The 41,980-nt window shown below is 28.4% G+C and carries 46 protein-coding genes and 1 pseudogene; 36 read left to right on the top strand and 11 right to left on the bottom strand.

The genetic code is table 11. The features are described 5' to 3' along the window. Positions 1-575 precede the first annotated feature (575 nt). From L1S46_RS23015 to L1S46_RS23025, 3 genes are all read left to right on the top strand, one after another. Entirely contained in the window at positions 576-818 is a 243-nt protein-coding gene (locus L1S46_RS23015; protein WP_017211860.1) for a hypothetical protein, read from the top strand. 790 nt (positions 819-1,608) lie between these two features. Then, positions 1,609-3,132 (top strand): S8 family peptidase, encoded by a 1,524-nt coding sequence (locus L1S46_RS23020; RefSeq protein WP_238901093.1) that lies wholly within the window; start codon positions 1,609-1,611, stop codon positions 3,130-3,132. Positions 3,133-3,396: 264 nt separating this feature from the next. Then, on the top strand, positions 3,397-5,367 hold the full coding sequence (locus L1S46_RS23025) for a methyl-accepting chemotaxis protein (protein ID WP_238901094.1): 1,971 nt from the start codon (positions 3,397-3,399) through the stop codon (positions 5,365-5,367). Between the two features lie 246 nt (positions 5,368-5,613). Here L1S46_RS23025 and L1S46_RS23030 read toward each other — a convergent pair whose 3' ends face one another. Then, positions 5,614-6,273: an ImmA/IrrE family metallo-endopeptidase gene (locus L1S46_RS23030; protein ID WP_238901095.1), complete on the bottom strand. Its 660-nt coding sequence runs from the start codon at positions 6,271-6,273 to the stop codon at positions 5,614-5,616. Continuing rightward, the gene (locus L1S46_RS23035; protein ID WP_012060117.1) at positions 6,254-6,607 is read right to left on the bottom strand and encodes a helix-turn-helix transcriptional regulator; all 354 of its coding nucleotides are present in this window, start codon (positions 6,605-6,607) and stop codon (positions 6,254-6,256) included. Before L1S46_RS23035 ends, L1S46_RS23030 begins: the two co-directional genes overlap by 20 nt. 173 nt (positions 6,608-6,780) lie before the next feature. Here L1S46_RS23035 and L1S46_RS23040 point away from each other — a divergent pair, with 173 nt between their 5' ends. Next, positions 6,781-7,578 carry a DUF4163 domain-containing protein gene (locus L1S46_RS23040; protein WP_077829586.1) on the top strand — a complete coding sequence of 266 codons (798 nt, stop codon included), beginning with the start codon at positions 6,781-6,783 and terminating at the stop codon, positions 7,576-7,578. A 288-nt stretch (positions 7,579-7,866) separates the two neighbouring features. After that, positions 7,867-8,259 (top strand): hypothetical protein, encoded by a 393-nt coding sequence (locus L1S46_RS23045; protein ID WP_039769590.1) that lies wholly within the window; start codon positions 7,867-7,869, stop codon positions 8,257-8,259. 274 nt (positions 8,260-8,533) lie between these two features. On the opposite strand, the gene L1S46_RS23050 is transcribed toward L1S46_RS23045, so the two are convergent. Both L1S46_RS23050 and L1S46_RS23055 read right to left on the bottom strand, forming a co-directional pair. Then, on the bottom strand, positions 8,534-8,851 hold the full coding sequence (locus L1S46_RS23050; protein WP_012060114.1) for a hypothetical protein: 318 nt from the start codon (positions 8,849-8,851) through the stop codon (positions 8,534-8,536). Positions 8,852-8,901: 50 nt separating this feature from the next. After that, on the bottom strand, positions 8,902-9,345 hold the full coding sequence (locus L1S46_RS23055) for a hypothetical protein (RefSeq protein ID WP_236887859.1): 444 nt from the start codon (positions 9,343-9,345) through the stop codon (positions 8,902-8,904). 47 nt (positions 9,346-9,392) lie between these two features. Between L1S46_RS23055 and L1S46_RS23060 the strand changes: the two genes are divergently transcribed. From L1S46_RS23060 to L1S46_RS23080, 5 genes are all read left to right on the top strand, one after another. Next, entirely contained in the window at positions 9,393-9,839 is a 447-nt protein-coding gene (locus L1S46_RS23060) for a chemotaxis protein CheW (protein ID WP_238901096.1), read from the top strand. Next, complete coding sequence (locus tag L1S46_RS23065; protein ID WP_238901097.1) at positions 9,817-11,532, top strand: MCP four helix bundle domain-containing protein; 1,716 nt, start codon at positions 9,817-9,819, stop codon at positions 11,530-11,532. Before L1S46_RS23060 ends, L1S46_RS23065 begins: the two co-directional genes overlap by 23 nt. 158 nt (positions 11,533-11,690) lie before the next feature. Next, positions 11,691-12,422 (top strand): sulfite exporter TauE/SafE family protein, encoded by a 732-nt coding sequence (locus L1S46_RS23070; protein ID WP_077855425.1) that lies wholly within the window; start codon positions 11,691-11,693, stop codon positions 12,420-12,422. 182 nt (positions 12,423-12,604) lie between these two features. Then, positions 12,605-13,462 (top strand): YitT family protein, encoded by an 858-nt coding sequence (locus L1S46_RS23075; RefSeq protein WP_238901098.1) that lies wholly within the window; start codon positions 12,605-12,607, stop codon positions 13,460-13,462. A 262-nt stretch (positions 13,463-13,724) separates the two neighbouring features. Further along, positions 13,725-13,937, top strand: coding sequence for a transcriptional regulator (locus tag L1S46_RS23080; protein WP_238901099.1), 213 nt, complete (start codon positions 13,725-13,727; stop codon positions 13,935-13,937). Between the two features lie 203 nt (positions 13,938-14,140). On the opposite strand, the gene L1S46_RS23085 is transcribed toward L1S46_RS23080, so the two are convergent. Together L1S46_RS23085 and L1S46_RS23090 are read right to left on the bottom strand one after the other, a co-directional pair. Further along, the gene (locus tag L1S46_RS23085) at positions 14,141-14,425 is read right to left on the bottom strand and encodes a hypothetical protein (RefSeq protein WP_338080116.1); all 285 of its coding nucleotides are present in this window, start codon (positions 14,423-14,425) and stop codon (positions 14,141-14,143) included. Positions 14,426-15,043: 618 nt separating this feature from the next. After that, positions 15,044-15,859, bottom strand: a complete 816-nt coding sequence (locus L1S46_RS23090) for a nitroreductase family protein (protein WP_012060106.1) — start codon at positions 15,857-15,859, stop codon at positions 15,044-15,046. Between the two features lie 161 nt (positions 15,860-16,020). Here L1S46_RS23090 and L1S46_RS23095 point away from each other — a divergent pair, with 161 nt between their 5' ends. From L1S46_RS23095 to L1S46_RS23105, 4 genes are all read left to right on the top strand, one after another. Beyond that, complete coding sequence (locus L1S46_RS23095; RefSeq protein WP_012060105.1) at positions 16,021-16,377, top strand: helix-turn-helix domain-containing protein; 357 nt, start codon at positions 16,021-16,023, stop codon at positions 16,375-16,377. A gap of 1,006 nt (positions 16,378-17,383) precedes the next feature. Further along, a complete protein-coding gene (locus L1S46_RS23100) occupies positions 17,384-17,632 on the top strand; it encodes a hypothetical protein (protein ID WP_012060104.1) in 249 nt (82 codons plus the stop codon). A gap of 103 nt (positions 17,633-17,735) precedes the next feature. Continuing rightward, the gene (locus L1S46_RS26435; protein ID WP_275299043.1) at positions 17,736-17,870 is read left to right on the top strand and encodes a hypothetical protein; all 135 of its coding nucleotides are present in this window, start codon (positions 17,736-17,738) and stop codon (positions 17,868-17,870) included. Positions 17,871-17,971: 101 nt separating this feature from the next. Further along, positions 17,972-18,694: a metallophosphoesterase family protein gene (locus tag L1S46_RS23105; RefSeq protein ID WP_238901100.1), complete on the top strand. Its 723-nt coding sequence runs from the start codon at positions 17,972-17,974 to the stop codon at positions 18,692-18,694. A gap of 210 nt (positions 18,695-18,904) precedes the next feature. On the opposite strand, the gene L1S46_RS23110 is transcribed toward L1S46_RS23105, so the two are convergent. Then, on the bottom strand, positions 18,905-19,222 hold the full coding sequence (locus L1S46_RS23110; protein WP_012060102.1) for a hypothetical protein: 318 nt from the start codon (positions 19,220-19,222) through the stop codon (positions 18,905-18,907). 431 nt (positions 19,223-19,653) lie between these two features. Between L1S46_RS23110 and L1S46_RS23115 the strand changes: the two genes are divergently transcribed. Both L1S46_RS23115 and L1S46_RS23120 read left to right on the top strand, forming a co-directional pair. Further along, on the top strand, positions 19,654-20,097 hold the full coding sequence (locus L1S46_RS23115) for a GNAT family N-acetyltransferase (RefSeq protein ID WP_012060101.1): 444 nt from the start codon (positions 19,654-19,656) through the stop codon (positions 20,095-20,097). 112 nt (positions 20,098-20,209) lie between these two features. Continuing rightward, positions 20,210-20,764: a GNAT family N-acetyltransferase gene (locus L1S46_RS23120; protein ID WP_238901101.1), complete on the top strand. Its 555-nt coding sequence runs from the start codon at positions 20,210-20,212 to the stop codon at positions 20,762-20,764. Between the two features lie 29 nt (positions 20,765-20,793). On the opposite strand, the gene L1S46_RS23125 is transcribed toward L1S46_RS23120, so the two are convergent. Beyond that, positions 20,794-21,270: a hypothetical protein gene (locus L1S46_RS23125; protein WP_012060099.1), complete on the bottom strand. Its 477-nt coding sequence runs from the start codon at positions 21,268-21,270 to the stop codon at positions 20,794-20,796. Positions 21,271-21,359: 89 nt separating this feature from the next. Here L1S46_RS23125 and L1S46_RS23130 point away from each other — a divergent pair, with 89 nt between their 5' ends. From L1S46_RS23130 to L1S46_RS23155, 6 genes and pseudogenes are all read left to right on the top strand, one after another. Further along, a complete protein-coding gene (locus tag L1S46_RS23130) occupies positions 21,360-21,809 on the top strand; it encodes a GNAT family N-acetyltransferase (protein ID WP_012060098.1) in 450 nt (149 codons plus the stop codon). 163 nt (positions 21,810-21,972) lie between these two features. Further along, complete coding sequence (locus tag L1S46_RS23135) at positions 21,973-23,019, top strand: galactose ABC transporter substrate-binding protein (protein WP_238901102.1); 1,047 nt, start codon at positions 21,973-21,975, stop codon at positions 23,017-23,019. A gap of 72 nt (positions 23,020-23,091) precedes the next feature. Continuing rightward, positions 23,092-23,286 (top strand): hypothetical protein, encoded by a 195-nt coding sequence (locus L1S46_RS23140; protein WP_238901103.1) that lies wholly within the window; start codon positions 23,092-23,094, stop codon positions 23,284-23,286. Between the two features lie 217 nt (positions 23,287-23,503). After that, positions 23,504-23,791 carry a hypothetical protein gene (locus L1S46_RS23145; RefSeq protein WP_236892057.1) on the top strand — a complete coding sequence of 96 codons (288 nt, stop codon included), beginning with the start codon at positions 23,504-23,506 and terminating at the stop codon, positions 23,789-23,791. A gap of 133 nt (positions 23,792-23,924) precedes the next feature. Beyond that, positions 23,925-24,353 (top strand): N-acetyltransferase, encoded by a 429-nt coding sequence (locus L1S46_RS23150; RefSeq protein WP_012060095.1) that lies wholly within the window; start codon positions 23,925-23,927, stop codon positions 24,351-24,353. Positions 24,354-24,742: 389 nt separating this feature from the next. Continuing rightward, positions 24,743-25,435, top strand: a pseudogene (locus tag L1S46_RS23155) (cell wall-binding protein); the annotation flags it as partial. Positions 25,436-25,949: 514 nt separating this feature from the next. Here L1S46_RS23155 and L1S46_RS23160 read toward each other — a convergent pair. Beyond that, positions 25,950-26,996, bottom strand: coding sequence for a galactose ABC transporter substrate-binding protein (locus L1S46_RS23160; RefSeq protein WP_012060093.1), 1,047 nt, complete (start codon positions 26,994-26,996; stop codon positions 25,950-25,952). Between the two features lie 393 nt (positions 26,997-27,389). Further along, positions 27,390-27,710 (bottom strand): hypothetical protein, encoded by a 321-nt coding sequence (locus tag L1S46_RS23165; protein ID WP_077844344.1) that lies wholly within the window; start codon positions 27,708-27,710, stop codon positions 27,390-27,392. A gap of 347 nt (positions 27,711-28,057) precedes the next feature. Here L1S46_RS23165 and L1S46_RS23170 point away from each other — a divergent pair, with 347 nt between their 5' ends. The 4 genes from L1S46_RS23170 (at position 28,058) to L1S46_RS23185 (ending at position 33,134) form a co-directional block, all read left to right on the top strand. Then, positions 28,058-28,447 carry a hypothetical protein gene (locus tag L1S46_RS23170; RefSeq protein ID WP_238901104.1) on the top strand — a complete coding sequence of 130 codons (390 nt, stop codon included), beginning with the start codon at positions 28,058-28,060 and terminating at the stop codon, positions 28,445-28,447. A gap of 67 nt (positions 28,448-28,514) precedes the next feature. Beyond that, positions 28,515-29,327, top strand: a complete 813-nt coding sequence (locus L1S46_RS23175) for an alpha/beta hydrolase (protein WP_238901105.1) — start codon at positions 28,515-28,517, stop codon at positions 29,325-29,327. Between the two features lie 395 nt (positions 29,328-29,722). Then, positions 29,723-32,485, top strand: a complete 2,763-nt coding sequence (locus tag L1S46_RS23180) for a PAS domain-containing sensor histidine kinase (RefSeq protein WP_238901106.1) — start codon at positions 29,723-29,725, stop codon at positions 32,483-32,485. Between the two features lie 373 nt (positions 32,486-32,858). Beyond that, on the top strand, positions 32,859-33,134 hold the full coding sequence (locus L1S46_RS23185) for a hypothetical protein (protein WP_238901107.1): 276 nt from the start codon (positions 32,859-32,861) through the stop codon (positions 33,132-33,134). A gap of 109 nt (positions 33,135-33,243) precedes the next feature. Here L1S46_RS23185 and L1S46_RS23190 read toward each other — a convergent pair whose 3' ends face one another. Next, positions 33,244-33,387, bottom strand: coding sequence for a hypothetical protein (locus L1S46_RS23190; protein WP_017211888.1), 144 nt, complete (start codon positions 33,385-33,387; stop codon positions 33,244-33,246). A gap of 663 nt (positions 33,388-34,050) precedes the next feature. Between L1S46_RS23190 and L1S46_RS23195 the strand changes: the two genes are divergently transcribed. From L1S46_RS23195 to L1S46_RS23235, 10 genes are all read left to right on the top strand, one after another. Beyond that, on the top strand, positions 34,051-34,641 hold the full coding sequence (locus L1S46_RS23195) for an FtsX-like permease family protein (RefSeq protein WP_238901108.1): 591 nt from the start codon (positions 34,051-34,053) through the stop codon (positions 34,639-34,641). A 174-nt stretch (positions 34,642-34,815) separates the two neighbouring features. After that, positions 34,816-35,316, top strand: a complete 501-nt coding sequence (locus L1S46_RS23200; protein WP_238901109.1) for a GNAT family N-acetyltransferase — start codon at positions 34,816-34,818, stop codon at positions 35,314-35,316. A 190-nt stretch (positions 35,317-35,506) separates the two neighbouring features. Continuing rightward, positions 35,507-36,049: a signal peptidase I gene (gene lepB / locus L1S46_RS23205; RefSeq protein ID WP_017211890.1), complete on the top strand. Its 543-nt coding sequence runs from the start codon at positions 35,507-35,509 to the stop codon at positions 36,047-36,049. 277 nt (positions 36,050-36,326) lie between these two features. Continuing rightward, positions 36,327-36,848 (top strand): GNAT family N-acetyltransferase, encoded by a 522-nt coding sequence (locus L1S46_RS23210; protein WP_238901110.1) that lies wholly within the window; start codon positions 36,327-36,329, stop codon positions 36,846-36,848. Between the two features lie 122 nt (positions 36,849-36,970). Continuing rightward, on the top strand, positions 36,971-37,510 hold the full coding sequence (locus L1S46_RS23215) for a hypothetical protein (protein ID WP_238901111.1): 540 nt from the start codon (positions 36,971-36,973) through the stop codon (positions 37,508-37,510). Positions 37,511-37,651: 141 nt separating this feature from the next. Next, a complete protein-coding gene (locus tag L1S46_RS23220; protein ID WP_238901113.1) occupies positions 37,652-38,299 on the top strand; it encodes a cyclase family protein in 648 nt (215 codons plus the stop codon). Between the two features lie 26 nt (positions 38,300-38,325). Beyond that, positions 38,326-38,679 carry a VOC family protein gene (locus L1S46_RS23225; RefSeq protein WP_238901112.1) on the top strand — a complete coding sequence of 118 codons (354 nt, stop codon included), beginning with the start codon at positions 38,326-38,328 and terminating at the stop codon, positions 38,677-38,679. Positions 38,680-39,107: 428 nt separating this feature from the next. Further along, entirely contained in the window at positions 39,108-39,236 is a 129-nt protein-coding gene (locus L1S46_RS26440; protein WP_275297346.1) for a hypothetical protein, read from the top strand. Positions 39,237-39,289: 53 nt separating this feature from the next. Further along, positions 39,290-40,549: an ATP-binding protein gene (locus L1S46_RS23230; protein ID WP_238901114.1), complete on the top strand. Its 1,260-nt coding sequence runs from the start codon at positions 39,290-39,292 to the stop codon at positions 40,547-40,549. A gap of 582 nt (positions 40,550-41,131) precedes the next feature. Then, complete coding sequence (locus L1S46_RS23235) at positions 41,132-41,845, top strand: histidine phosphatase family protein (protein WP_012060082.1); 714 nt, start codon at positions 41,132-41,134, stop codon at positions 41,843-41,845. Positions 41,846-41,980 lie beyond the last annotated feature (135 nt).

Genomic DNA, 41,980 nt, shown 5'->3' on the forward strand with positions numbered 1-41,980 from the left:
AGTTAAGGTCTATAGCGCCGATGGTACTGCATGGGAGACTGTGTGGCAGAGTAGGACGTTGCGAGGTAAGTATAAAAGATAGCTGTAATGGCTATCTTTTTTTGTCTTATTAAATATACTAATTAAATTGGTAGTGAGGAAGTTTTTATATAAGGAAATATGAGTTTCAATTAGTAAATAAATTTAATAATAAACTATAAGCTTATTTCATACGTTATAAAAGAATTCATGAGCCGGCATGTATTGCTTTAATTTAGTTTTTATATTGTTTCTAGAATAAGTGGGAAGAAAGCCATTTATAAGAAATAATCATATTAAGTTGAGCTTTTCTATGTTACTTATTTACATATATAGAATATATATTATCAATTTAATTTTCTTGTAACATATGAAGTAATATGTTAAAATAGTGTCAAATAATTAGGTGTAAAAGTTTTATTATTGAGATTTATCAAAAATACTCTGATAATAATATTAAAACAATAATATTGTTATACGATAATTAAATAATAAAAGCTAAATAAAGATTCAAAAAATATGATATATTTAAAAGGGATATGAGAGGAGAATATTTAATGGAGGCAGGTTGTAATTCATCTGAAGGAGAATCTATCTTAAATAATTGGATGAAGGAAAAGTGTGATAATATGGAGTTGGTAGTAGTGAATGATATTCCGATTTTAGTGGAGGATTGTTTATCTATACTAACAGGTACTGTTGCTAAAGTTAAAAACTCAACTGACAAGTTAATTGTCACAACTATAGACAATACTAATTATGTTTTAGAATCGTTCACAGAAATGAATATTACAAATTAAACGTATTTTGAAAATTCATATTAACATGTTGGAATTCGATTTTATACAGAAGGAGATAGCTTTTTACAAGACTATAAGAGTAATATTTGGATTCCTATAATATCAGAGAGTAATAATTAGTAATAAAATATTTTAAATTAAATATAATTGGCTTAGTATTGCCGAAATTTAAAATAAAAGCAGGTGGTTTTAATTAAACTACCTGTTTTTATTTTAGAATAAAACGAGTTGACTCTCCTTTTTATATATTAGAAAGTGGCTATAAAGGTTAAGGTATCCATAAAGTGCAATGAAAATAGTTTTAATAGTCGTAGGAGATTTAATGTATTCTGATGAAAAAATTAACAAGCTACTTTGAAGTTCATGAAATTATTTTGATAGTAATGTATTTATGTGAATAATATTCATGTAAACCCTTTATAAGGAATAAAATCCTTGTATGTTATGAATTGTAGGGGATATGCCACTATGATATAATTATGTTAAAAGATGAAGCAAACACTATAAGAAATTATGGAATGCAAAATTATATGGACTAAATTCATAGAATATGTATGACAGTTACTGAATAATGTAAGATAAAGTAATATTCTGTCACTATTCGTTTGAATAGTTTTTTGTTATATGGAATTATAATAAAATTAATCAAATCTGTTTATCAGTACAGTTCCTTAGAAGTGCAGATAAAAAGTTACTTTGATTTATAGGAGGAGGGAATAAGGTCTAAAAGAGTGGTGATAAGCTTAATTAAGCACATTTACGAAAGATAAATTTAAGGAGGGGTATATAAATGAAAAAAATTATTTCAGCAGTTACTTTTTTATTAGTAGCATTTGGATTTACAGCAAATGTTAATGCAGCGGTAGTAACATCAGTCTCAACATCAAATGAACGAGTAATTGTCGTATTTAAAAATAAAGCTGATAAAAATGTAGTTTCAAAGGCTAGAGGAAATGTAAGACGAGAATACAAAAATGCAAACGTTCTATCAGCATCTGTTCCTACTACAGCTATTAAGGATTTGAAAGATGATCCCAATGTATTAGCCGTAGAACAAGATATAATAGTTAAAACAAATTCTCAAACAGCAGACTGGGGAGTGAATAAAATCCAAGCTCCGACAGCATGGTCTTCAAGTTATACTGGAAAAGGAGTAAAAATCGGAATTGTTGATACTGGGATAGCTAACCATGAGGATCTATCAGTTGCAGGTGGTGCAGCTTTCACATCTTATACAACATCATATTTAGATGATAATGGGCACGGAACGCACGTTGCAGGTATAATAGGAGCGAAAAATAATGGTTATGGAATTGTTGGAGTTGCTAATGAGGCAAGCCTTTATGCTATAAAAGTATTAGGAAATGATGGGGCTGGATACCTTTCTGATATAATCGCAGGAATAGATTGGTGTATTACAAATAAAATGGACATTATTAACTTAAGTCTTGGTAGTTCCATACCATCAACTGCATTGCAACAAGAAGTGGACAAGGCTTATAATCAAGGCATTTTAGTTGTTGCGGCAGCAGGAAATGATGGTACATCAGATGGATCAACGGATACAGTAGATTATCCAGCAAAATATAGTTCGGTTATAGCAGTAGCGGCAATTGATTCTAATAATAAAAGACCTTCGTTTTCCTCTACAGGAAATACTGTTGAAGTAGCGGCGCCAGGGGTTAATGTTCTTAGTACATATTTAAATAATAAATATGTATCTATGAGCGGTACTTCAATGTCAGCACCTTTTGTTACAGGAGATTTAGCATTATTAAAGCAGGCTAATCCAGGGCTTTCTCCAAATCAATTACGTGCAAAACTTAATGAAAATGTTATTGATTTAGGAATAAGCGGAAAAGATAGTTGGTATGGTTATGGGCTAATACAAGCACCTAAAGGACAAACATCAACGGTGACACAGCCAATTTCAACAATACCAACTAATGCGCAACCTGTTACTACTCAACCAGTTGTAAGTCAGCCTGTGACAACGCAACCTTCAAAATTAGGGACAAGAACGGTTGTGTCTACAAATAAAGCCTATTACTTAGCAGGTGATATAATATATATTAAAGCTAAGGTTACAGATACTTCTGGCAAAGCAATTCAAGGAGCAGCCGTTAAATTTAGTATTACTTCACCCAAAGGTGTTGTGACAGTATATAAAGGAATGACAGATAGATATGGAGAGGCTTTTTTTGGTATTTTGACATATAGAATTACAGGAAAAGGTACTTATAAAGTTCTGGCTGAGACTACATATAGTAGTTATAGGACAAGTTCGTCTAATACTGCATTTCAAATTTATTAAAAATAGTTTATATAGTAGAACTTAGTGAAATACATTACCTACCACCATTTTGTGGGAGGTAATGTATTTTTTGATTAGAGGACATTACTAAAGCAAGGAATAATTCACAATAAAAAAGATAGATGTATTGGAATTTGTTGGACTAATTACTATAATTAATAAAAAATGTTTGTTTTATAGGAGGTATTTCGCTGATATTGTCGAATATTAATTAAAGTACTAATCTAATATTTTAGAAATATATAATAACTTAGGAGGAAAAACATGAATATTAAAAGGAAGTTGACATTAACACTTCTTCTTGCGAGTTCTGTGCCTTTAATAATATTCACAATCATTAATTTGTTTTTTTCACAAAAGATTGCGATAGAAAATGCACTAGCTGATAATTTTAAAAGAGCACAAATTGTGGATGAAAAGATAAATGGTCTAATTGAGAGGAATATGTATGGGATAAAGAGCATGGCGAGAAATCCTATTATTAGTTCCTATGATGCAGAAAAATCTAAACAAATTTTAGTTGAGAGTTCAAAAGTATATCCAGATTTATCATTTACGGCTGTTACTAAATTAGATGGAGTTCAGTTTGTAAGAAGCGATGACTCTAAATCATCGGATATATCAGATCGTAATTTTTATAAATCAGCACTTAAAGGACAGGATGAGGTTGTATCTGAAGTTCTTGTAAGTAAAGATAATGGAAGTTTAATCACAGTTTTAGCAACGCCTATTAGAGATAAAGAGGGCGGGATTGTAACGGGAATCTTACAAGGAAACATTGAACTTCCAGTGCTAAATTCTTTTGTTAAAGAGCTTTCGCAGGATAATGCAACTGTTTATATCGTAGATTCAGACGGCAAATTGCTAGCTCATCCTACTAAGACATTAGACAAGCCAGAAGATCGTACAGATTTAAATAATTTCGAATTTATTAAGAAAGGTGTAAAAGGGGAGAGTGGTTCCGAAGAAGTAGTTAAAGATGGGAAAAGTATGCTTGTGAGCTATGTTCAGGATAAAAAGACAGGATGGGTTATTTGTGCTGAAATTCCTAAAAGTATTACTGTTGAAAAAAGCATACATTCTTTAATTAACACTAGTTTAATAGGAATAGTTATATTGTTTATTACATGTGGAGGAGTTTTTGTTCTAGTTGGTTATGCAACTAAACCATTGCATATACTTTTAAATGCAGCAAATAAGATTTCAAATGGAGATTTAACAGTTAATAATATAAACATAAAATCCAACGATGAGATAGGTAATTTAGGAAGAGCATTTGAAAAAATGGCTGTTAACTTACGAGAGGTAATAAATAATATTAAAGAACATTCAGAGAGAGTTTCATCAGCATCTAGTGAGATGACAGATGTTTGCGAGCAGCAGTCAAAAGTTGCTACAAATTCTGCAGAAAATGTTAATGAAATTGCGGAAGGTTCTATGTTAGTAAGCTCTAAGATAGATAAAATAAATTCTAATATGAATATTTTAGATAGCGCAATAAAAGATATAAATGAAAAATCAGATAATGTTTCTTCGGCTGTGCAAACTGCGTCTAGCTATTCTGAGAAAGGAAGTGAGGCACTCCATAAAGTTAACTCAAGTATGGTTAATATTCAAGGTTCAGTTAACGATACATCTAAAGTTATAGACAAGCTTGGAGAGCATTCACAAGCAATAGGGAAAATTACAGAAGTAATAAAGGGCATCTCAGAACAAACAAATCTGTTGGCTTTAAATGCAGCAATAGAAGCAGCACGTGCCGGAGAACAAGGAAAAGGATTTGCAGTTGTTGCTGATGAGGTTCGTAAATTAGCAGAACAATCTGGAGAAGCTGCGGGGCAGGTTAGTACTCTTATAAATGGCATACAAAAAGAAACTGAAAATGTAGCTTTAGTTATGAATAAAGGCATAAATGAAGTTAATGATGGATCTAAAGTAGTAAATGAAGCTAATAGCTATTTTCAATTAATATTTAAATCTATACAAGAAGTTGAATCTAATATGCAGGAAGTAAGTAATGCTATAGATAATATGAATAAAACTGAAAAGGAAGTATTTGTTAATATTAGTGATATTACACAGCTTTCTGAGGCTGTAGCAGGAGAGACTCAAGGAATATCTGCGGCTACAGAAGAACAAGTAGCTTCAATTGAAGAAATGACAGCATCAGTTCAAAGCTTTAGCGATATGGCTACAACGCTTAAAGAATTAACAGATAAGTTTAAGACAAATTAATACTATTTATCTGTAGCGTAAAAAAACTCAATGATAATTATCTACTTTCCATAAATAAGTGGTTATTTTATTAATGGATTAAAATTTAATATGCTCCCTTTTATGATCGATAGTTTTTTACTGTCTACCATGTAGGGAGCATATCATTAATTTATAGTGCGATAGTCCTTTTTTGCTTATAAATTACGAAATAGTAGTGAAACTATTATATTCTATATTATGAAAATTTTAGTTTGGATAATATAGCTAAAATGAGTTGATGAAACTAATAAATTCTAAATATTCAAGCCTTTGAGCATTTAGATAAGATTGGAAGTTTCTGATAATGGATCTATCTGAACTAGTTAAAATATTATTCTCGCACCACTTCTTATAAAATTTGTATCTATAACGTGCCGCTTCAGAAGATATCGAACAGTACGTTTCTATGTCATGAGAAGATCTAATATTCAACTTATGAAGAATTACTGGATTAGATAATAAAAGACCAGTAAAATAATTTGCTTCAGCTTCCATAATTTTATATTCAGATTCTGACAGGTAGTCATCAAATATTTTAGTATTATCAGATGAATAATGGCTACATAAAATATGACCTAATTCATGAGTTAAAGTCCATCTAATTCTTTCATCAGATTTAAAATCTAAATCATTATAATAAATTATATATTTATTTGAAGGTTTAAAATAATCAGTACATCCTTCGTCAGAAGTTAATATTTCAAAAGTTTCTTCTTTGGTTAAATTGTGATCAAGCATGAATCGATGATAAGAAACTATTTTTATATTATCGAAAGAACCTATTATTTCAAATACGTTTATAGGAAACTTACTAATATTTAATTTTATATAAATATCATTAACTATCTGTTTTATACGCTTATATCTAATCGTCGAAGTACTCATCAAAAGCAGACCTTAAAATTTTCATCATTTTTTCTTTGTTTTTAGGATCCATTTTTCTTCGAGCTCTCTCAATTCTTCTTATATCATCATCGCCAAATCCAGGGTCACTAATTCTCTTATCAGGAAAGTCTAACTCTTCTATATTATCAGACAATAAGTAATCAACAGTAGTATTTAAAGTATTTGCCAACTTAATTAATGTATCATTGCTAGCACCTTGTCTATTTCCTTCTATCATTCCTATAGTAGACTGACTTACACCAATAGCTTCAGCTAACTTTTGCTGTGTAATTTTTCTCTCTTTTCTAAGTAGTTTTACTTTATCACCTAACATTATAAATTCACCTCTTACGATAATTTTATCATAGTGACCGATAAAATCAATAAAAAAATTAAAAAAGTGAAAGTAATTTTATTATTAAGCTTTGGCCTACATTATTTGTATAACGTGAGGATAAAATAATTAATAAAATTAACATTCAAATTAAAGAATTAAAGGAGATACATATGAAAATGAAGAAATCGGCACTTTTATTAACTGGCATAACAATACTTAGTTTCTTATTAATGAGAAATTTTCATGTTAATAATCTGAAGTGTACTAATCCAATAAAAAAAGAGGTTTTAGCTGTTAATAAAATTAATTATTTTAATATGGAAGTATCTTTACGTGATGAATCAAAACAATACGAAATAATTGATGAAGTTTATAGTAAAGATCATGTGAAGATTAATTACCCACAAGTAAAACATTATGCTGATGCAGTAAAGCTTGAATCCATAAATAAAGATTTAAAGAATGCAGCCCTAAGTATTATAAATATATATGTTGAGAATGATACAAATATTAATGATATAAGCATGGAAGTAAATTATGAAGTGAAAACTAAAAATAATAAATATATATCAATAGCTTTTAATGGACTAGTAAATATTAAAGGAACAGCATATCCAACTTCAATCTTTTATACGGTTAATATAGATTTAGAGAACGGTTTAACAGTTGGTCTTTCAGACTATGCTAATGCGCAGGGAGTACTAGAAAAATTAAAAAAGTTAGATGATGTTAAAATGCTTTCAGAGGATGATAAATTAATAGATGCACAGAAGTCTGTTATAAAAAACATTAGTGATGATGAACTTTTAAATATATTAAAAGATGCTGATTTTCACGAGAAAGATGGTGTGATTGAAATTCCAAAGAAAGGAGCCTATAGCTATATGGAAGATAATAAAATAGTAATTAGCATTCCAATGATTCATGCTATAGGAGATCATGCGGAATTTATAATAGAAAAGCAATAGAAATCTTTAAGTAAAGTTTTTGTAAGATAAAAAATATAGTTGAGATTGACCACCTATATTTTTCAATTCATTGATGCTGTCTAGCCTCCGCCAGTAACATTTTTGAAAACTTATAATTCTAGTTTTTGAGCCTTATACATTTGAATAGTATAGAAAATGTAAGTAAGTTATTAAAAATTAAGAATTTAGTAATAAGAATATATTACTATTATATGATATAATTGGATAATAGATTTTGATGCAGATAATTATTTATTCAATTAAAATATATAATTTGGAGGGCGAAATATGGCAAGTGTATTAAATGATGAAGAAATACTATGTTCTATTAATTCTTACAAAGATATTAAAGCTTCAAGTAAAGTAGCAAATACGTTGGTTAATTTGCTAGCACAGGGAGTTGCAGGTGGAGTAGTAAATGATTTTAAATTGATTCTTACTCCTAAAAATTTATATATACAGGCTATTACTCATGCTGTTTGGGGAGGGCTATCTGATATTGCTTATACAGATAAAATATCAAGAGAAAATATAAAATCATTTAATGTCAAAAATGAAGATGCAAAAGAATATATTGAAATAATAACAAAAGATGATAAAGTAGCAAACTTTATTAGAGATAATGAAAAAAAGAACGATTTAGCATTAGTGATGTCGTCAATTTTAAAAGAAGGTAAATAAAATTCAATTGAAAAATCATTGAGAAAGTCATCTTGTATGGAAATGTCATTTAGTTAACTAAATGACATTATTTATATAGTGGCTTTTTTGATATAAGGTGAGTTTTAATGCTATTAGCCTAAACTATATATAGCTGCTCTTAAGCAGAAGTAAATCGCGTTTTGCTGATTGTAGTCTTAAACTTATAAATTGTACAAAATCTTAATTGGAATTTATAGTAATTATAAAAGTAGAATCATTAAATACTAAATAAATCTTGTAGATTTATTCTCTTTTAAGATATAGTCACTTCTCCATTTCCAACTACAACTATTTTATATCCATCTTTAAGCGGAAGTAAATTATATTTCTGTGATTGAGGTCTCAATCGTAAAGACTGTATAAAATTTTGTTCGGAATCAAAAACAAGTATGTAAGCACGCTCATTATAAGAATCATTTTGAATAGTATAACTTGTATTAGGAGATAGTTTTAAATCTTCTAATGTGTAGAACCCCTTTTTTAAAACTCTAGATATGGACAGAGCCTGAATTGTTGAAATATTTAATGACAAAAATAAGAAAAATAATATTGAAACAGTAAATTTTTTCATAGATATGACCACCTTTATATTTTTTGCTAAAGTAAACTAATCTATATACTCTAAGAAATAGTAATTTCACCATCTCCAATTATTATTATCTCATATCCAATTTGGATAGGTGGTAAAGCATATTTTTCTGATTTAGGGACTAATCTTATAAATTCCTGAACAATTTCATTTGAATCAAAAAGCACTACAGAAACATATTCAGTGGGAGAGGTATTTTGTATTGTATGCAGAGCATCAGGGGATAAATTTAAATCTTTTGTTGTATAAAAACCCTGTCTAAGAATTCTAGGCTGATCGGCAGAAGCCGTTATTGTTATATTAAATAATAAGAAAATAAAAAATATAATGCTGATTTTTCTCATTAAAGTAATCCACCTTTCTAAATTGAACTGCAAATATATTTTATTTTTTGAAGATAAAAAAAATATATTCACAAAACATAATTTTAAATATTTTAGTTCTTTGCTCAGTAACAATGCATTTCCAATTTTCATATTATGTTATGAAGAATATGCTGCAGATGTAGCAGGGAGGGAAATTAATGACTGAAGAGCAATTTGTGGTATTTCATATAGGAAAAGAGAGGTATGCGGTGCCAATAGAACAAGTTAATGAAATTATTGGTTATGCGGCTCCTACTAAAATACCATTGAGTAGAGAATATATACTAGGAGTCATAAATTTAAGGGGAAGAATTATACCAATTATTAATTTGGGTCAGAAGATCTGCATAAAAAATGAAAAAAGAAATGACGAACAGAAAATAATAATTATTGAAGATAGTGAAGGAGCTTTTGGTGCTATCGTTGATGAAGTAGAGGATGTTACAAGGATTCCAAAAGATAGTATAAAAAAGATTAATTATGATGTATGTAACGGAAATGAATATATAATTGGAATTGCCAAACAAGATAATTATCTAATAGTTATATTAGATTTAAATTTATTTTGGAGGAAGTGTTCAAATGAAATTTACAATCAGAAATAAACTTATTGCTTCATTTGGGTTAATAATTTTGCTAACGTCTTTTTTAGGAGTGTATTCTATAATATCAATTAAAAATGTAAAAGATAAAGCAAGTGAAATTGCAGAAGTTTGGTATAAGAGGAGCGAATTGGCTCATACTATGGATCAAAATATGTCAGAATATAGACTTAGAGAATACAGACATGTACTAGAAGATGATCCTGACTTAATGAACGCTACAGAAAAAGAACTTCAAGATTTGAGAGAAGAGTTTGAAGATGAATTAAAAGAATATCAAGGAACTATGATATCAAGCGATGATATGGAGATATTTAAAGAAATTAAAGAGTATTATCCTAAGTATTTTGAAACTAGCAGGAAGACTATTGAATTAAGTAGAGAATCTCAAAATAAGGATGCATTTAATTTAATGTATGGAGAATCTAGACAGGATTTTGAGAATGTAAATAGCGCAATTGAAAAACTTGTTCAATATAACCAGGACCAGGCTAATTTAGCTAATATACAAAATGATCAAATTTATAATCATTCAAGATTAATGCTCATGCTGAATGCAACAATTATAATCATAGTCAGTCTTGTAGTAACAATATCTATAATTAATATTATTACAAAAAGAATAAATTTTCTGGTTAAATTTATTAATAAAACTGCGGATTTAGATTTAGTATTTGATCAAGCGGGTTTGAATGTAATAAAAAGATATAAAGACGAATTTTACGATATGGGTATGGCCTTGGCAAACATGAGAAGAACATTAAGAGAACTTGTGGAAAATATTAAACAGAATTCTGTAAATGTAGCATTAAATTCTGACATTTTATCAAATATAATATTTGAAACATCTCAGTCAATAGAGGCTATAGCGAAGGCAATTGATGAAATGGTACAAGGTTCTACTGATCTTGCAAGGAATACTGAAACTGGAGTAGATAAATTAGAGGTTTTAGCAAAAGAAATTCATGATTCGGTAGAAAATACTAATTCAGTGAAGAATTATATAGAATTGGCGTCAAAATCAAATTTGGAAGGTATGGAGAATATAAATAAATTAAAAAGTGTTGTAGAATCAAACCATAAAGTAGCGGAAAATATACTTGATCAAGTTAGTGTTTTAAATAACAAATCTCAATCAATTGAGAAAATAACTGACGCAATTAAGGGCATTACATCACAAATTAATATATTGTCTCTTAATGCAACTATAGAAGCAGCAAGAGCGGGCGTACAAGGAAACGGATTTTCTATTGTAGCGGAGGAAATTAGAAAACTTGCATATGAAGCCGCTGACTCAACAAAAGAAATAGATGCCATTGTTAGGGAAGTTAAGAAGGAAATAAATAAGACTAAATCAGAAATGAAAACCGTAGGAGATATGGTGATTCAAATGGGTCAGGTATCAAATGATACTGAAAAGGCATTTAAAACTATAGAAAATTCAGCATCTAATATTGTTAAACAAATAGATAGAATAGTAGTTAGTATAAATAGTATAGACAATAATAAAAATGATGTTATAGGAAGTATAAGCGATATGTCTGCAATAGCAGAAGAGTCAGCTTCTACTACGGAGGAAATATCGGCATCCATAGAACAACAGTCTGCAAGTATGGAACAAATAAATCAATCTGCAAAAAATTTAAAGGATGTTTCCATAGAACTACAAGATTTAATAGCTAAATTTAGAACTTAAACTAATGATGAGGTGTAGTAGGTATGAAAATTCTACACCTTAAATTTTTGGAGTATATACAAGTTAACAAGCAATGGAAGGAATGTTTACCAAATGTGTTATAATTGATAATAATAACAAAAGTTAAAGATATAATTTAAGCTTATGGGGGGCAAAAAATGCAAAACATATATCTTTTTATTTCTACTTTATTTGCATATTTTACGAAAGGTATAACTGGCTTTGGAAATACACTTGTTATGGGTTCGTTATTTTCCTTTGTAGTATCAAATAGGTTAACAACACCAGTAGATCTTCTCTTTGGAATTCCAACAAATACATATATGGCATGGAAAGAAAGAAAAAATATCTCTTTAAAAATTGTCATTCCATTATCTCTCATGCTGCTAGCAGGTATTGTACCTGGAACATTACTATTAAAGGCTGGAAGTGATCGGATATTAAAATGTATACTAGGTGTTGTAATTGTTGGAATTGCAGTAGAAATGTTAACAAGAAAACCTAGTAAAATTCAAAATAAGAAAGCTAGCATTATTTTTCTCATAGTAATAGGAGTAATTTCGGGAATATTAGCTGGGCTTTATGGAATTGGAGCACTTTTAGTTGCATATGTCAGCAGAACTACAGAGAATAAAAATGAATTCCGTGGAAATATCTGTTGTATTTTTTTAGTAGATAATATATTTAGATTTTTCTTATACTTATTTACAGGAATATTAACTAAGGAAGCATTAATTATGGCTTTATGTCTTTCTCCAGCAGTTATTATTGGAATGATTATAGGGGTTAAAGTTGATTCAAAGATGGAAGAAGAAACAGTTAAAAAATCAGTAATTGCTTTACTTATAGCAAGTGGAATGATTTTATTTTTAAAGAGCTTTTTTAGCTAATAATGCATAACCAAAATAATAAGAGGGGATTATATATATCATTATTCAATCAATTTTTTAAATTAGAATATTTAAGCAATATTAAAAACGTATAATAAAGTAATGAAAACTGTGTTATAATTTATATAGCATAGTTTTTATTATTTAGTAAAATATATTGATTAATTTTAAGGGGGAATTAAATGACAAAAAAATATAATGATATTTGGGTTAAAGCAAGCAGAATACTATTTATGATAATAGGTTCAATTTTGGTAGCAGTAGGTTTAGAGATATTCTTGATACCTAATAATATAATAGATGGAGGTATGACTGGAATATCAATTATGGCAAGCTATCTAACAAAAGTGCAATTGGGAGTATTTATATTTATATTCAATTTGCCTTTTGTTATAGTAGGATATAGGCAAATAGGAAAAACATTTGCTATTTCAACTATATTTTCAGTAATCTGCTTGTCAATTGTGGTAACATTACTTCATCCTGTTCCAGGAATAACACAAGATGTACTTTTAGCGACTATATTTGGCGGAATTATAATAGGAGTTGGAGTAGGTTTAATTATAAGAAATGGTGGCTCCTTAGATGGAACAGAAATTGTGGCAATAATATTAGAAAAAAGAACTGCATTTTCTATTGGAGAAATAGTTATGTTTTTTAATTTTTTCATCTTAGGAATTTCAGGTTTTTTATTCGGATGGGATAGAGCAATGTATTCTTTAATAGCATATTTTATTGCCTTTAAAACCATAGACATAACAGTTGAAGGTCTTAATGAGTCAAAAGCAGTAATAATTGTATCGGATAAGAATAATGAAATATCAGAGGCAATAATGGCTAGACTTGGTAGAGGAATAACTTTGTTAGATGGAAAGGGCGCTTATAGTGGCACAGAAACAAATGTTATTTATGTGGTTCTATCAAGGCTTGAAATAGCAAAGCTAAAAAATATTGTGCATGGTTTTGATGAAGATGCATTAGTTACTATTACAAGTGTTGAAGGAACGGGGAAAAAATACGCAAAGAAGGCTATACATTAATTTAATAACAAGCATAAAAAAATAATACGACTATATTAAATAATTGTATAAGATTATAGACTTAAAAGAGCCAAAATTAATTTTAGTTTTGGTTCTTTTTGCGTTCTTATTTACAAAATACCCTAAAAGTAGTAATATATATGCAAACATATGTTTGTGCTTGTTCGTGTATGATAATTTAAATATATTTAGATATTATATTGAGACAAACAACTTTAAATATCAAATGACATTATATATGAAGCTATAGGGAGATGGTTCTATGTTAACAGAAAAGCAACAAGAAATATTAAATATTATAAAAAACTATATAGGCAAAGAGAAGATATCTCCAACAGTTAGGGAAATTGGAAAGCTAGCAGGATTGGCATCTACGTCAAGTGTACATGCACATATAGAGAGATTGGAAAGGAAAGGATATATCTATAGATCTGGTAAATGTCCACGAAGTATTAGAATAAAAGATAATATTTAATTAAGATGCGTATTTTAGACTATAAAAGTTCAGAAAATTTAATAAAAACTTTAGAGGGACTATTAAATCTATAAATGGAAATAGGGAAGAGTGTATTAGAAACATATCTTCCCAAGAAAATTGATATTTTATTAATATGTAGAATTTTAAAGCTTTTATAATATAAGACTATTCAAATGAATTTTAGATATTTTTTTGATTTGCTAGGAAAAAGTGATATTACCGCCTCCAATAATTATGATTATGGAACCAAATTCTAAAGGTTTTACAAGATAATCTGGTGAATTTGGCTCAAGTCTTAAAAATTCCTGCATTTGTTGATTTGAGTCAAAAATAATAACAACAGATCTACCAGTAGGGGATGAATTTCTAACTTTATAAGTAGTATTTGGCATTAAGCCTATATCCTTAACTCTGTAAAAGCCTTCGGTTAAAGTTTTAGGATTGGGGTCAGCATAAGCGCTCTTTATATCAATACTAAGAGACATAAATAAGAAAACAGAAAATATAATAATAAATTTTTTCATTGGTACAACTACCTTTCATAGTTTTATCTAAAGAATCGAACTATTCTTTCTATTTTCCTTTAGTATGCGATTATTAAAAAAATTTATGTATAATTTACTTAGTGAAAGTGCAGTAGAAGACATAATATGCTTTAGAAAAGGATAGATTTGTATTTTAGATACTAGTTAACTAGGTAATCAGTAATAGATTATAGAAACTTAATTGTAGCATAGATCAATAAATAAAGGAGTTACTTTCAAAATGAGTATAAAATTTCATTTACAAAATATGTTATAATTAATTCATCATAATAACTTTTGTGAGTTCGGTATTTGGATAATAGATAGAATGTGTTAAAGAGGCGTTTAATGTTGAAGTTGCAACTGGTGTAATCCTAGTATTAATACTTATAGTAATTGAAATGATTTTTGGAAGAATTATAGATTTTAATTATATAAAATCTTGATTTGTGAAAGCAATTATAAAGTAATTTTTTAGTGGTTTGGTAAGTTCTATTATATAGATAGAAGCATAATCCTATTGTTTTTGGGAATAGGATTATGAAATATCTAAAAGTTGATCAGTTTATTTTAAGGATATTAATTAATAAATTCAACTTCTAGCGGGTTTCTATCTACGATTTTTCTATATTTATATTTTGGATAGCCAACCATGACAGCTCCTGTTATAACTTTGTTATCAGGAATGCGAAGCAGTTCTAGTAGTGGCTTATAGTTTGAAAAAGCGCACATTTCAAATAATCCAGCCCAGCATGAACCTAATCCAAGAGTAGTAGCAAATAATTCAAGATATGAGAATGCAGAAATAGTATTTTTTATTCCATTTTTAAAATCTTTTGTAGATGTTGCTAATATTATGTGTGGAGTATTACGTAAAATTGAGTCTTCACCAGCGTCTCTATAATTTTTAACATGTCTTGAAAAGCTCCAATGTGGCGATGGGGAATTTTTAAGTTGATCTTCCATCCATTCTACTACTATGTTTGCAGCTTGTTGTAAAATCTTTTTATTTTTTATTATAATATATGAAAGTCCTTGTGTATTACTAGCTGTCGGTGCAAAACGAGCTATGTTAACTAATTTTAATAGTGTCTGTTGAGGAACTTGAGTTTCTTTGTAGCAACGGATTGAACGGCGAGACCTAAGAAAAGATTCAGCAGTGCTAGAATCTATGAGTGGAAATGATTCTAAATCCAATTGATTAGATAAAGGTGTTTTAATATTATCTATTGAACTAGAGGGACATATTGCAACACAATGGCCACAGGAAATACAATTATCTGGGTGAATAGCTATTGGTCCATTTTCATTCATAGATAAAACTCCACTTGGGCATACATTTGAACAAAGTCCACATTTAACACATGTTGATTGATTTACAGTAATTAATTCCATTGATATCACTCCTATTTGAGAATACTTAATAAAATCCTAGATTAATTATTTTAGGATACTTACAAAATATAATTTATATGTTATAGGAATTATTATCAAGAACGCACTTTTTAGTAACGTAGTTACTATTTATATACTTGAAATTAAAGAGGTAGTCAAAAATGATGAGATTTAAAGGAATTGAATACAATTGTTCTATGGAATTAACTTTAGATATTATAGGAGGAAAATGGAAGCCGATAATTATTTGGCAGTTAGGTAAAAGAACCATGAGATTTAATGAATTAAAAAGAAGTTTACCTAATATTACACAAAAGATGTTAACTCAACAGCTGAGAGCTTTAGAGGATGATGGGTTGATTAATAGGATAGCTTATAATCAAGTACCACCTAAAGTTGAGTATTCTTTAACTAACTATGGAAGAAGTCTCTTACCTATTTTAGCTGATTTATGTGATTGGGCAATTGATTATTCAAATACTGTTGAGGAAAAGAATATGCTTAAAGAAAAGATATGATAGGAAATTAAATAAAATTAAAAAATAAAGTGTTCTTATGTGGAAATACATTGGGATGGGGGGGACTCCTACAACGAGGAGCCCGAAAAATAATTATGAAAACTTAATTTATGTCACATAATTAGTATTGCACATATAGAGAGAAATATTCAAAATAAGAATAAAAAATTTAATATTTCCGGCTAGGGATTCTTGAAAGGTGATTTAATTATAAGCAAAAAAATTATAGCTAAAAATATTTGTACTTACTTATGTAAAATATTTATCACTATAAAGTGTTTCGGCATTTTGTAAGATAGATATATTATGCATATTCCATAAAGTCAATATAAGCAAAGATTTACTGAGAACTATAGGAAATTCAATACTAATTATATATATTGAAATGGACAATAAGTATTTATTTGATAATTTGAGATTGTAGTTAATATATGATTATTATAAAAACATAAAAAATAGAGGTAGTATCAGTGGGGGACACTAACGATACTGCCTCTATTTTAATTAAGATATTACTCTTTTCATATAAGAGTATTGACGATGTTTAAGTAAAATATACAACTTAAACAAAAAAATTTAAGTAGCATTAGTTGAGTTAATATAAAGCTAATTATTATTATAAAAAGTGGAATTGATATATAACTAAGAAGAAAGTTTTAAGCTAGGGAAATCCATATGCATAAGTACGTGTAACATAATTTATCATTGGCTCATAAAATATATTACAGTTAGTAAACTTATGATAAAGAGGAACTGAAATTATGTCAATTTAAACAAAGGAAATTGAAGTTACTACTGCAGAAAATCAATTTCAAGCTGAAATAAGTGATGGCAACATTGTTGATTCTTTATTTCAAAACTCTATACAAATATCGAAGACTGGTCCTGCATATAGCAGAGTTGGAGATATAGTAACTTACACCTATGCTATTACTAATACAAATCTACTAGGAGATGGAACAAATTTTTTGATTTAGCATACATTTATATAATTAGGGTGAGAAATATGTATACAGAAAGAACTTTAATAAGATGTATATTTAAGTACAAAGGAAAAAAATATAATATTGAGGATATAATGCCACATTGTTTAGAAAAAGAAAGCTTACTATTTTTATATGAACACGGGAATTATTCAGATGATATCTATAGAGCATCTCTAATAAGAATAAGATATGGTGATGATGAGATTCCTAAATTACCAAAAGGAAGTAATGAAATTGAGTTAGTAGATATTGATATAAATTGTAATTAAGCACCACAAATGTAGGTGCTATTTTAATGCTTAAAACTATGATACGAATTTTAGGTTGAAGTTCGAAGAGTATAATAATAAAAATACAGAATAACTGAACATTATGAATACAAAAGAATATAGTCAGAAAGTAAAATACATTATATGGAATATGTGGTATAATGAATTCAATATGTTAATATTAAGAGCTGTTAATTTAGAGAAAAAGGTATTGTTAGATGTTTCGTATAGTACATAAAATTAATAAAGCAGTATAAATTTATAGCTCCACAGGTTATAAGGTATTATGTATCTTAGTTAAATAAATTAAAGACATGTTTTGTAACAGGGGGGTAACCAATGATAGTAGCAGTTTTATCAGATATTCATGGAAATGGAGTAGCATTAAAATATACTATAAGAGATTTGAAAGAACTAGGGATTAGCAAAATTATAATTCTAGGAGATGTAGTTATGAAAGGACCAATGCCATCTGAGGTTCTTAAATTGTTAAATGATGAAGAACTAGAAGTCTTGACGTGGATTAAAGGAAATACAGATATGTGGTTTAAAGAGCTTTTAAAAGTTGGAGAAAATTTATCAGATAAGGAAAAGCAACTGCATCTATATTATAAATATTCAAAAAAGTATTTAAGTCATGATCAGGTAGAGTTTATAGATAATTTACCATTAGAGTCCTCAATTATACTTAATAATATTGAAGTACTTTGCGTTCACGGAACACCAAAATCTATAGTTGAAGCAATTGATGGAACTGTACATAAAGATGATATTAAAAAGGCTATAAGTGGAGTGAAGGAAAGATTAATCTTATGCGGGCATTCTCACAGTTCTTTTATAGGGGAAGTTGATGGTAAGAAAATATTTAATGTTGGAAGTGTTGGAAATTCTCTTGATGGGGATAATAGAATATCTTATGGCATATTAGAATTCTTAGAAGATGAAGTCAAATTAATAAATAGACGCATTGAATATCCAGTAAATGAAATTATTGATATAGCTATAAAAAATAAATTCCCTTTTATTGATCAATATAGAAATTGTATATTAAATGCCAGATAATAGATGTACTGTCTAGATAAAAAAATAGAATATAACACAGCTAATGAGCCTCCTCCGAAAAGAGGCTCATTAAATGGATTACAATGAAGGGAAAGTTATAATTTATCCCAAGAGTATTATATGGAGTTAAGAAATAAATATTCATTATAAGGAAATTATTATTGCTATAAGATAATAATTATGATTTGAATAAATTTAAGAGTGAGAGCTCTATTGCTGAATAGTGATTGCTATTTCACCTTTTCCAACTATAGCAATACGATCATCATCTAAAATAGTACCTAAATTTACAGACTCATTTGCAGTATCAAACTTTTTATAAAAAATTTCATTACCATTTGGGTCAAATATTATTAGGCTTGCAATCTCATCTGGCGTTGTAAGCATGGCTGTGGCTTTAACTTGTTGCGTATCTGTAATATCATATACCCCTTCTTTATATGTATTTGACTCGAAAATTGCTTTTGCGCTGTGTATAGTAGATACTATTAATATCAAAAGTGCTATTAAAAAAGTTCTTAGTTTCATTTATACTAGCCTCACTTCCCGATATTTGAATTTGGATAAAAAAATTATGTTAATAATACATGACGTGTCAATATACTGTTATTATGTGAATACTTAGTTAGACTATTCATAAGTAGCAATTGTTGAAAATAAAAAAAGCTCTCATGCTGAGAGCTTTGGAGATTTAAATTGTGTTCATTTAGGATCTTTGTTTTTTAATTGCCAGAACTGACCCTTTTTACGAGGGCAGCCGTTAATTAATAGATTAAAATAAAATTCAGATTATCATCATTTCAATAGATAGTATGTGAAATTACAATTTAATTATTCAAATTATTAATTGGTAATTTATTCAATTAAGATTGTTTGCAAAGCTGATAGGTAAAAATTGTTGGCATCAAAATTAGGGTTGGAAATAAAGAGATGTTTTATTTAAAGAAGGGGGGAAGAGTATGGAGGTTAAAAAGATCATAAATGACAAAAAGAAGTTTCTTGATTTATTGATGTTAGCAGATGAACAAGAAGATATGATTGATAGATATCTAGAGAATGGAGAAATGTTTTCTTTATATGATGATGATTTAAAAAGCATTTGTGTAGTAGTAAAAAAAGATAGTAATATATGTGAATTAAAGAATATGGCTACATATGAGAAATATCAAGGAAAAGGATATGGGAAAAAGCTTATAAGATACATTTTAGATTATTATAAAGGAAAGTGTACAACTATGATTGTTGGGACAGGCGATAGTAATCTAACAATTCCATTTTATGAGAACTGTGGATTTCGTGTATCACACAGAATTAAAAATTTTTTTACAGATAACTATGACCATCCAATATTTGAAAATGGAATACAGCTCGTTGATATGATTTATTTAAAAATAGACTTATAGAAAATGAAATAGAAGAACCTAAGGCGAAACTACAATTTTTTAATAATTGGCTATCTTTATTAAATTTGTTGCTAGAATTATGGATTATGAGGAATATACTAGGAGGCACATAATGATAATAGAAGATAAAATAATAGACGGTAAAAACTTAAGATGGATACTTAGATGCCCTAGAAAAGAGGATGCAAATGAGTTGTCTAAATTAAGAGCTCAGATTGATGGAGAAACAGAAAATCTTGACAGAGAATCAGGGGAATCGTTCTTAACTCCAGAAGATTTTGAAGGAATTATTTTTGGGGATAATACTTCTAAGCTAAATCTATTTTTTGTTGCTGAAGTGGGCGGAAAAATTGTGGGATTTTCACGCCTAGAAGGAAATAAGTTAGTTAGATTCAGACATAAAGCAGAGTTTGGAATATGTATATTAAAGAAATATTGGGGATATGGAATTGGGAGAGTAATTCTAGAAAATATTTTAAGATATTCAGATAGTTCGGATATTAAAAAAGTATCATTGTCTGCAGTAGAGACAAATACTAAGGCAATTGAATTATATAAAAGCTATGGCTTTGTGAAAGAAGGTTTATTAATAAATGATCGTATTCACAAAGATGGAAAATATTATAATACAGTTATACTCGGAAGAATAAATAGCAACAATTATTAAAAATGTAATGAGGTCGTATAAATAAAGAATTATAGTTTTATTTTCTTTCTTAAAACTTTATTAGAGGTTTTAATTATTATATTATAGTTTTTTGAGTCACTTATTGCTTCAACATTTTCAAAAATAGCATAACCAGTTACGGAAGTATGTTCAGGTATATTTGTATTATTCAGAATGTTTTCTAATAGTACGTTTGAATCGAGAGCCTTAAGATTATTTTTAGCAGATTGTGTTGTTGGAAAAGTTGCTAAATGTGATTTAAATCCAGAAGTTAATTTTACTTTTATAACATCTATTGGATTAGATGAGTTATTTTCTATAGTTAGATTTATAATTGCTATTTTATTGTTTTTATTATAGTAACTTTTTGAGTTGTTGCAAGACAGTTTTAAGTTAGTATTAATTATTAAAAAAGCTCTATAAGCTAGTAGAAAAGTATCAATCGTTAAAAATATAAGTAATAAAGGAATAAAAATATTTAAGTTCGACATTATAAATTCAGTCATTATTTAGCCACCTTTCACAATGATTTTATCATATATTTAGATAAAATAGAAAATCAAAATTTAAATTTGGAGAAATGGAGATATTAACAATGAAGATTATTGAAAAGAATCCAAGTGATCATGATTCCATACGTTTAATGGATGAATTGTCTAAAGAACTGGAATTTATAACTGGAGATAGCGGAAGGAATTCCTTTAATCCAGAGGATGTATGTGCCCCGCGGTCCTTGTTTGTGGTTGCATATGATGATAATGGAGAGGCCGTAGGATGTGGGGGAATACGGTATATTAATAAAGATATAACGGAAGTTAAGCGGATGTTTGCGAAGATTAAGACAATGGGCGTTGGAAGTGAAATACTATCATATTTAGAGCTTCAGGCAAAGAAAATGGGATACTCTGTTATTTGGCTAGAAACTAGATTAATAAATGAGCAAGCAGTAAATTTCTATAAGAAAAGAGGGTACCATCAGATACAGAATTATGGAAAATACAATGGAAATTCTAAAGCAATCTGCTTTGAAAAGAAGGTTATCTAATAATATAATAATATGAAAATCAGTTTATTATACTTAATATAAGCTAACTGGTTTATTTTATAGAGATTTGTATAAAATTTAATATTAATAAAAGCCAAAATAAATATTTTCTTTCACCGATGATAACAATAATGTTGAACAAAAGTGAAAGAGAGGATTTAATATGAATATATCAAAGAGAATATTAGCGATCCTAGAAATTATATTTATCGTGGCTGCAATGGAGGTATCAGTATGTGATGCTAGAGTTATTGCGGGAACAAATGGGTTAAGTCAGAGAGCTGTAATGATAGATGTAGTTCTGTATAATTTTAAGGATAAATATGTCTCTTTAGTTATGGAAAACTTAGAAGAAATTCAAAAGCAAAATGAAGGAAAAGTAGTATTTAGATTTTATGATGGAAAGGGTAACCAATCAACACAAGATGAAGTACTAAGCAATTTGGTCAGTGATAATGCAGATATTCTAATGGTAAATTTAGTTGATACAAGGGCCACACAGGATGTTATTAACAGATTTAAGTCTAAAAATATCCCTATAATTTTTTTTAATAGAGAACCAGTATCTGTTGATGCACTTAGGTATTATGGAAAAGCTTATTATGTAGGAACAAATGCTAAAGAAGCTGGAGAGATGCAAGGAAAAATTATTGTTGATATATGGAACAAGAATAGAGAGTTTATAGATAAGAATAATAATGGAATTTTGCAATATGTTATGCTAGAGGGTGAACATGGAAGTATAGAGGCACGGGAAAGAAGTGAGTCTTCTATTGGAACAATAAATAAGGCAGGAATAAAAACTGAGCAGCTTGCATTAAAAGCTGCCGATTGGCAAAGAGATCTGGCTAAAACAAATATTAGTTCACTACTTTTGCAATATGGCAAGAATATTGAGGCAATAATTGCAAATAATGATGAGATGGCTATAGGAGCTGTTGAGGCATTGCAAAACAATGGATATAATTTAGGAGATAAAAATAAGACAATAGTTGTTGTTGGAATTGATGCTACAGCTGAGGCACAAGAATTAATTAAAAAAGGTTTTATGGCGGGTTCTGTTATGCAAGATCCATATGAAATGGCAGAAGCGAGTTATGCAATAGGTATGAATGTATTTGAAGGTAGAGATCCGCTTTATGGTACTAAATATAAGTTTGATGATACAAAAGTTGCTATCCGTTTGCCATATCATGAATATGCGGCTTAAAGTGATTTAGATAGGAACTTCAGATTAAAAAAATGAGAAGTTGGTTTTTAGTAAATGGGGAAGGAGTTTATTATGTTTAAGAGACCTGATTTTTCTAATGGAACACTAAAAGCGATACAGTGTATTTGGTGGGCCGTTAGTTTATTAATTGCAATGGTTTTAAAAGATAATTTAGATTTGAAATTGTGGGAGTATCTTTGTATAGCGGTACCACTAATTTTAATTGGAGATGCTCTAATTAGAAAATTTACTAAAGGTAAGATATAATTAATTATGGGGATTATATACATTTGAAAATAAAATCTAGTAATATTTAATGAAGAAAATTACATGTTTGGTTGTTGCAGATTAATGATACAAGCTAGTGATTTTATCAAGTATTTAAGTATCCTCATTATAAAAATATTGAAATAATAACATGTATAGACCTCGTTAATGAATATATATTAAAGATAGTAATTTTGATTTTAAGAGGTTTAGGATGATGTTAGAAATAAAAATAGTATTCAAAAGTGGATATATCGGGTATTTTACTCCTTTAACTGATGAAGAACCAACAGAAGAGAATATATTAAAATTAAGAGAACTTATAAGGAATGCAAAGCAACAGGGAATGAGAGGAAGTTTTGAATTAAAAGAGTTAAAAACAGGTTGTATAACTGTAATAGATATTCAAGAGGTTGCCGCATTTGGCACTAAATTAATAGAAAAGACAGGGATGAATAATGAGCAAGGTAGCATAAGAATACGTAAGAAAAAGAAAAAAGCTTAAATTTACAATAAACATGAAGCCTATTAATAAAACTTAATTAATAATTTATAGACAGAGGGACTGTCCATTAAGTAAGGCATTCACAAAGCATAATGAAAATGGTTTTATTTTGGGAGGAAATAAGGAGAAAAAAATGATTAAAGATTTTAAATTGGATAATTTGGATAAGGTAATGGAAATATGGCTTGATACAAATATAGAGGCGCATGATTTTATACCTAAAGAATATTGGAGGGATAATTTTGAATTAGTTAAGCAAATGCTTCCGTCAGCAGATATTTATATATTTGAAGAAAATAATATTATAAAAGGATTTATAGGAATAGTAGAACAAAATTATATAGCTGGGCTTTTTGTAAAAAAAGAATATCAAAGAGAAGGTGTTGGTAAGAAGCTTATAGAGTATTGCAAATCTGAATATGATAATCTTACATTGCACGTATTTACAAAGAACGTAACTGCAGTAAATTTTTATATGAAGAATAATTTCAAGGTTATAGATGAACACATAAATGAAGATACAAAAGCAGTGGAGTATACAATGGCATTTGGAGGGAAATAGTTCATAAGGTTTTATTAGTATGCACATGCATTAATAAAAAATATTAACTTTCAACTTTAAGGAAGATAAAATAAAAGTTTTAAGTACCATATTTTGAAGTGAGTTTGTAGTACTTTTTTAGGCTAATAAAAATTTAATTTATGATAATTGTAATTTAGGATTAAGATTAAATTAATTTTTTTCGGCTATAATTAAAGCACTTTGAAGCAATTAAAATTAATAATATACTAGTACTAAGATTTATTATACTGGAATTAGTTGCTGATAATTAGTAAGTATAAGAAATAGAGGTTGATAAAATGAAAAAACAATATCTAAAAAGATTAGTTGCAATTGGTTTAATATCTACAAGCGTTTTAGCGGTAGCTCCAATTAAAGCATTTGCAGCTTGGAAACAAGATAATGTTGGATGGTGGTATACAGAAGGAAATGAATATGCTACAGGTTGGAGAAGCATTAATGGAGAATGGTATTATTTTGATGGCAATGGTTATATGAAAACAGGTTGGGTACAATATCAAGGAAAATGGTATTATCTATATAGTAGTGGTGCTATGGCTAAAAGTACTACAATTGGAAGTTATTCAGTAGATTCAAATGGAGTCTGGATTCAAAAGAATGATGGCACTACCGGAAATACAGCTGCCACTTTATCCACAAATAATGGTACAATTAATACTTCAACAAATGTTGACTCTGAATCTCAAAAGATAAGTGGTGTAACTGGTATAAAGTTTGATGATGTTACAAAAATAGTATTTTATGATGGAAGAGGCGGTAAATCAATAACAATAGGTGATAAAGAGAAAGTTAAAGAATTCATGGGATATTTAGATGGGTATACCATTAAAAAAGCAACAAATGTTGAAGCATCAGATGGATATATACATTCTGCACATTTTTATATAAATGATAAGGATGTAATGGATATAACATTTGTAAATCCTATAATTATCAATAATAATTATTATAACGTAATAAAAGGTGAATTAGATACAGATAAAATTGATAAATATCTAAAATCAATTGATTCTTCTTATGTTACGACAAGTGAATGGAATGATACTTATAAAAATCAATGAGATTAGTTGATTCAATTATTTGAGTTTTGTACTTTTGATAGATACTAATATTAAATGATGACCGAAATAAAAATAATGGGCAGCAGACATAAATCCAGAAGTACATTTTAGTAGATAAAATTATTTATATTTTTACATTAGTTATCTACCGTAAAAATGATATCAAAAATTTGGCTGCTGCCTTTGTTTTTGTATTAAAGAACTAAAGAATATGTCATTAATTTATAACATAAATTTCAGTGAGAAGTGAAGAAAATGTCATTTACAATGATTAATATATTATGGAGTAGTAAAAATGTTACTACAAATGGTTTTTAAAAGATCAATTATATAAATATAAGATAAGGCAGTAATTTAAAAAGCTGCCTTATCTTATATTTAATGTTAGGAGAATAGTAATTCATGTCTAATATAATTATAGACAAAAATAGTTATATATAATCATTAAATAGAATAATAATTTCCATATAATTAAGGATAGCTAATTAAGGAAAGTTATTTATGATTAAAAAAACTATGATTGTTTAGAATATTCCTTGTAAGGAATCCTAACTGTATTACCTGTCTCATCGAATTTATGATTTGTTCCGTTAAGCGGATTTTGCCCTGAAACAATATTCATTCCTATGGAATAAACTGCGTTTGCATAATCTGAAGGATCTTGTATAACAGTTCCTGTCATAGACCCCTGTTTAATCAATTCAGTAGCCTCTGGTAAGCCGCCAACTCCAACAACGGGAATATATTTGAATTTATTTCCTTTGTTATACCCATACTTTTGGAGGGCTTCAACAGCACCTACGGCCATGTCGTCACTATTTGCAATTATCGCTTCAGTTTTACCATTCTGTGTTAAGATAATTGATTCTATAGTATCTCTCGCACATTTCTTATCCCAATTACAAGAATTAGATGAAATTGCTTGAGTTTTAATTCCTGCTTCATTAAGTGTTTGGATTGGGTATTTACTTCTAGCATCAGTAGCAGGATCGCTTACAGGTCCTTTTAGAATTACGTACTGCACTATGTTGTCTTTATTATGGTCTAAATATGTTTTATTTGTATTCCACTCATTAATAAGAAGTTTGCCTTGCAGAATGCCAGATTGCTCATCATCTCCACCTATAATAATAGTTCTAGGGTATTCTTTAGCAAAATTTGATACTTCTCTGCTTGGTGATGTTAATAGTATAAATGGAATGTTCTTTTGGTGTATCATGTCAAAAGTATTTTTTAATTCTTCTAGTTTGAAAGTAACTGGTTCTATTACAAAAAGATCAAAATCTTGATCAAGTGCCTTAGCAATATTATCATTTTCAGTTCCTTGATTTCTTTCTGAATCAAATACAGTAAATTGAACTTTATTTCCATTTTCTTTCTGGATGTTTTTAAGACTTTCTGAAAAATGGGAAAGAAATAGTTCATCAGTATCCAGTAAAAATACTGCTATTTTAACTGGATTATTAGTAGTAGTATTTGGGCTAGCATATGTGTTAATTTCAATAATATTTAATAAAAAAATAGCGAGAATTAATAAAATGAGCTTTTTTAATATATTCATTGTAATCCTCCATGTAATTACTTAGATTAGGAAATCATAATAATAGATTATCTCTGATTATAAAATTTATTCGTTGGAATTATAAGCCCGATACATTAAGCGATTAATTGAAAGTCAATTTATAGGAAAGTAGTAATAGCATGAAAAAGCGTTTAGAAGATGGCAGAGAGTAATGCAGTATAAAGCAGGAAGAATTAGATAAAAATGTTATAAAAATACCACACTGTTTATTTGCGTGCAGCGTGATGTTCTCATAACATTTTTAAATTTAAAATATAGTAATGGATAGAATTTAACATAAATATATAAAAAGTAAATAAAGAAATTAATAGTTAATTAAAAATCATTATTTATAATTATCAGCACAATAAAAAATATAATGAATAAGTATTTTTAAGTAAATGTTACTGGACTAGTACCAAAAATTATTATAGATGAACCATAGTCAAGAGGTTTTATAGTATGTTGAGGCGATTGAGGACCAAGACGTATTAATTCCTGCAACTGCTGATCGCTATCAATAACTATTATAATAACTCTGCTGTTTGGTGAGTCAATTTTAGCAGCTATAGGTGAACCTATTTTTAGGTTTGCATCTCTTGCGCTGTATATTCCTTGACTAAGCGTTTTACCAACTTGGCCATAGGCAAGTTGCGATATGGTAGTAGATGAAATTAATAGAAATATAAAAATTAATATAACATATCGTTTCATTGAAACTATCAACCTTTCATAAATTTAGATTATTTAAATAATGTATTAATTATTATGTGAATATTAAGTGAAATTATTCAAAGGAATTAATCAAGAATTAATGGATTTTATAATTAGATTAAAGGTAGTTCAATTTAATTTATTGGATAAAGCTAGCGAACTTGTTAGTTTTGGATTATAGCTAAAGAGATATGTATGAAGCAGTTAGGGATTTGAAACATACATGAAAGAAATTATATTAATAAATTTTAGATATTATAATGTTGTAGGGAATAAATGTATAAACATATTTAAATATGAGTTCATATACTATTAACTAGAATAAATAATACTAAAGGAAGAGTAGAATGCAATATTCTCACGAAGCTTCAGCTGATAAAATAGAATTTACAGAGATATTAGGTAGGTATTCATTTAAAACATCTATAAATAATGGAGCAATAGATGGAATTGTAAATTTAACTGAGCTAGCTCCAAATGGAGTTGTTGGTCGATATCCGTATATTTATGGATATTATAATGCAAGTATATTAACTCTAACAGGGATATGGTCAACAGTATCTTATCCTTATGCATACCCTGAAAGCGCTTGTGTATTTGGCGCGTTTAAATTTTATTTCTATAAAAAGAATGGAAAGATAGGATTTAATGGCACATGGGGATGTGGACGTAATCAATATGGAGGGCTTAATGGTGTTGATTATTGGAATGGTGTGAAAATAGAAAATCAAAATTGATTATTCACAAATTCCTATTCTAATCGATATGATATAGATTATAGATAGTTTTTTGGAGGTTATTATAATGGGTTACTATGTCAAAGTAGAACCAGATGTAAAGATCTATGTAGAAGACCTTAATGAGGGTGCCGATAAAACAATTTTATTTATACACGGTTGGCCAGGAAGTCATAAACTGTTTGAATATCAATTTGATGTTTTGCCAAAGATGGGATATAGATGCATTGGGATAGATACAAGAGGATTCGGAGAGTCAGATAAGCCATATAGGGGCTACAATTTTGATACCTTGTCAGACGATGTCAAATGTGTAATTGATACATTAAAGTTGAAGGATATAACATTAGCAGGACATTCAAATGGAGGCGGAATAGCTGTTAGATATATGGCGCGTCATAAAGGTTATGGAGTATCAAAACTTGCTCTTTTTGGGGCAGTAGCGCCAAGTCTTATTAAACGTCCAGATTTCCCTTATGGCTTAGATAAAGAAACAGTTCTGCAGCTAATTGAAGGAACATATACTGATAGACCTAAAATGCTTCAAGGATTTGGAGATATGTTTTTTTATCAACATATAACAGAAGCTTTTTCACAATGGTTCTTTCAATTAGGATTACAGGCAGCAGGATGGTCAACAGCAGCAATTGCAAAGGCTTGGATAAATGAAGTTTTCTTTTCTGACTTAGAAGAGATAGATGTTCCAACTTTAATTATTCATGGAATCCATGACAAAATTGTTCCATTCGAATTAGGACAGATACAAGAAAAGATGATTAAGAATTCTAAGCTTATTCCATTCAAATACAGTGGACATGCAGCGTTCTATGATCAACGTGAAGAATTTAATAAAGAGCTAATGAAGTTTGTTGAAGAATAAGATTTTAAAGTTAAGAAAATATTTTTATAAAACTATTCTGTATGAATAGTTACTTTAATACCGCATGATTCATTAATTTGGATTTGCGGTATTTTTATTTACTGGAAATATTAGAGTCTATATGAATATAATATTAAAGCTAAGGCTTAATATTTAAATGTAATACGTTAATTAAAACGAAATTCCTTATATGCAATTATAAAATGTTACACAATATGTAGAAAGTATTTAATGATGAAGAAAAAGGCACGTTTATTTTGAGTAAATATGCAGAATTGCTCGATAAGTTACCTATTAACATAGGAGACCGGTAGTATTACATGGAATATTATAGTAAAATGATAAATAGGTGCAAAAGCACAAATGAAAAAAGCTGAAAATTGGAGGGCTTTATTATGGAATTATATAACTCCTTCGATTTCATTGGAGAACAATCATATATAGTGGTAGACAATGGGATCGCTACTGAAATTAGTAAGTTATTTATTGAAATGACTGAATATTCAGAGGAAGAACTATTAAATAAAAATATTAAAGAATTATTCAATATATTGAAAATCGGGCCTAATGCAGATTTAGAAGATATTGATGGTGAGAAAGATTACTTTATGTTTACTAAATCATTAGATGCTAGGTTTATAAATATAGATGTGGCAGAAGGTGCAATTGGAAATGTGTATATTTTCTCAGAAAAACCAAATTCACGTCTAGATGTTAAATTCGCAGCAGTAGACGCTCTATGCGCTCATAATAAATTTGGAATTGCTATTTTTAGTACTCCAGATATAACTCTATTGAAAGCAAATCAAACTTATCTAAACTTTCTCGATAAACCATTTAATAGTATAGAAAATTCAATAGGCAAAAAGTTAAATGAAATAATAAAAGGATGGACTGGAAGCTCATCAGAAGAAGTATGGAAAGGAGTGCTTTCAACAAAGAAACCGTTTTACAGTGATGAATATATATTTGAATTTGAAAGAGGAGTGACGTACTGGGAGGCTAGTCTCGCTCCGGTGTTTGAGGATGGAATTCTAAAATATTGTATTGAAATTACAACAGATATAACAGAAAAAGTTTTAGACAGAAAAAGAATGGAAGAGCAAACAAAGGTTATTAAAAAACAAAATGAACAGCTGATGATGCAGGCAAACCTATTAAATCTTTCTTATGATGCTATCTTAGCTTGGGAGATTAATGGGTCTATTATATATTGGAACAAGGGAGCAGAGGAAAAGTATGGTTATAGAAGCGAAGAAGCTATAGGAAGTATTAGTTATGAACTGCTAAAAACTACATTTCCTATTAGCTTTAGTAGCATAAAATCAACACTTTTAAGTGATGGAATTTGGCATGCTGAAATAGAGCAAATTAAGAAGGACGGGAGTAAGCTTTTAGTTGAAACTAGATTGCAGTTAATAGTAGATGAAAATGGAAAGCAAATTGTCCTTGAAACTAATCGTGATATTACAGAGAATAAGAAAATGGAAAAAGAATTACAAATTCAAAACCAAATTATAAAACAGCAAAAAGAAGAATTAGAAATAATAATAGATAATATGGCAGATGGCTTAACTGTTGTGGATAACTGTGGTAAGTATAGACGAACAAATAAAAGAGTAGAAGAATATACTAAAAAGTTTACTTCGCTTGATAATCCAGTAGATAAAGTTGGTGATTCATTTGAAAGTGGAGAAATATACTATGATGAAAAAGGCAAATGCATTTCACTTGAAGATTTTCCTTCCATGAAGGTCATAAGAGGTGAAAAAGTTAAGAATCAGAGAATAGTCATAAAGCACGGAGACGATGCTTCATATTTTGATTTTAATGCAACTCCTGTTTTTGATGAATATGGGAAAGTTAGTTTAGGAATCATTATTAATCGTGATGTGACAGAACAAGTTAATTATGAGAAGCATATTAAAGAACAGAAAGAACTTTTTGAAGCTATATTAGATAATATGCAGGAGTCGATTTATGTATTTGACAAAGATGGTAAGTATATAATTAAAAATAAAGTGGCTAGGAAACGTTTTTCTGGAGAGTTTAAAGAGTTAGGTGAAGGTTATAAAATTACAGAGCTTTATGATTTAGAAGGAAACAAAATGCCAATAGAGGAAACTCCAATATATCGTGTGAAATCTGGAGAAATAGTAAGAAATAATATTGTGAAGTTTAAAAAAGACGATATGGAATATTACAATATCATTAGTGGAACGCCGATTTATGATAATAGTGGTGATTTTTTATATGGAGTTGTAAGTTTTCTTGATATAACGGATATGATCAAAAGCCAACAAGATTTACAAGAAGTACAAGAAAAGTTGCTAGCTGTAGAGCGTGAAAAAAACGAAGGACTTGAGCAGGCAATGGAAATGAAAGATGAGTTCTTATCATTTATTTCTCATGAGTTTCGAACACCACTTAATGTAATTAATACAGCTATACAAACTTTAAATTTAGTTTACTCAAATCAAATGACCGAAAAGATAAAAGCATATATGGGAACTATTAAGCAAAATACTAATAGGCAATTAAGATTGGTTAATAATATTCTTGATATTACTCGTGCTAATGCAGGCCGGATCACGATAAATAAAAAAAATATAGATATAGTTTTTCTAACAAAAGCTATAACTGAATCGGTATATGAATTTGCATCAAAAAAGGGAGTAAGATTAACATTCGTATCAAAACTTACAAAAAAGATAATAGGGATTGATGATGAAAAATATGAAAGAATTATTTTAAATCTTCTTTCCAATGCGATAAAGTTTACACCAGCAGGAAAATCTATTGTTGTAAATTTACATTCAGCAAAAACTAATATATGTATTGAAGTAAAAGACAATGGTATAGGTATACCAAAAAATAAGATAGATGTAATATTTGAAAGATTTGGGCAGGTAGAGAGCTCTTTATCAAGGCAGGCAGAAGGAACAGGTATAGGTTTATCATTGGTAAAGAGATTTGTTGAAGCACTAGGGGGGAGTGTAAGTGTAAAAAGTAATTTATGCAAAGGTACAACTTTTAAAATATTACTTCCTAATGAGAAAGTAATAGAAGAAAAAAATGAAAAACCGATGATTGATTTAATGACTGATAATAGACTTGTTCAAACTACCAATATAGAATTTTCAGATATATATTTATAACTAAAGGTATTTAGATATGAGTGTTTTATGGTGTAAATAATACAGTAATATAGTAAGTATAAAATTATTTGGAGGTGACTTATTATATTTTTTATCGAAAAAATAATAAGGAATAGGAGCTAATAACGCATAATTAAGCCCCTATTCCAATGAAACAAGTGACAACTACCATTTTGAGGAAATGGTCGGGGTGTAGTTATCAGATTGCACTATTATTATGTGAAAGAATGATGTAGATATTCTAATTATATTTTAGAATAATTTCACATTGCAGGAGATTATAGATGATTTAACATAGACTGTTTTAAAGGTGGACATTTTGGAAAGAATTAAAATTAATAGAATATGTTAAATCAAAGGAGATAATACAATTATGATGTGCAGTGGAGAGCTATTAGAAGAAAAAGTACAGAAATTTTGCAATAATAACAACAAGGATGAAGGACAAATATGGCAGGTTATAAATAATGTTTATACAAGGACGTATGGACGTAACATAATGTGGGAAAAGGAACAATATCAAAAAGAAAATAATTTGGAAGATATACCAATGGCTGAACAGTTTGCTAAATTAAATTTAGTTCATAGAGCAGTAGAAATATTGAAAGGGCTTCAAGATTGTATTAAAAATGGTTGGGAGTTAGAATAGAAGGCATACTTCAATTAATATAAATATTAAAGTTGAATGGAAAATTAAGATGAAAATCTAAAGCCTAAGTATGGCTTTAGATTATGATGGTTTTGGATAAGGCTTTCAGTTATTTGCTTTCAACCTTGAAATCTCTTAAGCAAGCGACAATATTTCCATTGCCTCGATGAAAATTTACACATTCGCAGCACTTACCATGTCTTTCGCAATTAATATTAGAGCATGTACAATTCTTTTCGTTACAACCAGCCATTATGAATTCCCCCTACAATCTAGATAAAATATTTTAATTCATTAACAATTATAAACTAATTTCTAGGAAATATATAGAAAATTGAAGATGATTACTGAAATTTTAATGATTAGAATTTGTATGTATAAGTTGTCTTTAACTTAAAAAAGCTTATTAATTAAAGTTGTATTGTTCATTTTGTAGGAAGCAAAATAATAAATGGATTAACATGTGATAATAGTATATTATTATTTAAGTCGAAAACTTAAAATAAAGTCATAAAACACCCGTGAAGGTAGATTAAATTGAAAATACTTAATCTACCTTTTTATTTATTTGATTTTAAGACAATGTTTATGAAGAATAATCATAAAATTACAATATATGTTATAATTAAAGGCATGAATAAATTGATACTAGATAAGGTGGAGTTATTATTCATGGGAATCTAGATGAAAAGGCAACAGATTACAATTTGAAAAATTGTCACTTGAATTTTTAGAAATAATTCTATTGGGCCTCTATAAATACCTATGTAATAAGTTTATATCTAATAGAAGGAGTAATAAGATATGAAGAAAATAATTTTGGTAATGATATGTATTGTTACAATGTTTACATTAACATCATGTTATATTGCAATCAATCATCAAAATTATATATGCAAATAAAAGGAGAAACAGTATGATGAATATTGATAAATTTAAATACTTTTCTTTAGATGCAGTAAAGAGTCTGAAACGAAATTCTACAACAACAATCTTTTCAGTAACTACTATATCTGCAACTTTCTTTATTAATGGATTATTTTTATTATTTTTGCTATCAATTGGCAGAAGCTTTGAAAGTATTTACACTAATAATCAGGCTATGAAAGAAATGATTATGATTCTAATATGTTTTAAATTTGCAATTTTTATTGTAATACCATTAGTTTCAGTACTTTTAATTGTAAATGCGATTAAAATGGTTCTATTCTCCAGAAGGAGTGAAATAAGTATAATGAAACTTATTGGAGCTACTAATTGGTTTATTAGATGGCCATTTATTATTGAAGGAGGAATTATAGGAATTGCAGGTGCTTTTGTAGGATATTTATCTCTGTTTTTCGTATATAGCTTTATTTATACTAAAGCAATGGAGTATGCACCAGAATTTAGTCTTGTACAACCTACCTTTATAACCAATATAATGCTTTTTCCATTTGGAGTATCTGGTATCTTAATAGGGGTTATAGGAAGTATAATAGCTTTAAGAAAATTCTTAAATGTATAGATTGGATACTTAAGGGATTAATTGTTTGAAGATTTACTATTATATAAATTGGAAAAATGATATGATGATTTGCAGATAAATTAGTGTTATTTCTAAGAAATCCCACTACTTAATAGGAAAGAAATTTGTATGCAATGTTTTAATAATTAAGTTAACTGAAAGAAGGAAATAAGTATGGAATTTATTATTCGAAAAATGACAGAAGAAGATTGGGATAGTGTTGCTGATATTTATATGGAAGGAATAAAAACTAAAAAGGCTACATTTCAAGCAGAACTTCCTAGGTATGAAGATTGGGACAAGGGACATTTAAGTATAGGTAGGTTTGTTGCTACTAATAGTGATAATAGAATTATTGGTTGGATAGCGCTAAGCCCAACAAGCAGTAGATGTGTGTATAAAGGTGTTGCAGAAGTCAGCATCTATATTAGTGAATCTTGTAGGAGGAATAATGTTGGATATGAACTTATGAATAGAGTAATAGAGGAAACTGAAAAAGAAAATATATGGACTCTGCAATCAGGAATATTTTCTATTAATGAAGCAAGTATTAAATTACATAAAAAATGTGGTTTTAGAGTTGTTGGGGTAAGAGAAAAAATTGGATGTGATGCTGATGGAATATGGCATGATACTATCCTTATGGAAAGACGAAGTAAAATAGTAGGTATATAGAAAAGATGACAGTGCTAAGAGTTAACAACTATTAATTATAAATGAGTCTATATTTTATTTATAGCGATGAATTAGAGAAGACAGTATTATTTAAGATAGACTTAAAATATCAATGAATAATACCATATTCTTGATATGTGATATAATAATTACAAGATAAAAAAAGGATGAACACAAAAGGAGAGAAGTAATGGACAGTGCAGTTAATCACAATTATAAGAATCAAGGTATAAAATTTTTTAAGGAATGGGTAATTCCAATAGCAGTAGCACTTATAATAGCTATGTTAATAAAAAATTTCTTGTTTTTTAACATATATGTTCCTAGTGAATCAATGGTACCTACTATAAACGTCAATGATAAGATGGTTGTTACAAAAATATATAATATGGGCAATATTAAAAGAGGAGACATTATTGTATTCTATTCTGATGAATTAAAGGAAACACTTATTAAAAGAGTTATTGGATTGCCAGGAGATCATATTGTAATACATGATGGTATTGTTAATATAAATGGAAATGATATTAAAGAAGATTATGTAAAAAACAATGAAAAATATAATAGAACATTTGATGTTCCAGAAGACAAGTTTTTCTTTTTAGGCGATAATAGACCTGATTCTCGTGACTCAAGAAGATGGAAAAACCCATATATAGATAAAAGCAATATAAAAGGTAAGGCTGTATTTAGATTTTATCCATTTAGTAAAATAGGTTCGTTATCACAATAAAAAATAAGAGTAAATAACATATTAAAAATCGCAGTATTCATAAATAATATATTCTATTTAAAGTAGCAGAGTTTGATTTTTCTATCTATATACTTTAATAGAGAATAGATTGTAAGTGAATGTGTGATTTTTTATTATTTAGATGTAAAATTCTAAAAATAATTTGGAGTTTATTAACAAATAAAATTGTTGTAGATGAGACTAAAATATAGAAATCTAATCTAAGTGTATATAGTAAATGATTAAAACTAATATAATAGAATAATTGGAGGAGAGAATGAACAGATTAAATTTAATTTTACCAACTTTAGAAGATAAGGAAAAACTCATGGATTATAAAAGAGAGTTTATTGAAAATAATGACAGCATGGATGGTACAGCTGGATTAGGTAGTGCTAAGACTTTTGAAGAATGGTATAGCGCATTTGGTGATAATTCAAAAGAAGAAACTGTAAGAGATAGCTTAGTTCCAGCAACTACATACATGGCTGTTTCTGTTAGCGATGGGCATTTAATTGGAATGATTGATATTAGACACCGATTAAATGACTATCTTTTAAACTTTGGTGGTCATATAGGCTATAGTGTTAGAAAATCAGAAAGACGACAAGGATATGCAACAGAGATGTTAGGACTAGCACTAAGGGAATGTGTAAAACTAGGAATTAAGAAAGTATTAATCACTTGCAACAAAAATAATATTGGCTCTGCAAAAACAATAGTAAATAATAATGGAATATTGGAAAATGAAGTGGATGAAGGAAATAGGATTACACAAAGGTATTGGGTTTATTTATAATATCTGTAGAATTTCAAATATTACTAATTCTTATATAGAATAGAATTCTTATAATAGCTAAATATAAATATCATTTAGTTTTATATAGTTAGTATAATTTCTATAAAAGGAGCGAATTAGTGATGAGGAAAAAAATAAACAGATTAGTAGTACTAATAGTAGTTATATTATTAGCAATGACGAATTTAGCATATGCACAGCCAATACCTAAGCAGAATATACAATATGGGCCTAAAATATCAGAATTAAAGAATAAACAAGATATTATAAAAAATTTTCAAGATATCAAAACTATACGAACCAATATAGCCACCATAAATATAAGAGAAAATTCAACAAATGAACAATTAATTGCAGTAAATACGAGTATAAGAAATTATATTAATGAATATCAACAAGTTATTCGTAATTTAGAAGAACATAAAAGAACTTATAGTGATTCAATTTCAGATGTATTTTTTTCGGATCAAATATCATTTATAGCCCAAAGTTTTGTTATAAGTTTAAGGCATCAGCAAAATTTGATAAGAGCACTTCAAGGTACTGAAGAAGAGTCAAAAAGGCTATTTTATTCAAGTTATTTAATACCAGTATATTATTATCTAACTTTAGGAGATCAAATGACAGCGTATATTGATAACTATTTTACATTACCAGATTAAACTTAAAGAAAATTATAAACAAATTTATAATTTTATATTCAAGGATCGCATCACTTAGAATGATATGCGATCTTTTTATATTATAATACTTATAGAATGAAAGATATTACATTAAAACATGTAAAGAAAGTGGGGATTAATATGAAAGTAATAGATTTAACACATACCATTTCAGAGAATATGCCGGTATATCCAGGAACAGAGAAACCTAAATTAGAAGTTGCAAGTACCTATGAGAAAGATGGCTTTAAGGAAACATTGCTAACTATGTTTTCTCATACAGGAACGCATATGGATTCTCCGGCACACTTATTCTCTCAAAGAACAACTTTGGATTCATTTAGTGCAGAACAGTTTGTTGGAAAAGGTATAGTAGTTGATTGTAGTAATTTAAAAGAAGGCCAAAAGATTACGATGAAGTATATTGAAGCTGTAAAAGAAAAAGCAGATATAGCACAGTATATTTTGTTTTATACAGGTTGGGATAAATACTGGGGGACAGACGCTTATTTTGGAAATTATCCATATATTACAGAAGAAGTAGCTGAATACTTAATAAAAAGTAAGAAGAAAGGGGTAGGGATAGATGTTATAGGAATTGATCCTATTAAAGATGAAAATTTAACTATTCATAAAAAGCTTTTTGCTGAAACAGACATAGTTGTAATAGAAAATCTGACATCTTTAGATAAAGTGGGAAATGACATTTTTACATTCTGTGCTCTTCCAATAAAATTTAAAGATTCAGATGGAGCGCCTGTTCGTGCTATTGCTATTCTAGAGGATTAATTATTTAAGCAGAAAAGAGGATTAAAATGAATTGTAGTATTAAATCGTTATACTTATGCGTTAAAGATATGAATAGGGCAATTGATTTTTATGAAAATTTATTTGAGCAAACTGTAACCGTTCGAGATGAGATGTATAGTGTGTTTGATATTAATGGTTTTCGTCTTGGCTTGTTTGCTTATGAAAAAGTTAATGAAAAACATGTTTTTGGAAATAGTTGCTTACCAAGCATAGAAGTTAATAGCTTTGATGTTCTTAAAAGCAAATTAGAAAAATTAGAAATTATATTTCCAATAAAACAGATTGGAGCTAATTGGGTTGCTGAATTTAGAGATAGTGAAGGTAATAGTATTGAAATAACAACTCCTATAACAAATTAAAAGATTGCAAATACAATGCAGTATATATAAAAATTATATTATTCAGAAATGAAAAGCGTGATTTTTAATCATAGATAAATATTTAAATAGCAGGCAAATATTTATAGAGAAGGCGGTTAGTAAATAGGGTGTTAAATGCAATTTGCCTCAATATGAATATATTTTGGAAAATGTAACAATGGTTTTGGTTAATATGACTATAAATGTTGAATAATTGCACAATAAATATTATAATGTAATTAATGGAATAATTAGGTTGATAAGGAAGTAGAGGGAATTTATTTGATAGTCTAACACAAGATAAAACTTGATAGATACACATTTCCAATTTTACATCTCTGATTTCTTAGATAGAATTATTTCTTTTCATATATCAATTTAATTATTCTAAATAAGTTAATTTAAATAATAATTAAGAGGTGGGTATTATGGGAATAAAAAAAATGATTGCAAATTTACTATTAAATCTTTCTAAATCTATGAATAAATCACCTATGGTATCATTTTGTTTCGCTGGTATTGAAGATATGCCAGAGTCAATGAAAAAGTTAAGATAATAAAACTTGTTTATATGATTATTTAACATTATAAAAGGAGATGTAAATTGGAAGTGCAATACATTGATGCATTAATTACTATTTTTCAAAGTATATTGTTTATTTATATAGTTAATTATTGCTTGGAAGAGGACAAAATAGTAAAAATAAAAGAATTGATATTAAGTGTTATACTTCTATCGGTAGATGGCTTTTATATAACATACTTACTCGGAAATTTATCAATATGTATATTTATAACACATGCTTTAGGAATATTAATTATATATTTTACTTTTAGAAAAAATGTGCTGAATCCAATAATAGCATACAGTTTAATATATTCAATAGTACTTATATGGGTGTCGACATTTGGTAACATACTATATGTAATGCTAGATGTTAATTCATTGGAAGATTATATAGCGAATATATACATTACACTTGTGTATCTCTCTCAGATACTCTTATTTATTTTATGCTTTTTATTTAAAAGCAAAATTAAGCAGATTTATAAGCTATTACTAGATGAAAGTAACTCTGTAAAATACATAATTATAATAAGTTTCTTTCCTGATTTTTTGATTTCTTTATATAATATTTCATACGATATTGAGCCGGTATTATCAAGAAATATTATAGTTATAGCTTTAATTGGATTTATAATATTTAATATAATAGATTTTAGAAAGATTAAAAAAGATTCGGATGAAATATATAAATTGAATGGAATTTTAACATCAAAAAATATTGAACTTAAAAATATAAAAGATAATTACAATCTAAATATTTTAAGTTTATATGAACTCTGTGATATGAATATGTATCAAGATGCGTCCAACTTATTGAAAAGAATTATAAATACATATCAAAACAGCGGAAATGTTTATGAAAAAGATGCTGAAGGCTCTTCACTTCTATCACTAGCTACTAAGCATGTTATAAGTGATGATATAAAAGTTATTGTATCCGATAATGCCAATTTTAGGTTAACAACAATGAAAGAGATGGATTTATATCGAATAATAATTAATATAGTCAACAATGCGGTAAAGGCTATGAAGAATAAGGGGACTATAATTGCTGAATCATACGAGGATTTAAATAATATAGTTATAAATATAGCAAATGACGGGGAAAAGATTCCCGATAAAATAATTAATAAAATTTTTGATTCTGGATTTACTACTAAAAATAATAATAACAAGAATCATGGCTATGGTTTAAGTATAGTAAGAGAATTAATTGAAAAGAATAATGGAAGAATTAAAGTTGAAAGCAATGAATATATGACTGAATTTACAATTGTATTGCCAATAAATGTGGACGCATAATTACATGTATATTTGGAAAAGTTAGTTCATAGAAACTTATGCTAAATTTTATATATTCTAAAAATTTAATTGATTAAAACCAAATTTAAAATGTAGTCATTAATACAACAAATAAAATGATTTAAGTAATTTAGAACCTATAGAATTTAGATAATAAAGGAATATCTTTTTAATAAAAACAGCTATTGGACTTTTCTGGTGTATCTGAAAGTGGAAATCCAATAGCTGCTTTTTTATTCTCTTTACGAATCGTAACCTTCTAAATCAGTCTTTTCCATGATTCATATCATCAAGGGGCAAAATGTTCACAGATTCTATCGGAATATAAATTCCTTAAGAATAAAAAAGGCAGCAACTTTCGTTGCCACCAAGTCCATTTTGCAAAATTAGTATAACTTAAGTCATCTATAGAAATCAAGGGGGAGCAGCTAAAATAATTTAGCATATTGAATTAAATAAATAGATTCAATATCATACTATAGCTCATAATTAAAGATTAGTTATGCCAGTATTTACAATTTATGATATAATTTATTTATATAAATTAGAAGAGGTAGATGATTTTGCAGTATGGGGGAAAAAATGAGTGATAAAAATAAGGGAAGAGTTACTTTATATTTGATGAGGCACGGGCAAACTATCTTAAATAAAGTAGGAAGGACTCAAGGATGGTGTGATGGAGTTCTAACTAAGGAAGGAATTGAAGTAGCCGTAAATACGGGATTAGGACTTAGTGATGTGAAGTTTAAAGCAGTTTACAGCAGTGATTTAGGAAGAGCAATAAAAACAGCTCAAATTGTCATAAAAGAGAATAAGGCAAGTGTGGACTTAGAACTAAAAGAATTTGAAGGCTTAAGAGAAGTATATTTTGGAAAATATGAAGGAGAGTTTGAGAAGATAAAGTTTAAGGCGATACTTGATTTCCTTAATGTAACTTCATTTGAAGAAATGGCAGAAAAATATGATTTTCAAAGGGCATATTGTGATTCATGTGCTGCATTAGATGAAACGCATGAGGCTGAAGATTATAATACAGCTTTAAAAAGATTTGTAACAACTATAAATAATATATGTATTGAAAATGAAGAAGATGGTGGAGGGAATATTCTAATAGTAGTTCATGGAGGAATGCTTAGAGTATTTATTGAACATTTAGATAAAAATTTCGACATAAGGAATATGGATAATTCAAGTATATCAAAAGTTGCATATGAAAACGGAAAATTTAAGGTTCAATCTGTAAATGATAGTAGTTATAGTGAAAAAGGTAAAGCTATGAGACAAATACCAAAATAGTGAGATGCTTAGTACTTATTTCGGCAAGCTATATGAATAAGTTCAGATCTTATTTTATTTGGTATCTATAGATATCCAATTCAAGAATTAAACTTATGAATAGTAATTTCTAGCATAAACTAATGATTTAACCAT

The organism is Clostridium sp. YIM B02500 (assembly GCF_022324665.1).
Lineage (GTDB): Bacteria > Bacillota > Clostridia > Clostridiales > Clostridiaceae > Clostridium > Clostridium beijerinckii.

What these genes read in the sequence shown, in the direction of transcription:
- L1S46_RS23055 (WP_236887859.1), bottom strand. Translation starts at nt 9,345, where the DNA reads ATGAAAATTGGAAATGCATTGTTACTGAGCAAAGAACTAAAATATTTA.
- L1S46_RS23060 (WP_238901096.1), top strand. Translation starts at nt 9,393, where the DNA reads ATGACTGAAGAGCAATTTGTGGTATTTCATATAGGAAAAGAGAGGTAT.
- L1S46_RS23185 (WP_238901107.1), top strand. Translation starts at nt 32,859, where the DNA reads ATGATGTGCAGTGGAGAGCTATTAGAAGAAAAAGTACAGAAATTTTGC.
- L1S46_RS23015 (WP_017211860.1), top strand. Translation starts at nt 576, where the DNA reads ATGGAGGCAGGTTGTAATTCATCTGAAGGAGAATCTATCTTAAATAAT.
- L1S46_RS23145 (WP_236892057.1), top strand. Translation starts at nt 23,504, where the DNA reads ATGTTAGAAATAAAAATAGTATTCAAAAGTGGATATATCGGGTATTTT.
- L1S46_RS23150 (WP_012060095.1), top strand. Translation starts at nt 23,925, where the DNA reads ATGATTAAAGATTTTAAATTGGATAATTTGGATAAGGTAATGGAAATA.
- L1S46_RS23030 (WP_238901095.1), bottom strand. Translation starts at nt 6,273, where the DNA reads ATGAGTACTTCGACGATTAGATATAAGCGTATAAAACAGATAGTTAAT.
- L1S46_RS23220 (WP_238901113.1), top strand. Translation starts at nt 37,652, where the DNA reads ATGAAAGTAATAGATTTAACACATACCATTTCAGAGAATATGCCGGTA.
- L1S46_RS23125 (WP_012060099.1), bottom strand. Translation starts at nt 21,270, where the DNA reads ATGACTGAATTTATAATGTCGAACTTAAATATTTTTATTCCTTTATTA.
- L1S46_RS23115 (WP_012060101.1), top strand. Translation starts at nt 19,654, where the DNA reads ATGGAGGTTAAAAAGATCATAAATGACAAAAAGAAGTTTCTTGATTTA.
- L1S46_RS23045 (WP_039769590.1), top strand. Translation starts at nt 7,867, where the DNA reads ATGGCAAGTGTATTAAATGATGAAGAAATACTATGTTCTATTAATTCT.
- L1S46_RS23070 (WP_077855425.1), top strand. Translation starts at nt 11,691, where the DNA reads ATGCAAAACATATATCTTTTTATTTCTACTTTATTTGCATATTTTACG.
- L1S46_RS23120 (WP_238901101.1), top strand. Translation starts at nt 20,210, where the DNA reads ATGATAATAGAAGATAAAATAATAGACGGTAAAAACTTAAGATGGATA.
- L1S46_RS23200 (WP_238901109.1), top strand. Translation starts at nt 34,816, where the DNA reads ATGGAATTTATTATTCGAAAAATGACAGAAGAAGATTGGGATAGTGTT.
- L1S46_RS26440 (WP_275297346.1), top strand. Translation starts at nt 39,108, where the DNA reads ATGGGAATAAAAAAAATGATTGCAAATTTACTATTAAATCTTTCTAAA.
- L1S46_RS23165 (WP_077844344.1), bottom strand. Translation starts at nt 27,710, where the DNA reads ATGAAACGATATGTTATATTAATTTTTATATTTCTATTAATTTCATCT.
- L1S46_RS23175 (WP_238901105.1), top strand. Translation starts at nt 28,515, where the DNA reads ATGGGTTACTATGTCAAAGTAGAACCAGATGTAAAGATCTATGTAGAA.
- L1S46_RS23040 (WP_077829586.1), top strand. Translation starts at nt 6,781, where the DNA reads ATGAAAATGAAGAAATCGGCACTTTTATTAACTGGCATAACAATACTT.
- L1S46_RS23095 (WP_012060105.1), top strand. Translation starts at nt 16,021, where the DNA reads ATGATGAGATTTAAAGGAATTGAATACAATTGTTCTATGGAATTAACT.
- L1S46_RS23235 (WP_012060082.1), top strand. Translation starts at nt 41,132, where the DNA reads ATGAGTGATAAAAATAAGGGAAGAGTTACTTTATATTTGATGAGGCAC.
- L1S46_RS23195 (WP_238901108.1), top strand. Translation starts at nt 34,051, where the DNA reads ATGATGAATATTGATAAATTTAAATACTTTTCTTTAGATGCAGTAAAG.
- L1S46_RS23085 (WP_338080116.1), bottom strand. Translation starts at nt 14,425, where the DNA reads ATGTCTCTTAGTATTGATATAAAGAGCGCTTATGCTGACCCCAATCCT.
- L1S46_RS23025 (WP_238901094.1), top strand. Translation starts at nt 3,397, where the DNA reads ATGAATATTAAAAGGAAGTTGACATTAACACTTCTTCTTGCGAGTTCT.
- L1S46_RS23105 (WP_238901100.1), top strand. Translation starts at nt 17,972, where the DNA reads ATGATAGTAGCAGTTTTATCAGATATTCATGGAAATGGAGTAGCATTA.
- L1S46_RS23090 (WP_012060106.1), bottom strand. Translation starts at nt 15,859, where the DNA reads ATGGAATTAATTACTGTAAATCAATCAACATGTGTTAAATGTGGACTT.
- L1S46_RS23225 (WP_238901112.1), top strand. Translation starts at nt 38,326, where the DNA reads ATGAATTGTAGTATTAAATCGTTATACTTATGCGTTAAAGATATGAAT.
- L1S46_RS23110 (WP_012060102.1), bottom strand. Translation starts at nt 19,222, where the DNA reads ATGAAACTAAGAACTTTTTTAATAGCACTTTTGATATTAATAGTATCT.
- L1S46_RS23190 (WP_017211888.1), bottom strand. Translation starts at nt 33,387, where the DNA reads ATGGCTGGTTGTAACGAAAAGAATTGTACATGCTCTAATATTAATTGC.
- L1S46_RS23050 (WP_012060114.1), bottom strand. Translation starts at nt 8,851, where the DNA reads ATGAAAAAATTTACTGTTTCAATATTATTTTTCTTATTTTTGTCATTA.
- L1S46_RS23020 (WP_238901093.1), top strand. Translation starts at nt 1,609, where the DNA reads ATGAAAAAAATTATTTCAGCAGTTACTTTTTTATTAGTAGCATTTGGA.
- L1S46_RS23170 (WP_238901104.1), top strand. Translation starts at nt 28,058, where the DNA reads ATGCAATATTCTCACGAAGCTTCAGCTGATAAAATAGAATTTACAGAG.
- L1S46_RS23140 (WP_238901103.1), top strand. Translation starts at nt 23,092, where the DNA reads ATGTTTAAGAGACCTGATTTTTCTAATGGAACACTAAAAGCGATACAG.
- L1S46_RS23075 (WP_238901098.1), top strand. Translation starts at nt 12,605, where the DNA reads ATGACAAAAAAATATAATGATATTTGGGTTAAAGCAAGCAGAATACTA.
- L1S46_RS23080 (WP_238901099.1), top strand. Translation starts at nt 13,725, where the DNA reads ATGTTAACAGAAAAGCAACAAGAAATATTAAATATTATAAAAAACTAT.
- L1S46_RS23035 (WP_012060117.1), bottom strand. Translation starts at nt 6,607, where the DNA reads ATGTTAGGTGATAAAGTAAAACTACTTAGAAAAGAGAGAAAAATTACA.
- L1S46_RS23100 (WP_012060104.1), top strand. Translation starts at nt 17,384, where the DNA reads ATGTATACAGAAAGAACTTTAATAAGATGTATATTTAAGTACAAAGGA.
- L1S46_RS23210 (WP_238901110.1), top strand. Translation starts at nt 36,327, where the DNA reads ATGAACAGATTAAATTTAATTTTACCAACTTTAGAAGATAAGGAAAAA.
- L1S46_RS23160 (WP_012060093.1), bottom strand. Translation starts at nt 26,996, where the DNA reads ATGAATATATTAAAAAAGCTCATTTTATTAATTCTCGCTATTTTTTTA.
- lepB (WP_017211890.1), top strand. Translation starts at nt 35,507, where the DNA reads ATGGACAGTGCAGTTAATCACAATTATAAGAATCAAGGTATAAAATTT.
- L1S46_RS23215 (WP_238901111.1), top strand. Translation starts at nt 36,971, where the DNA reads ATGAGGAAAAAAATAAACAGATTAGTAGTACTAATAGTAGTTATATTA.
- L1S46_RS23065 (WP_238901097.1), top strand. Translation starts at nt 9,817, where the DNA reads ATGAAATTTACAATCAGAAATAAACTTATTGCTTCATTTGGGTTAATA.
- L1S46_RS23130 (WP_012060098.1), top strand. Translation starts at nt 21,360, where the DNA reads ATGAAGATTATTGAAAAGAATCCAAGTGATCATGATTCCATACGTTTA.
- L1S46_RS23135 (WP_238901102.1), top strand. Translation starts at nt 21,973, where the DNA reads ATGAATATATCAAAGAGAATATTAGCGATCCTAGAAATTATATTTATC.
- L1S46_RS23180 (WP_238901106.1), top strand. Translation starts at nt 29,723, where the DNA reads ATGGAATTATATAACTCCTTCGATTTCATTGGAGAACAATCATATATA.
- L1S46_RS26435 (WP_275299043.1), top strand. Translation starts at nt 17,736, where the DNA reads ATGAATACAAAAGAATATAGTCAGAAAGTAAAATACATTATATGGAAT.